The organism is Acaryochloris thomasi RCC1774 (genome assembly GCF_003231495.1).
Lineage (GTDB): Bacteria > Cyanobacteriota > Cyanobacteriia > Thermosynechococcales > Thermosynechococcaceae > RCC1774.
Genome location: NZ_PQWO01000006.1, coordinates 230686 through 286085 on the forward strand (window position 1 = coordinate 230686; position 55400 = coordinate 286085).

The 55400-nt window shown below is 50.4% G+C and carries 62 protein-coding genes and 1 riboswitch (2 of these 63 only partly in view); of the genes, 18 read left to right on the forward strand and 44 right to left on the reverse strand.

Annotation, left to right across the window (positions count from 1 at the left end):
- A protein-coding gene (menD, locus tag C1752_RS12055; protein ID WP_110986310.1) for a 2-succinyl-5-enolpyruvyl-6-hydroxy-3-cyclohexene-1-carboxylic-acid synthase crosses the window boundary here: on the reverse strand, nt 1–37 show its beginning. The gene continues 1733 nt to the left of window position 1, outside the view; the window shows 37 of its 1770 coding nt (coding positions 1–37); its start codon is at nt 35–37; its stop codon lies beyond the left edge, outside the window.
- A gap of 165 nt (nt 38–202) precedes the next feature.
- On the opposite strand from menD, the gene C1752_RS12060 reads away from it, so the two are divergent.
- On the forward strand, nt 203–1366 hold the full coding sequence (locus tag C1752_RS12060; RefSeq protein ID WP_110986311.1) for an amino acid ABC transporter permease: 1164 nt from the start codon (nt 203–205) through the stop codon (nt 1364–1366).
- Nucleotides 1363–2544, forward strand: a complete 1182-nt coding sequence (locus C1752_RS12065) for an amino acid ABC transporter permease (RefSeq protein ID WP_110986312.1) — start codon at nt 1363–1365, stop codon at nt 2542–2544. The genes C1752_RS12060 and C1752_RS12065 overlap by 4 nt, the downstream gene beginning before the upstream one ends.
- Before the next feature lie 75 nt (nt 2545–2619).
- Here the strand turns inward: C1752_RS12065 and C1752_RS12070 are convergent, their stop codons facing one another.
- From C1752_RS12070 to C1752_RS12085, 4 genes are all read right to left on the reverse strand, one after another.
- Complete coding sequence (locus C1752_RS12070) at nt 2620–3606, reverse strand: NADPH:quinone reductase (protein ID WP_110986313.1); 987 nt, start codon at nt 3604–3606, stop codon at nt 2620–2622.
- Nucleotides 3607–3684: 78 nt separating this feature from the next.
- Nucleotides 3685–4572 (reverse strand): NmrA family NAD(P)-binding protein, encoded by an 888-nt coding sequence (locus C1752_RS12075; RefSeq protein ID WP_110986314.1) that lies wholly within the window; start codon nt 4570–4572, stop codon nt 3685–3687.
- Nucleotides 4573–4698: 126 nt separating this feature from the next.
- Nucleotides 4699–5286, reverse strand: a complete 588-nt coding sequence (locus C1752_RS12080; protein ID WP_158535080.1) for a YybH family protein — start codon at nt 5284–5286, stop codon at nt 4699–4701.
- 284 nt (nt 5287–5570) lie between these two features.
- The gene (locus tag C1752_RS12085; RefSeq protein ID WP_110986316.1) at nt 5571–6563 is read right to left on the reverse strand and encodes an NmrA/HSCARG family protein; all 993 of its coding nucleotides are present in this window, start codon (nt 6561–6563) and stop codon (nt 5571–5573) included.
- A 429-nt stretch (nt 6564–6992) separates the two neighbouring features.
- On the opposite strand from C1752_RS12085, the gene C1752_RS12090 reads away from it, so the two are divergent.
- The 3 genes from C1752_RS12090 (at nt 6993) to C1752_RS28935 (ending at nt 8890) form a co-directional block, all read left to right on the forward strand.
- On the forward strand, nt 6993–7937 hold the full coding sequence (locus C1752_RS12090) for a LysR family transcriptional regulator (RefSeq protein ID WP_110986317.1): 945 nt from the start codon (nt 6993–6995) through the stop codon (nt 7935–7937).
- 205 nt (nt 7938–8142) lie between these two features.
- Nucleotides 8143–8451 (forward strand): class I SAM-dependent methyltransferase, encoded by a 309-nt coding sequence (locus C1752_RS28930; protein ID WP_199464368.1) that lies wholly within the window; start codon nt 8143–8145, stop codon nt 8449–8451.
- A 43-nt stretch (nt 8452–8494) separates the two neighbouring features.
- A complete protein-coding gene (locus tag C1752_RS28935; protein WP_199464369.1) occupies nt 8495–8890 on the forward strand; it encodes a hypothetical protein in 396 nt (131 codons plus the stop codon).
- A 23-nt stretch (nt 8891–8913) separates the two neighbouring features.
- On the opposite strand, the gene C1752_RS12100 is transcribed toward C1752_RS28935, so the two are convergent.
- Genes C1752_RS12100 through C1752_RS12110 form a run of 3 tightly spaced genes read right to left on the reverse strand, consistent with a single transcriptional unit; the run spans nt 8914 to nt 11061 of the window.
- Nucleotides 8914–9546 carry a class I SAM-dependent methyltransferase gene (locus tag C1752_RS12100; protein ID WP_110986318.1) on the reverse strand — a complete coding sequence of 211 codons (633 nt, stop codon included), beginning with the start codon at nt 9544–9546 and terminating at the stop codon, nt 8914–8916.
- 32 nt (nt 9547–9578) lie between these two features.
- Nucleotides 9579–10277 carry an SDR family NAD(P)-dependent oxidoreductase gene (locus C1752_RS12105; RefSeq protein WP_110986319.1) on the reverse strand — a complete coding sequence of 233 codons (699 nt, stop codon included), beginning with the start codon at nt 10275–10277 and terminating at the stop codon, nt 9579–9581.
- A 43-nt stretch (nt 10278–10320) separates the two neighbouring features.
- The gene (locus C1752_RS12110; RefSeq protein WP_110986320.1) at nt 10321–11061 is read right to left on the reverse strand and encodes a 3-oxoacyl-ACP reductase family protein; all 741 of its coding nucleotides are present in this window, start codon (nt 11059–11061) and stop codon (nt 10321–10323) included.
- 127 nt (nt 11062–11188) lie between these two features.
- On the opposite strand from C1752_RS12110, the gene C1752_RS12115 reads away from it, so the two are divergent.
- Nucleotides 11189–11782: a TetR/AcrR family transcriptional regulator gene (locus C1752_RS12115; protein WP_110986321.1), complete on the forward strand. Its 594-nt coding sequence runs from the start codon at nt 11189–11191 to the stop codon at nt 11780–11782.
- 110 nt (nt 11783–11892) lie between these two features.
- On the opposite strand, the gene C1752_RS30280 is transcribed toward C1752_RS12115, so the two are convergent.
- The 9 genes from C1752_RS30280 to C1752_RS12160 all read right to left on the reverse strand — a co-directional run bounded on the left by C1752_RS30280 (nt 11893) and on the right by C1752_RS12160 (nt 19571).
- Nucleotides 11893–12120 carry a type II toxin-antitoxin system HicA family toxin gene (locus tag C1752_RS30280; protein ID WP_110986322.1) on the reverse strand — a complete coding sequence of 76 codons (228 nt, stop codon included), beginning with the start codon at nt 12118–12120 and terminating at the stop codon, nt 11893–11895.
- Nucleotides 12120–12332 (reverse strand): type II toxin-antitoxin system HicB family antitoxin, encoded by a 213-nt coding sequence (locus C1752_RS12125; RefSeq protein ID WP_199464370.1) that lies wholly within the window; start codon nt 12330–12332, stop codon nt 12120–12122. The genes C1752_RS30280 and C1752_RS12125 overlap by 1 nt, the downstream gene beginning before the upstream one ends.
- Before the next feature lie 125 nt (nt 12333–12457).
- Nucleotides 12458–13435: an aldo/keto reductase gene (locus C1752_RS12130; protein WP_110986324.1), complete on the reverse strand. Its 978-nt coding sequence runs from the start codon at nt 13433–13435 to the stop codon at nt 12458–12460.
- Between the two features lie 3 nt (nt 13436–13438).
- Nucleotides 13439–13867, reverse strand: coding sequence for a carboxymuconolactone decarboxylase family protein (locus tag C1752_RS12135; RefSeq protein WP_110986325.1), 429 nt, complete (start codon nt 13865–13867; stop codon nt 13439–13441).
- Between the two features lie 175 nt (nt 13868–14042).
- Nucleotides 14043–14456 (reverse strand): MerR family transcriptional regulator, encoded by a 414-nt coding sequence (locus C1752_RS12140; RefSeq protein ID WP_110986326.1) that lies wholly within the window; start codon nt 14454–14456, stop codon nt 14043–14045.
- 417 nt (nt 14457–14873) lie between these two features.
- Entirely contained in the window at nt 14874–16214 is a 1341-nt protein-coding gene (locus C1752_RS12145; RefSeq protein WP_110986327.1) for a flavin monoamine oxidase family protein, read from the reverse strand.
- A gap of 152 nt (nt 16215–16366) precedes the next feature.
- The gene (locus C1752_RS12150) at nt 16367–17080 is read right to left on the reverse strand and encodes an SDR family oxidoreductase (RefSeq protein WP_110986328.1); all 714 of its coding nucleotides are present in this window, start codon (nt 17078–17080) and stop codon (nt 16367–16369) included.
- Between the two features lie 17 nt (nt 17081–17097).
- Nucleotides 17098–18888 (reverse strand): Rieske (2Fe-2S) protein, encoded by a 1791-nt coding sequence (locus C1752_RS12155; protein ID WP_233501548.1) that lies wholly within the window; start codon nt 18886–18888, stop codon nt 17098–17100.
- A gap of 5 nt (nt 18889–18893) precedes the next feature.
- A complete protein-coding gene (locus tag C1752_RS12160; protein WP_110986330.1) occupies nt 18894–19571 on the reverse strand; it encodes a GNAT family N-acetyltransferase in 678 nt (225 codons plus the stop codon).
- A 97-nt stretch (nt 19572–19668) separates the two neighbouring features.
- On the opposite strand from C1752_RS12160, the gene C1752_RS12165 reads away from it, so the two are divergent.
- Nucleotides 19669–20253, forward strand: a complete 585-nt coding sequence (locus C1752_RS12165) for a TetR/AcrR family transcriptional regulator (RefSeq protein ID WP_110986331.1) — start codon at nt 19669–19671, stop codon at nt 20251–20253.
- A 30-nt stretch (nt 20254–20283) separates the two neighbouring features.
- On the opposite strand, the gene C1752_RS12170 is transcribed toward C1752_RS12165, so the two are convergent.
- Nucleotides 20284–21171, reverse strand: coding sequence for an aldo/keto reductase (locus C1752_RS12170; protein ID WP_110986332.1), 888 nt, complete (start codon nt 21169–21171; stop codon nt 20284–20286).
- 76 nt (nt 21172–21247) lie between these two features.
- Nucleotides 21248–21835, reverse strand: coding sequence for a VOC family protein (locus tag C1752_RS12175; protein WP_110986333.1), 588 nt, complete (start codon nt 21833–21835; stop codon nt 21248–21250).
- 199 nt (nt 21836–22034) lie between these two features.
- Here C1752_RS12175 and C1752_RS12180 point away from each other — a divergent pair, with 199 nt between their 5' ends.
- Nucleotides 22035–22988 (forward strand): LysR family transcriptional regulator, encoded by a 954-nt coding sequence (locus tag C1752_RS12180; protein WP_110986334.1) that lies wholly within the window; start codon nt 22035–22037, stop codon nt 22986–22988.
- A 224-nt stretch (nt 22989–23212) separates the two neighbouring features.
- Here the strand turns inward: C1752_RS12180 and C1752_RS28425 are convergent, their stop codons facing one another.
- A complete protein-coding gene (locus C1752_RS28425) occupies nt 23213–23368 on the reverse strand; it encodes a hypothetical protein (RefSeq protein WP_158535082.1) in 156 nt (51 codons plus the stop codon).
- A gap of 58 nt (nt 23369–23426) precedes the next feature.
- On the opposite strand from C1752_RS28425, the gene C1752_RS12185 reads away from it, so the two are divergent.
- Nucleotides 23427–23759: a DUF6883 domain-containing protein gene (locus C1752_RS12185; protein WP_199464378.1), complete on the forward strand. Its 333-nt coding sequence runs from the start codon at nt 23427–23429 to the stop codon at nt 23757–23759.
- Nucleotides 23756–23989 (forward strand): DUF4926 domain-containing protein, encoded by a 234-nt coding sequence (locus C1752_RS12190; protein WP_199464371.1) that lies wholly within the window; start codon nt 23756–23758, stop codon nt 23987–23989. Before C1752_RS12185 ends, C1752_RS12190 begins: the two co-directional genes overlap by 4 nt.
- Nucleotides 23990–24495: 506 nt before the next feature.
- Here the strand turns inward: C1752_RS12190 and C1752_RS12200 are convergent.
- Nucleotides 24496–24987 carry a VOC family protein gene (locus C1752_RS12200; protein ID WP_110986337.1) on the reverse strand — a complete coding sequence of 164 codons (492 nt, stop codon included), beginning with the start codon at nt 24985–24987 and terminating at the stop codon, nt 24496–24498.
- Nucleotides 24988–25004: 17 nt separating this feature from the next.
- Complete coding sequence (locus tag C1752_RS12205; protein ID WP_158535083.1) at nt 25005–25541, reverse strand: YybH family protein; 537 nt, start codon at nt 25539–25541, stop codon at nt 25005–25007.
- 113 nt (nt 25542–25654) lie between these two features.
- On the opposite strand from C1752_RS12205, the gene C1752_RS12210 reads away from it, so the two are divergent.
- On the forward strand, nt 25655–26248 hold the full coding sequence (locus C1752_RS12210) for a TetR/AcrR family transcriptional regulator (protein WP_110986339.1): 594 nt from the start codon (nt 25655–25657) through the stop codon (nt 26246–26248).
- A gap of 105 nt (nt 26249–26353) precedes the next feature.
- Here the strand turns inward: C1752_RS12210 and C1752_RS12215 are convergent, their stop codons facing one another.
- Together C1752_RS12215 and C1752_RS28430 are read right to left on the reverse strand one after the other, a co-directional pair.
- Nucleotides 26354–26779 carry an ester cyclase gene (locus C1752_RS12215; RefSeq protein WP_110986386.1) on the reverse strand — a complete coding sequence of 142 codons (426 nt, stop codon included), beginning with the start codon at nt 26777–26779 and terminating at the stop codon, nt 26354–26356.
- A 111-nt stretch (nt 26780–26890) separates the two neighbouring features.
- Nucleotides 26891–27049, reverse strand: a complete 159-nt coding sequence (locus C1752_RS28430; RefSeq protein WP_158535084.1) for a hypothetical protein — start codon at nt 27047–27049, stop codon at nt 26891–26893.
- A gap of 74 nt (nt 27050–27123) precedes the next feature.
- On the opposite strand from C1752_RS28430, the gene C1752_RS12220 reads away from it, so the two are divergent.
- Nucleotides 27124–27699 (forward strand): TetR/AcrR family transcriptional regulator, encoded by a 576-nt coding sequence (locus C1752_RS12220; RefSeq protein WP_199464372.1) that lies wholly within the window; start codon nt 27124–27126, stop codon nt 27697–27699.
- A gap of 507 nt (nt 27700–28206) precedes the next feature.
- Here C1752_RS12220 and dps read toward each other — a convergent pair.
- Nucleotides 28207–28731, reverse strand: a complete 525-nt coding sequence (dps, locus tag C1752_RS12225; protein ID WP_233501550.1) for a DNA starvation/stationary phase protection protein Dps — start codon at nt 28729–28731, stop codon at nt 28207–28209.
- A gap of 175 nt (nt 28732–28906) precedes the next feature.
- On the opposite strand from dps, the gene C1752_RS12230 reads away from it, so the two are divergent.
- Nucleotides 28907–29797 carry a helix-turn-helix domain-containing protein gene (locus C1752_RS12230; protein WP_110986342.1) on the forward strand — a complete coding sequence of 297 codons (891 nt, stop codon included), beginning with the start codon at nt 28907–28909 and terminating at the stop codon, nt 29795–29797.
- Between the two features lie 12 nt (nt 29798–29809).
- Here C1752_RS12230 and C1752_RS12235 read toward each other — a convergent pair whose 3' ends face one another.
- Genes C1752_RS12235 through C1752_RS12250 form a run of 4 tightly spaced genes read right to left on the reverse strand, consistent with a single transcriptional unit; the run spans nt 29810 to nt 32633 of the window.
- A complete protein-coding gene (locus C1752_RS12235) occupies nt 29810–30310 on the reverse strand; it encodes a DoxX family protein (protein WP_110986343.1) in 501 nt (166 codons plus the stop codon).
- Complete coding sequence (locus C1752_RS12240) at nt 30310–31200, reverse strand: SMP-30/gluconolactonase/LRE family protein (protein WP_110986344.1); 891 nt, start codon at nt 31198–31200, stop codon at nt 30310–30312. The genes C1752_RS12235 and C1752_RS12240 overlap by 1 nt, the downstream gene beginning before the upstream one ends.
- Before the next feature lie 22 nt (nt 31201–31222).
- A complete protein-coding gene (locus C1752_RS12245) occupies nt 31223–32167 on the reverse strand; it encodes a VOC family protein (RefSeq protein ID WP_110986345.1) in 945 nt (314 codons plus the stop codon).
- Between the two features lies 1 nt (nt 32168).
- Entirely contained in the window at nt 32169–32633 is a 465-nt protein-coding gene (locus C1752_RS12250) for a cupin domain-containing protein (RefSeq protein WP_110986346.1), read from the reverse strand.
- A gap of 194 nt (nt 32634–32827) precedes the next feature.
- Between C1752_RS12250 and C1752_RS12255 the strand changes: the two genes are divergently transcribed.
- Nucleotides 32828–33652, forward strand: a complete 825-nt coding sequence (locus C1752_RS12255; protein ID WP_110986347.1) for a class I SAM-dependent methyltransferase — start codon at nt 32828–32830, stop codon at nt 33650–33652.
- Nucleotides 33653–33972: 320 nt separating this feature from the next.
- On the opposite strand, the gene katG is transcribed toward C1752_RS12255, so the two are convergent.
- The 13 genes from katG to C1752_RS12320 form a co-directional block, all read right to left on the reverse strand.
- Nucleotides 33973–36267 (reverse strand): catalase/peroxidase HPI, encoded by a 2295-nt coding sequence (katG, locus tag C1752_RS12260; protein WP_110986348.1) that lies wholly within the window; start codon nt 36265–36267, stop codon nt 33973–33975.
- A gap of 152 nt (nt 36268–36419) precedes the next feature.
- The gene (locus C1752_RS12265; protein WP_110986349.1) at nt 36420–37118 is read right to left on the reverse strand and encodes an SDR family NAD(P)-dependent oxidoreductase; all 699 of its coding nucleotides are present in this window, start codon (nt 37116–37118) and stop codon (nt 36420–36422) included.
- Between the two features lie 39 nt (nt 37119–37157).
- On the reverse strand, nt 37158–37565 hold the full coding sequence (locus C1752_RS12270) for a VOC family protein (RefSeq protein WP_110986350.1): 408 nt from the start codon (nt 37563–37565) through the stop codon (nt 37158–37160).
- A 254-nt stretch (nt 37566–37819) separates the two neighbouring features.
- The gene (locus tag C1752_RS12275) at nt 37820–38275 is read right to left on the reverse strand and encodes an SDR family oxidoreductase (protein WP_110986351.1); all 456 of its coding nucleotides are present in this window, start codon (nt 38273–38275) and stop codon (nt 37820–37822) included.
- 154 nt (nt 38276–38429) lie between these two features.
- Nucleotides 38430–39047, reverse strand: coding sequence for an NADPH-dependent F420 reductase (locus C1752_RS12280; protein WP_110986352.1), 618 nt, complete (start codon nt 39045–39047; stop codon nt 38430–38432).
- 134 nt (nt 39048–39181) lie between these two features.
- Nucleotides 39182–40195 carry an NAD(P)-dependent alcohol dehydrogenase gene (locus C1752_RS12285; protein WP_110986387.1) on the reverse strand — a complete coding sequence of 338 codons (1014 nt, stop codon included), beginning with the start codon at nt 40193–40195 and terminating at the stop codon, nt 39182–39184.
- Nucleotides 40196–40300: 105 nt separating this feature from the next.
- Complete coding sequence (locus C1752_RS12290; RefSeq protein ID WP_110986353.1) at nt 40301–41026, reverse strand: SDR family oxidoreductase; 726 nt, start codon at nt 41024–41026, stop codon at nt 40301–40303.
- Nucleotides 41027–41101: 75 nt separating this feature from the next.
- Nucleotides 41102–42118 carry a zinc-dependent alcohol dehydrogenase family protein gene (locus C1752_RS12295; protein ID WP_110986354.1) on the reverse strand — a complete coding sequence of 339 codons (1017 nt, stop codon included), beginning with the start codon at nt 42116–42118 and terminating at the stop codon, nt 41102–41104.
- Between the two features lie 251 nt (nt 42119–42369).
- Complete coding sequence (locus tag C1752_RS12300) at nt 42370–42993, reverse strand: GUN4 domain-containing protein (protein WP_110986355.1); 624 nt, start codon at nt 42991–42993, stop codon at nt 42370–42372.
- Entirely contained in the window at nt 42990–43424 is a 435-nt protein-coding gene (locus C1752_RS12305) for a cation:proton antiporter domain-containing protein (RefSeq protein ID WP_110986356.1), read from the reverse strand. The genes C1752_RS12300 and C1752_RS12305 overlap by 4 nt, the downstream gene beginning before the upstream one ends.
- Nucleotides 43425–43426: 2 nt before the next feature.
- Entirely contained in the window at nt 43427–43606 is a 180-nt protein-coding gene (locus tag C1752_RS12310; RefSeq protein WP_110986357.1) for a hypothetical protein, read from the reverse strand.
- Between the two features lie 169 nt (nt 43607–43775).
- Nucleotides 43776–47039 (reverse strand): efflux RND transporter permease subunit, encoded by a 3264-nt coding sequence (locus C1752_RS12315; RefSeq protein WP_110986358.1) that lies wholly within the window; start codon nt 47037–47039, stop codon nt 43776–43778.
- A 44-nt stretch (nt 47040–47083) separates the two neighbouring features.
- Nucleotides 47084–48451 (reverse strand): efflux RND transporter periplasmic adaptor subunit, encoded by a 1368-nt coding sequence (locus C1752_RS12320; protein ID WP_110986359.1) that lies wholly within the window; start codon nt 48449–48451, stop codon nt 47084–47086.
- Nucleotides 48452–48839: 388 nt separating this feature from the next.
- Here C1752_RS12320 and C1752_RS12330 point away from each other — a divergent pair, with 388 nt between their 5' ends.
- From C1752_RS12330 to C1752_RS12345, 4 genes are all read left to right on the forward strand, one after another.
- Entirely contained in the window at nt 48840–49793 is a 954-nt protein-coding gene (locus C1752_RS12330) for a LysR family transcriptional regulator (protein WP_233501551.1), read from the forward strand.
- A 130-nt stretch (nt 49794–49923) separates the two neighbouring features.
- Nucleotides 49924–51105, forward strand: a complete 1182-nt coding sequence (locus tag C1752_RS12335) for a low temperature requirement protein A (RefSeq protein ID WP_110986361.1) — start codon at nt 49924–49926, stop codon at nt 51103–51105.
- Nucleotides 51106–51184: 79 nt separating this feature from the next.
- Nucleotides 51185–51874: an SDR family NAD(P)-dependent oxidoreductase gene (locus C1752_RS12340; RefSeq protein ID WP_110986362.1), complete on the forward strand. Its 690-nt coding sequence runs from the start codon at nt 51185–51187 to the stop codon at nt 51872–51874.
- A gap of 17 nt (nt 51875–51891) precedes the next feature.
- Complete coding sequence (locus tag C1752_RS12345) at nt 51892–53547, forward strand: response regulator (RefSeq protein WP_110986389.1); 1656 nt, start codon at nt 51892–51894, stop codon at nt 53545–53547.
- Between the two features lie 682 nt (nt 53548–54229).
- A riboswitch (cyclic di-GMP riboswitch) is annotated at nt 54230–54331 on the reverse strand.
- Nucleotides 54332–54495: 164 nt separating this feature from the next.
- Here the strand turns inward: C1752_RS12345 and C1752_RS12350 are convergent.
- Nucleotides 54496–55005 (reverse strand): DUF1993 domain-containing protein, encoded by a 510-nt coding sequence (locus tag C1752_RS12350; protein WP_110986363.1) that lies wholly within the window; start codon nt 55003–55005, stop codon nt 54496–54498.
- A 49-nt stretch (nt 55006–55054) separates the two neighbouring features.
- Nucleotides 55055–55400, reverse strand: partial view of a glutathione S-transferase family protein gene (locus tag C1752_RS12355; protein WP_110986364.1) — the final stretch only. The gene runs 629 nt beyond the window's last position; the window shows 346 of its 975 coding nt (coding positions 630–975); its start codon lies beyond the right edge, outside the window — the gene reads right to left on this strand; the stop codon is at nt 55055–55057.

Sequence of the window (55400 nt, forward strand, 5' to 3'; positions counted from 1 at the left end):
ACCACAGCATATTTAGATTTCTGAAATCTAGGGTCATAGTGGGTCCGACTCTGGCGTAGGTCCATCGCCGCTGTTGAATTGCGAAAGCCAGAGATCTGCGAGAGCAATGGCGGCTGAATTAAGCGGACGGCTGAACTCCAGAATAGTATGATGCCTACGGTCTTGAATATTTCGAGGCTAAACCAAGGGTAGGAAGAGCCGTATGAGCATAAATTCGCGTCGCAGGCTTTCGCCGCGATGGTGGCGCTGGGGTGGACAGGCCGTTGTTCTCCTCTTGGTGGGCTACGGAATTCTTTATTTGGGCCTCAATTTAGCCCTTAACCTGCAGCGTTTGAATCTGCCCTTTGGCTTTGACTTCTTAGAACGACAGGCGGGATTCAGCATTGGCGAAACGCCGATTGCCTACCAGCCCACGGATTTCTACGCTCGGGCGCTGTGGGTGGGGCTGCTGAATTCATTGAAAGTAATGGGGACTGGTCTAGTTTTGACCACCGTTGTCGGGATCACGGTGGGGATCGCCCGTCTGTCTAATAATTGGCTGGTGCGGCAGCTCGCCCTAGTCTACGTCGAAGTTTTGCGAAATACGCCGCTATTGCTGCAGCTCTTGTTTTGGTACTTTGCGGTGTTTCTGGCGCTGCCGAATTTTTCCGATCGAATTCAGTGGCCGGGACCGATCCTATTAAGTAATCAAGGCATTTTGATCCCGTGGCTGCAGATCAATTCTGCTACGGGCGTTTGGAGCCTTTGTTTATTACTGGGGGGGATCGGCGCGGTCTTCCTGTGGAAGCGTCAGGCTCGACAGCAGCTTGAGCAGGGACGCCCCGGACAGTTGAAGACTTGGCCTCTAGGTGCGATCGCACTTTCGATCTTCATCGCGCGCATCTGGACCCAGCAGGCTCCTTTAACCCTTTCGCTGCCGCAAGTGACGGCAGGGCGGGCAACGGGGGGATTAACGCTGTCGTCAGAGTTTGCCACGTTGTTGGTGGGGCTAACGTTGTATACGGCAGCCTTTATTGCTGAGATTGTTCGTGCTGGCATTACCGCCGTCAATCAGGGGCAGCGGGAGGCGGCTCAGGCGCTGGGCCTAAAGCCTGGTATCACAATGCGTCTGGTGATTTTTCCGCAGGCGTTGCGGGTGATTGTGCCGCCGCTGACCAGCCAGTATTTGAATTTGGCGAAGAATTCGAGTCTTGCGATCGCAATTGGCTTCCCTGATATCTATGCGGTGGCCTCAACCACCTTTAACCAGACGGGTCGAGCCGTAGAGGTCTTACTATTGCTGATGGCAACCTATCTCACTATCAGCCTACTCATCTCGCTCCTGATGAACCTCTACAATCGCAGCATTCAACTGGTGGAACGATGAAAACGCTTCCTTCTCCTGAGGCTGCTTGGCTGTGGCTGCGGCGTAATCTATTTAGCACTTGGTACAACGTTGTCCTGACGCTTCTATGTATATGGGTTCTGGTACAGGGCAGCATCGGCTTTATCCACTGGACGATTTTACAGGCCCAGTGGTCCGTCATCTCTGTGAATCTGCGTCTATTCTTGGTGGGGCGCTTCCCGATTACTGAACTGTGGCGGGTCTGGGGTGCGCTATGCCTTGTGGTGGCTGTGGTGAGCCTATCTTGGGGGGTGGTACAGCAGTTCAGTCGTCAAGCATTGACGATCATGGCCTTTGCTTTGCTTGGCTCTGTCGCTTTGGCGGCTCTTTGGCAAGCTGATTCTGCTTCTCTACTGTGGATATTAATGATCGGGGTAACTGCAGTTATTGGATATTTTGCCGGGGGAGGGTTGAGATCGCACCTCCCTCCCGGCCAGCTTAATCGGGGTCTACCCCTTCTTTGGTTCTCTACTTTCTTGGTCGTTGTTTGGCTGCTAAGCGGCGGTCTGGGCTTAACGCCTGTGCCCACCAACCTCTGGAACGGACTGTTATTGACGCTCTTGATGGCGGCTTTGAGCATTGTGCTGTCTTTCCCGCTGGGGGTGCTGCTGGCCCTAGGGCGACGGAGCGATTTGCCCATTATTCGAACGCTCTCGATTTTATACATCGAAGTGATTCGGGGTTTGCCTTTAATTGGCGTTTTGTTTATGGCCCAAGTGATGCTGCCGTTGGTGTTGCCCGCTCAGCTTGAATTAGATGCAGTGGTCCGTGCGATCGCAGGTTTAACGCTCTTCAGTGCCGCCTACCTAGCTGAAAACGTTCGCGGTGGCCTGCAGTCTGTGCCCAAAGGCCAAACGGAGGCGGCTCAAGTGTTGGGCTTAAATCCGATGCTGACGTTGGGGCTGGTGGTTCTTCCCCAGGCTTTGCGAGCCGTGATTCCTGCCATTGTGGGCCAGTTTATTGGCCTGTTTAAAGATACGTCATTGCTCTCTATTGTGGGGCTTGTGGAGCTGACCGGCATTGCCCGTTCGATCCTGTCACAGCCTGACTTTCTTGGACGCTACGCCGAAGTGTATCTGGTGATTGGGTTGGTCTACTTTGGGTTTTGTTATTTGATGTCTTTAGCCAGTCGGCGATTAGAGCAACAGTTAGGGAGCTGATCTGACAGATGCAGCAAAATCTCTCATCTGATAATGCCTGAAAATAGGTGGCGGAGGTGGGTTGTCCCTGGGTGCTTAAGCAATGTCGACAATGACTTTACCGATTAACTTACCGCTGTCCATTGCGTCATGGGCTGTCGCTGTTTCGTCTAAGGCATAGCGTGCAGCAATGAGAGATTTGAGGGCGCCATTTGCGATCACATCATTAATCCCCTGTGCTGCTGCTGCATGGGCCTCATCACTCATGGCATAGACCAATACGGTCCTTAGCATGGCATTTTTATACAGCAAGTCATAGAACGGAATTTCAACGGTAGGACTGTTGCCGGATTCATAGGCAGCAATCACGCCGTTGGGTCTAATCAAAGAAGCGTTCAGCTCTATGTTAGTGGCTAGGGCCACATCAGCAATCCGTTCCACACGGCGCTTTTCGGTAATGTCTATGACTCGCTGCTTCACGTTTTCTGTGTTGTAGTTGATGACGTGATCAGCCCCCATTGCAAGGGCAACTTCGGCTTTCTCGTTGTTGCTGATGGTTGCGATCGCAGTTGCGCCCCCCCACTTAGCCAGTTGAATAGCGTACATACCTACAGCACCCGCACCTCCATGAATCAAAACGGTCTTGCCGTTTACAGGTCCATCGCTGAAGATCAGAAAGTGAGCGGTCATCGCGGGTACACCCAAGCTTGCCCCCTCAGCGAAGCTTAGATTCTCTGGCATGGGAATGGCTTTATGGGCAGGAATAACAACGAACTCTGCAGCCGTACCGAAGGCTTGCCCCCGCTGGGCTTCGTAAATCCAAGCGCGCTCTCCGACTCGATCAGATGCAATGCCTTCACCCACCGCATCAATGATGCCTGCCCCGTCGTTGTGGGGAATCGTGCGGGGATAAGGCTGCTTGAGTCCCATCCAGCCGCTGCGGAATTTTGTATCTGATGGATTGATGCCAGAGGCTTTGACGGCAACTCGGACTTCACCCGGTCCTGGTTCAGGGGTTTCCATCTCACCGTAGTGCAGTACCTCTTTAGCTTCGCCCGGCTGTTCATACCAAATTGCTTTCATGATTGTTCCTTATGCTCACTGCTTCCAGGTGTGGTCATTCTGCCACTCTGCTTCTCTCGTTTGCGATCGCATCAACAGCTAAGCTTCAGCCACCAATTGCTCATGATGCTGCTGAGCAAACTCACGCCAGGTCATCGGTTTACGCCCGGTAATTGCTTCAAAATTATCGAAGGTAGCATCTGCATTAGGAATGGCATCTTCGTTATTCAGCTTGAATTGTGTGTAGACACAGTTGATGTAGGCTGGGTCAGCTCCGGCAGCTAAAGAATTTTCCAAGAACTCTTCCGGCGGGCGAGCTTCAGCGGTGAATGTTTGCCCTGTCACCTGCGTAAAAATGTCTGCAATTTCATCAAAGGTCTTGGCATCATAGCCTAGCGGAATCACCTGCCCAGCATATTTCTCTGGCTCTCGTAGGGCATGGGCGACCACCAATGCCAAGTCATCGCAGTCAATCCAGCTCCAGCGGGCATTGCCCACATAGTGACGAATGACGGTGCCATCCATCCAGCGGTAGCCAGGGCCAGTAATGTTTTGCATGAAAGCCTCCGGGCGCAAGTGGGTATAGCTAAAACCCTGCTTTTCGATATAGGCTTCCACCAGTTGATGCCAGCCCCAGTGGGCGACTTCGTTGGTGGGTGCGGTGGATGCCCCAATGTGGACAATGTGCTGAACGCCTGTGGTTTTGGCTGCATCCACAAAGCGCTTGCTTTGGCGCAGCATATCAACGGTGTAGCCGGTGAGCAGCAGAGCGCGATTGATACCTTCCAGTGCAGGTTCTAGGGTTTCAGGTTTGTCTAGATCAAGAATGACCGTTTTGATGCCCTGGTCTTGAAACGCCCTGGCTTTTTCTGGTGAGCGAACAGCGGCAATGGGGTTGCTATCCCCTGCAAGCTGGAGCTGACGCAGCGCTTCACTTCCAACTTTTCCCGTTGCGCCTAAAACAAGAATATTGGGCTGAGTGGTCATGATGTTTTTCCCTTATCTGTTTATCGAATTGTGCTGTCTGACTGGGGTGCCAGCACTACTCACCGCCAGTGATGGAATGCTTCTACACTGCATGGACTTCACCCCGCCAGTAGGTCTCCCTCATCATTACTCTCTGTTCTCTGAATTGCTGGTACCAGTACCAATCGGTGCTGAAACATGCTCGTGGATCATCGTCCAACTGCTTCCTCGCCGTTGCCAAATTGCTGTTTGGCGCATGGGAAAAGCAATTTTCTTCCCATCATTGGTTTGAGCATCCAAATTCATGACTGTAGTTGTCCAAGCCAGATCGTCACCATAACGACGAATATCTAGATCACCTGTGGGGGTTAATTTCATCATTTTCAGGTTGGCAAATAATTCTTCTCCTGATTGCCGCATATCTTCAAAACCCACAAATCTCTCAGGCAAGATTGCGTCGTAAAACACTAGGTCTGGATCCTCGGCATAAAGAACCCGAACTGCATCAACATCAAGCGTGCCGTCTTCGGACGACCAGGCGACTGCGTAAGCGTTAATTAAATTAGTGAAGGTGCCTTCATCAGAGTCACCTGTCATGACGTCAAGTGCTGATTGTGATTTAGAGACTGTTTCTGCGATGACGTTTTGCGACAAGGCTTTGGGTGAGATAGATACGACCACAGACATCATCCCTGTGGTAGCCAGAGCAGTTGCAAATAGGTGATTCAGTTTCATCATCAATGTCTCCTCAGCAGAAAATGCGTATAAATTGTCGAATGAGTTCTCAGCCTTCTTGGATATTGCAAGCAGCGGTCGTTTCCGCTCAAAGGTGGGTACTGCAAAAGACTGCTATCAGAATTTTGGATTGATCCATGACGGATAAATCATGGTTGAGTTGTGTTTAAGCACTGTCTTGTACGTTGTTTTGCTCATACCAACTGGCGCTATCTCAGACAAGCTGTCGGCCTTGTTTTTTTGCTGATGCTGAATCCGAAGATACTCTTCCATCAAGTTGATTTTTAGCCAGTTGGGGGAGTCTTGCGCATACTGCGCGCTTCACCGCGCCAGCCTGTTTCATGGAGCCACTTTCGAAATGACTTGAGGCCCGGATGTAGTTTTCGTAGCGCTTCGAAATTACGCTGCTCGAAGAAGCCGTCTCGATAGATCAGCATGTTGTTCAGGGGGTCGTGAGCGTTCGGCAGGCCCGAATTGAGAAACTCCTGTTCGGTCATCGGCTGGTATACAGCGGGGATTCCAGTGACCTCTTCGAACGTACTGACAATCTCATGCATCGTGGCTTCTTCTGATGCAATTCGCAGCGTTCGTCCCCCCCAAGTTTGACGATCATCCACCATCATGCGGGCAAAGTAGCCAATATCTTCTAATGCAACCATCTGCCAGATGCCGCTTCCGATGATGGGACCACGGAAAATCTTTCCTACACGAGCATTGGGCAATTCTCCATCTTCGGGAGTAAAAAAGTCATAGAAGTTTTCGATATACGGACAGGTCACCAGCACGCTGACATGATTGCTGAACCAACCATCGTCAACCTGCCGCATGAATTCATCAGAGCGGCGGTAATCAATGTCGGCCTCGATGGATGCTTTAGCATCGTAATGCGGGACGCAGCATCGACCACCAGATAAGCGACTTGCCGGGTCGAGCGATGAGTAGATGAAGTGATTGACTCCGGCCTGGCGAGCCGCTTCAATTGCGACGTGGGCATGAGCCCGCTCACCATCAACGCTGCCCGATGCGAAAAATGCGGTGTTGCAAAAGACAGTATCGATATCCTCCATCGCAGCTTTTACACTCGATTCATCATCGAGATCGCCCTCAATCAGTTCGATACGCTGCGGATCTAATTTTCCAAGCTGTTTCGCGTAATCGCTCGAAGGATTCCGAGTCATCGCCAATATACGGCAGTCTCGCGATTGATCCGCAACTAGTGCGCGGATGACAGACGATCCCATCGCTCCTGTTGAGCCGATGACTAGAATTCGTTGCATGGTTCCTTGCTCTGCCTATCGTTGATATTTAAAACGGGTCTTGTTGCCCCGCCATTCACGAGAATACGCTCGCCGTCATACTCATCTGGTCGACTATCTATTGAGCTCTGTCAGGACTATGGACATGGTCAACGATGACTGTTGCACCATCTTTTCCTAAACGCTCAGTAATTCTTCACTCGCCCTTCCTCTGCACTGTTTCGTTCGCAGAAGATTGGAGACAAGTGTTGATCTGCCAATCGGTGCTGTCCTGAAACAATACTTGGATAGACGCTTGCTTCACTGCTCTCGTCTTACTAATTACCAAAGCTGCTGTGGTGTTTGACACTTGTCACAGACCTCTCCAAAATCGTAAATCTCTTGAATACAGTGGTTTTTCTGCGTTGCTACATCTCAACTATAAAAAGGCTGTATCATAATGTCTAATTCATGATTATTATGATTGTTATGAATTCAGTGCATAATCAGATCGATCTCAACCTGCTCCATATCTTTGAAGCCGTGATGATGGAGCTAAACGTCAGTCGTGCTGCTGAACGATTGAACATGACCCAGCCTGCAGTGAGTCACGCGCTCCGGCGACTGCGACGGATTACGAACGATGATTTGTTTTTGAAAGTTCCGAGCGGCGTGAGCCCTACGCCGAAAGCCTTAGAACTCTGGGAGCCGATTCGTGAGGGATTGATCCATATTCGACAGGCACTCTCGCCCCCTGCGTTTGAACCGGCTGCGTCTACTCAAACATTTACGCTGGCTGCGGCTGACTATACGGTGGCTCTCTTTTTACCAAAACTGCTGCCGATTCTGGCCCAAACCGCACCCCAAATTAATATCCGCATCGTCCCTAACACCAATATCAATGCAGCAAAGCTCCTCGAACAGTCTGAAATTGATCTGGCGATAGGCCGGTTTTATCGCTCGACTCTTCGGCTCAGAGTACAGGAGGTGATGTGCGATCGCTATGTCTGTATCATGCGCAAAGACCATCCCCTAGCCCGCAAAAAACTGACTCTCAAGCAATATATTAAGGTCAATCATATCCTCGTGACCCTGACGGGAGAAGCAACAGGCTTTATTGATGAGCAGTTAAGAGAAATAGATTTGAGCCGCCGCATCGCTCTGACGGTGAACCAATTCACGCTGGTGCCAGAACTAGTCGCAGGCTCTGACCTGATCTCTGCGATGCCTTCACGCATGGTAGAACGGAGTCCCTTTCAAGCAAACTTGCACATTACAGAGCTACCGATCAAAATTGCACCTGCCTTCCTACAAATAATGTGGCATGAACGCAAACAGATAGATCCAGCCCATGAATGGATGCGAGCTCACCTGATCGCTATTGCCCAAGAGTTACCCACAGTCAGTACGCTTTGAGGTATTGAGCTTGCTGTCAGAGAAATCAAAGGCCTTGCGATATTTGCGATAGGTGTGACACCTGTCAGAATTGAGGTTGGCAAGATCGCTACGGTATAGACAATTTTTGACTTTGCTCGCTCGTACATGCCAGATTACCTCTATGACTTGGCTCTCTCAACTTGAGTTGAGTTCCTCACGCGTGCAGGCTTTGCGTTGAAAGTGTATGGCAACAGTTCAAGATCATTACCAAAATGTTCTATCTGATATCTATTCCTGGATGTTCGGTGGATTTGAGGCGCAGCTCCCAAAGAATCGAAGCTTTTTTAAGACCCATTCCATACACCCGATGGGGACTGCCGTTGCGATTGACTTGGGTTCAGGATGCGGCTTTCAAAGTATTCCCTTGGCTGAGAAGGGTTTTGCAGTAACGGCTATCGATTTGGACGAGCACTTGCTTGCACAACTAAAAGCCAACGACACGACAGGAAGGGTGGCGACAGTACGTGGCGACAGTACGTGGCGACATGCTTAACTTCACAAGTTACATATCTGCGGTACCGGAGTTGATTGTCTGTATGACGGATACCCTGCTTCATCTTGAGTCAAAAGATCAGGTTCGTGAGCTATTCAGTAAGGTATTCAATCATTTAGAAATCCCGGGACGATTTGTGATCACCTTTCGCGACCTTTCAAAAGAGCTTGAGAGTTTAGATCGATTCATTCCAGTCAAGCAAGATGACAGCAAGATTTTCACCTGTTTCTTGGAGTATGAACCGGAGACAGTAAAAGTGCATGATCTGCTCTACAAAAATGTTGATGATCAATGGAGCCTGAATAAGAGCTTCTATCGCAAGCTACGTCTTTCTCCAGATTGGGTTGAAGACAGTCTCATGGCAACTGGTTTTGGGAACGTCTCTCTAGAGGTTGAGAACGGTGTTGTAATTGCGATCGCAAAAAAGACCAGGGCATGACGCTCTAGAGAAGCAAAGCTAAACTAAGCAGCCTTTTTCTGCAGCACCAAACGCACGACGGAGGCTTGCCCATGATGACCTTCTCCTTCGCTCAAGTCTGTTATGGTTTCCGTCAGCTCCAGCACCTCTGCGTTTGCAAAATCTTGCCGTAGCAGCTCAGGCGTATAGAGCATTTCTGGGATTTTAGGACCACCGGAATCGTACTGGTGCTGATATTCAATTTGCTGAGGATTGAATGCTTCGAGGATTAACAGCCCACCAGGCTTGAGCGCACTGAGCATTGCCCAATGAATTTGCGGACGAAGCTCTGGAGACAGATGGAGATAGATGGAGATGACCAGATCGTATTGGTCTTGGGGCCACGCCCAGGTGGCGAGATCAACACAGTCCGTTTGCAGTTGAACATTGTGCTGAGTTGCTAACGCTTTCGCCTTTTTGAGACCCGCTGCCGAGAGATCAACCGATAAGACTCGGAGTCCTTGCTGGGCCAGCCAGACTCCATTACGTCCCTCTCCATCTCCGACGGCAAGAGCGTTCATTCCTGATTTGAGACGGTGTTGCTGGTGAGTCAGAAATTGATTGGGGGCCGTTCCGTAAATGTAGTTAGAGTCGCCATAGCGATCATTCCAAAACTTAGAGGTATGACTGGTAAACATTTTGTTGGTGGCTCAATGCGATATCAACGTTGTTAAAACTTCTCAACCCACGGTCGCAGCTCAACCTCCCAAGTCCAGGCGCTTCTCGGCTGCTGTAAGAGGTGCAGATAGGTGGTTGCGATCGCATCTGGGTCCAAAAAAGCGTCTGGTTGACCGGCTGACTGCGACACCCCTGGGTTACCAATGGCACCATCAATAACAAAGTGACCCACATGGATATTCTGCGGTGCCAGCTCACGAGCCATGCTTTGGGCTAAACCCCGGAGCGCAAACTTACCCATCGCAAAGGGAGCCGAACGTGGATATCCTTTGATGCTAGCTGATGCCCCAGTAAATAATACGGCACCAGGACCTAGCTTCAGCATTCGTTTGACGGCCTGCTGAGCAACCAAGAACCCACCGTAGGCGGTAACCGCTAGCGCCTGCTCAACGGCTGCTGGATCGAGATCAATCAAAGGTCCTTGGGATCGAGCGCTGGGATTGTAGACCACAACATCAGGTGTTCCGAGTTGCACCTCGACGGACTCAAACAGGCTAGTGACAGAGGCGGGTTGAGCGGCATCGCAGCTAAATGTCTGGGCCTTCACTTCATTGGATAAAGCGCTGAGCTTATCAGTATTGCGGGCCGCCAGCCCAATCGATAGTCCGGCTTGGTGAAAAGTACGAGCCAGAGATGCACTGAGGCCATCACCGGCACCGACAATCAGAGCTGTTTTGTAGGGGATAGACATGCTTTTTTGAAAGATAGAGAACTTACGAATGCCTGAGATTGGACTACGCGGTCAGCCCCCCATCAATGTTGAGAGCCGCGCCCGTAATGTATGCAGCACGCGGACTGGCCAGGAAAGTGGCTAGCTCGGCAATATCTTTGGGTTTACCATAGTGTCCCAGTGCCGTCATTGCGTTGAGTGACTCTGCAAAATCGCCATCGGCAGGATTCATATCAGTATCGATTGGTCCGGGCTGAATGGTATTCACCGTAATGCCTTTAGGGCCTAAGTCCCGCGCCCAGCCTTGAGACATTGCGGCTACAGCTCCCTTACTCATGGCATAGAGGGAGCCACCGGCAAAGGGCATCACGTCTCCATTGACGCTGCCAATATTGATAATTCGTCCCCCGCTCCCCATCTGCTTTACGGCCTCGTTGACTGCCGCGAATACCGCGCGAACGTTGACGGCCACCATGCGGTCGAAGTCCTCTAAGGTTGTCTCTCCAACGGGCTTCATTTCAAAGATGCCAGCGTTGTTGACCAAGATATCTAAACCGCCCAATGTGCTGACGGTTTCATTGACGGCGGCGATGACGCTTTCTGATTGAGCCGCATCCACCTGAATGGCTGTGCCCCGACGGCCAGCTCGTTGGATCTGGACGACCGTTTCTTCTGCCGCAGCAGAGGAATGGTGGTATGTAATCGCAACATCAGCCCCCGCCACTGCGAGGTGGGTTGCGATCGCAGCTCCAATCCCGCGACTCCCTCCGGTAACCAAAGCTTTCTTCCCGTTCAGTTCAGTCATGAATGGACTCCTTTTGTAGTTGAGGAAAGGGTTCAAATGCAGTTGAAGATGCTTGAGAAGAGTTTCATACTGTTTGATACAAAACTATTGTGTACCCTACAGTAAAAAAGTCAAGTTCTAATTTACCGTGAGCAAAACAGGCAGACCACGAGAATTCAGTGTTGATGCAGCTTTAGATAAGGCTGTGGAAGTTTTCTATGTCAAGGGATACGAGGCAGCCACTCTCGACGACTTGACGGCGGCAATGGGTATCCAGAGACCTAGCCTGTATTCAGCGTTTGGTAACAAAGAGACGCTTTTTTTACGTGCAATTGAGCGGTATAGGGAAAGCTATGTTCGTAGTGCTCAAGCAACGCTGAGTGAAGAGGCGAATGGTAAAAAGGCAATGGAGCGGTTTCTGGCTCAAACTGCGGAATGTCATATCAAGTCCAACGGACTAGGCTGCCTGATCGTCAATAGTTCTGTGGATTGTCAAGTGCTGCAGGCTTCGATTTGCGATCGCATCCGGCAGATCCATACTCAAAACGAAGAGATGATTTATCGGCGATTAGAGCGGGCAGTGGCCGATGGTGATCTGACCCGCAAAACGGATATTCGTGGGTTAGCCCAGTTTTATAACGGAGTTATTCAGGGCATGGCTGTCCTAGCCAGGGGGCAAAATAGCTTAGATGCTGTGCGTAGCATGGCAGTGTTTGCGATGAAGGCTTGGCCCGACAGCTAGCTCGGGAAATCACGCGACCAGTATGACGGTGCTTCTTGGGCAAGATTGTTGATTATCACTTAAGGAGAACGCTTAAATCCCGATGACAAATGTCAGGCTATTAGAAGCATTCAGCCTAGCAAGTTGATAAAATTCTCTCGACTAAGCTCAGCATCTCGGAGTATTTTCCGCAGTAAACCTTTTCCAAGATCCTGCCCAGAATGTACAGGTATTGTAACAACCCGACCATTAGGGTGCTTCATCCTCACATGGCTCCCACGCTGTCGCACAATTTCAAAGTCAATCTTCTTCAATACTAAAATTAATTTTTCTGCTGTAACGGTTGGCAGTTTTGGCATTAAATCGTTACTTTCTGAACGCCAACAAACTGAGAGCTTTCGTCAAGTTCTTCCTCCTCTAAACACATCTCAATGACCTCTTTGATATTCTCCACGAGTTCATCAAGCGTTTTACCTTGGCTATAGCAAGCTTTTAGTTGAGGAATTTCACCAACAAATACTCCATCTTCATCCTGTTCCACCATCATGTAAAACTCGCGCTTAATGGCCATAGTTATTTCTGGATTTGTACTGTAGCTAGATCTTATCTCACTGATCTTTTTATAGCTTTGCTATATCCCCTTTTGGGTTTACAAACTGTCGGCTACCGGGGAGTGTTGTTTGCTCAAAAGTAGACTCAGCGATTAACGCTGTTCATGTCAGGATAGCGATCGCCCGCCGCAACTCCCTGGGGCGCAACTGCTTCAATCCGCTTCAGCTCAGCAAAGGTTAGCTCTATCTTCACAGCCGCCACATTCTCTTCTAGATACTGACGGCGTTTGGTGCCCGGAATTGGGACGATATCGTGACCTTTCGCTAGGAGCCATGCGATCGCGAGTTGGCTAGCCGTCACTTCCTTCTCTTGGGCAATAGCTTTCACCTGCTCCACCACCTCTAGGTTCCTATCAAAGTTCTCACCCTGAAACCGAGGAGAATGTCTGCGGTAGTCATCTTCTGCTAAATCATCTAGGCTTTGAATTGCACCAGACAGAAAGCCTCGACCTAGCGGACTATAGGGAACAAAACCAATCTTCAGCTCACGAACGGTCGGAATGATTTCATCCTCTGGCTCGCGGTTCCACAGTGAATATTCTGTTTGCAGCGCTGTGATGGGATGTACTGAATGTCCACGACGCAGCGTTTCAGGTGCCGCTTCAGATAGGCCAATGTAGCGGACCTTACCTTGTTTTACTAGCTCAGCCATCGCACCAACAGTCTCTTCGATGGGAACAGTCGGATCGACTCGATGCAGATAGTAGAGATCAATAACCTCTATCCCTAACCGCTGAAGAGATGCATCACAGGCTTGATGGACATACTCTGGTTTCCCGTTGATGCCGCCGAAGCCCCCGTCTGCAGTGCGGATAACGCCAAACTTAGTTGCAATTACAGCCTGATCTCGGCGATTTTTGAGAGCTTTCCCGATCAACTGTTCGTTGGTGTGGGGACCATACATATCAGCGGTATCCAGGAAGGTGACGCCGAGATCTAGTGCGTGGTGGAGAGTTGCGATCGCTTCTTCTTCATCTCGACCGCTATAAAATTCAGACATGCCCATACAGCCGAGACCAATGGCTGAGACTTCTAACTCTGGGCCTAACTTTCGAGTTTTCATGTTTTATCCTCCAGTTTGTAGGTTTATCTTTCTCTCAGCAAAAACCTGTTTCGTCACAGCCATGCCGTTGAGCGCAGACGGAAAGCCTGCGTAGACAGCCATCTGCATCACCACTTCCACAATCTCTTCAGCCGTACAGCCCACATTCAATGCGGCATGAATATGTACTTTGAGCTGGGGCTGAGCGTTGCCCAACGCTGTTAAAGCTGCGACGGTGGCAATCTCTCTCGACTTCAGATCTAATCCAGGGCGATCGTAAATATCTCCAAATGGGAACTCAATGACGTAGCGTGCTAAATCAGGCGCAATATCCTGAAGGCTCTCAATGACGTTTTCACCGGCCTCGCCGTCAATTTTTTTCAGATTTTGCCAGCCTCGGCGATAACGCTCAGAGGCTCGAGTATCGAGACTTTTCTTTTGCTCAGCGGGCATAGTTTTTTTAGTTCCTGTGGCTTTGCGATGAACAGTTGTTATTAGGCCAGCAACAGCCACTACTCCTGCTGTGACGAAACGTCTGCGGCTGAACTCAAGCACGGGTATTGTTCCTTATCAAGCCGCTCACAATAGCGCCAGCTTGATGACTAATTTTGTGGGTTGATGCTGGCCTTCAGGCTTCTGTCTGCGAATGATCTGGCGAAGGGAAGGTGTCTGCAAGCTTTTGTTCGATATCTTTGTAGTGTTGAATTTTCCAGTCAATCACGGCTAGGTTTTCCTGCAGCTTTTGTAGGGTATCTATTACCGTTTGTCGATGATCCTCCAGCAAGGCGCGACGCTCTTGTACGGCATCAGGCTGCTGCCGCAGCAACATCGCATACTGTTGGATTTGGCGAATGGGCATTCCTGTCATCCGCAACTTAGTGAGGAACTCAATCCAGCGAATATCCTGTGCGGAGTAACGCCTGTGACCATTTTGATCTCGATGGATAGGTGCGATCAGATCACAGCGCTCGTAGTAGCGCAAGGTATGAGAGCTTAGCCCCGTGGCTGAAGCAACTTGCTGAATGCTGAGTGCCTGCTCCATGCACATACCTTAAAAGTTAGAGTGCACTCTAAGTCAAGCAGTTTTTTGCACCCAATTAAAATCCACTGTGATGATGCTCACTTTTGTAGCACCTTAAAGGTGAAGTCGTTCCCTCAGAGCCAGCCACAACATATCGAGTTTCTCTAGCTCTGCTCTGAAAAGCTACAGCTTTGCTGCCTACAATATCTTTCTGACTCGGTTGATGTTGTCATGCTGTGCAATTGTTGCGCTCTCAAGTCCATGCTCTTGCGCTGCCGTCATCGCTGATCGCCGAGCCTCTACGACTGCCTCCCAGGCTTCTGCTAAGGAATGACAAATATTCGATTCCGATGGAAAATGCGCCTGTATCCGCCATAGGTCAACGCCTACTTAGATGGGCCGTTTTCCCTGTGCTGGCGATTGAAGTCTTGAGAACACCTAAATAAGTGCAGCAATCACTTCTGCGCTAGCCCTTTCCGCAGACTGAAGCGCACCTTCCATGTAGCTGCGCCACTCTGTTGCAGTTTCTGTACCTGCTACGTGAATCGGTGAGCTGAAATCGGTCAGCAAGCTTCTGTGTTTTGTCCAGCCACCAATCGGCCTGCGTGAGGCGAAGCCGCCACGGGAATGGGTTTCTGCAGTCCAGTTTTTTGACTGAAAGTAGATGTGTTCAGTCGGCGACTTTCCCAGCACTTTTTGAATATGAGCGAGAACCACTGCCTCGCGAGTCTCACTGTCCATCTCATTCATCTTGATAGCGTTAGGGCCGCTAGAAAAAGCGACTAGAATGCCTGTACGCTTCCCTTCAATAGATGAGTCTGCGAGAAAGTCGATAGGTTCGGATGGCGTATCTGCGATGCCGCTGAGTCCAGATGAGCGCCACCAGGCTGTCTCGTATACGACGACGTGTTTGATAACTTTGCCGAGTACCCAATTCCGATTCTCTTGTTTCGGAAATTTTGTGAGTGTCTGGTCAAACGATATTTTCGAGATCAGCTGAGGAGGAAGTGCCAAGATAATGCGCTTTCCATAGAAGTCACCTGCATCTGTTGTAGCTTTGACGGCCCGCTCAGTCTGTTGGAGCGATCTGACGCCCGAACTCAAACTGATGCAGTCTCCTAGTTCTTCGGCGAGTCGCCTGCTAATCGTCTGAGTGCCTTGTTCCAGAATATGAGTATCCGCCTGCTCCAGTGCATTCAGTCCGCCAATGGACGCAATCTGATGAAGCACCTCCAATGGTGAAAAGCTGCTGGGATCGGCACACATTCCTGATGTAACGATGTGATGCCAATAGTCGTAGCCTTCACTTGTAATCGTTTGCTGCTTCAGCCAATCCGTGAATGAAATGTGGTCTAACTTACTCGCTTGCGGATGCTGCCAAGGCATGTCGATATCAATTTGCCTGACTAAACGCTCCATTTGCCAGCTTAACTGCCAGACATCAAACAACCCAAACCAAGAGAGCGGCGGCGTTCTTCCAGATACCCGACGGAGCTGTCCGCCCACTTGGACAATCGCTTTACCCTGAGTATTCGTCTCAAGTCTGTCTAACCCAAACTCTTCTGTTAAAGCCCAAATGCGCTTTTGAAGAGGGCTGATCCATTGTGCTCCAAGATCAACCGTTTCCCCGTTAGACAACTGCTCGCTGAGTGCTCTGCCGCCGATACGATTACGCGCTTCAAGCACCCCAACAGAGAGTCCGGCTTGTTTCAGCAGTCTAGCTGCGTACAATCCAGAAAGCCCTGCCCCTACGATTAAAACGTCCTTTGTGATTGCCATTGTTTAACGACCGTTTAAGAACTCAAAATTCATGGTTTGAGGAGCACAAAATATATGCATACAGACTGCTAGCTATTTCTGGTCACTGCTCCATTGCACCCAATTAAATGAAATGGAATTTATTCAAAAAACATCGAAAATGAGGTGTTCAGCTAAACTGCCGCAGAACGTGCTTCGTCGACCTTGAGCGTGGTACCTGTGACAAATTTGGCATCGTCTGAGAGCAAGAAAGCAACGGTCTTCGCTAGCTCTGCGTGAGTCGCTGGGCGTCCCCACATGAGGTCATCGGGTACATCCCAACCCTCTAGCTCTTCCATGCCGTCAGCGACAAAAAAAGGCGCAACAGAGTTCATTCGGATGCGATCTCTGCGGTATCGCTTGGCGTATAGCTTAGTGAACCCTTCCATTGCCGCCCGCAGCGTACCGCTGAAGGGCGTCCCTAGATCAGGCTCTTGCGAATCGCAGGCCGAGATGTTGACGATTGCTCCACCCCCCTGACGACGCATGGGTTCGGTGACAAACCTTGACAGGCGAACCACGCTCAGAAAGAGCAGATCGAAGTTCTCAGTCCATACCTCATCTGATATATCGAGCAGGTCCAGACGCGGTGGATCGCCAAAGCTGTTAACAACTGCATCAATTCGACCGAAGCGATCAAGCGTAGTTTGCGCTAAGGTTGCCAAGTCGTCGGACTTTGTCATCGACCCCTGTATGGCGATTCCGTCTAATTCTTGCGCTAGCGTTAGCACTTGCTTGCTTCGTGCCAGTAGTGAGACTTTGTAGCCTCGCGTCGCTAGCTCTCTAGCGCAGCCAGCGCCGATACCACGGCTGGCAGCCGTAACAATTGCGACCTTTGTTTTATCCATTTACATCACTCCAAGATTCAATCTTCCTCATACATGCGATCGCCTTTGTGCAAACGTGCGGCTATCTCATAGGTTTGCCCTTGAGCGCGCATGGTAGGGGCGTGGGCAGCTAGATATCGAGCGGTTGCTACCAAAACATGAATCCCCGCCTCGTGGTTTTGCCAGTGTTGATATTGTTGAACAGCGGCCTCCAGGTTTTGAATCGTGTGAAAATCTCGGTCCTCCCGCAGCAGCAATCGACCCAAACCTGTTAGCAAAGCAGTCGGGTCTCCACCACTGTAGAGATACGTCCCCACAAGATTTCCGGCGGCATTCACCTGCTGCTGACGGTCGAGATAGTCAGGCAGCTCGTCTAGAAGTTTAGCGGGGGCCTCAACTCGTTTGGTTGGATCGGGCAAGCGGGCGGGTGGGACATTTAAAAATCGATTGAGATATACTGCCATTGCCGCATCAAATACCCCTCGCAAGAGTTCGCCAGACGTCACCCGTTTCAGCCCCTGATGAACAGCATTGGCAAAGGTGAATGTGTGGTGGGCGGTATCCCAGTCTCGAAAATCGTTGTTGGTTTGAAACTTGGCAATGCGCAGCGCAGCCGCGTAGGCGACGACGCCAGCTAGGTCATCGGCGGTACAGCCCTGGCGCAGCGCATTCAATAACCCAGATGCGATCGCATCTGGATCATCCCCTAGCAAAACAGGGATTAGCTGCTCGACGCTGGCATTGCTATTCTCCTGACTCTCTCTTTTGGCATTGCCAGCAGAGATCGCATCGGGTAAAGTCTCAAAAGCCCGCTCCAAAATAGCCACCAAATCGATCGGGTAGCGCCAGGCATTCGACTCTTCCATCCGTTCTGCCTGGGCATAGCTGCGCACCAGACTGGTGAGGATACCCTCTATATTTTCCCCCTGAACCTGATCGAGTGCCTCCAGGGCTTTATTGGTAAAGTCGAGGGCATGTCCGCCATCAATAAAGCGATGGTCGGTAACCGATGAGAACAGCATGTCTGCTAGCTGGGTGGTCTCAACGCCAGCCTGAATCGCTGAGGCTAGACACCGCTCTGCACCCTGGGCATCGCGCACCTCAATGAACTGACGAAACCATCCTTTGAGAAGCTGAAAATCTACGGGCGTACTGGGTAGAGGCTGGATCGCAAATCGGGGTGGCTCACCCGCACAGTCGCGGGCAACGGCGGACAGTCCATGGTAAAGCGCCCGCGGGCGGTCGTCCGTATGCAAGTGGGGCCTCAGCTGCATCATGCAGGTATGAATCGTGAGGCCGGTCCCCCAGCCCTGGCGACGATAGCGAACGCCAAAATCTAGCCCGGTTTGAAACGCCGCCGTTGGCCCCTCGTCTGCAGCTAGCTGAGCAATCACCGACTTAGCGATGACTAGGGAAAGACCTTGCTCCAAACCATCCACTAATCGCTGATGTTGATAGGTCTTAGCTTTTGTATGGGGAGTGAGATCTACCCACACACGTCCCTCTCGTACTTCTACGGGAAAAGCCCGCCCATCATCCGCCCAAATATCAAAGGTGCCCCCGCTGGTCAGATCAAAGCGGGCATGGTGCCAGTGACAGGTGAGAACACAGTTTTTAACGCTGCCTTTTTGGAGTGGAAAACCCATATAAGGACAGCGATTATCGACAGCGTAAATTTGCCCTTGGTGGTGGAAAAGTGCGATGGCCGAAGGCCGGTCGGAGACCATCGCATGTCCCTCAGCATGCACCACCATCACCCCATCTGCCTGTACATCTGAGACCTGAGCCACCTGAACCATGTGTTTGTGTGGAACGTTCACTTTATTCATCTGCATCACTCCAATTCCGACGATAGGCATAAGCCAAACTTGGTGATCCCTGAAAATTCAACGCCGAACTGTTCGCGAAAATAGTCAGCATGAAAGGTTTGATAGGGCTTGAACCCTAGCGATTCGTAAGTTTTTCTAGCTCGCTCATTACCGTTAATAATCATGATTCCGGCATGGGATTGATCCTGGTCGCGCCCAGCTTCTAGTAGCGATCTCAGCAATGTTTTGCCGACACCTTGGCCCCTTGCATCAGGTAGAACAGCTACGCTCTCGATAATCCAAGGTGCTTGTGGGTGGAGAAAAACAGGGCGAGGATTATCGCTGAAGAGTTGAGTATAGCGACGACGAACCTCTACCTCTATGGGGTGGGACCAACCTAGCTCTTTAGCAATCGCACTGATCTCTGATACCTTTAACGGTCGATAGTCTTCAAAATTAGGCTGATAGCCAGCGGCAGCGGCCACCGGCTCACCTGCGATTTCAGCGACTATGAAGTCCTCTACATTGCCCCAGTTGCTCGCTCGAGCTGTCAGAGCTGCTGCTAAAAAATCTAAAGCTGAGGTCTGACTCCCCTCCAGCATTTCATCCCAAAAGCTGTGGTTGTGCGGTGGCAGGGATGCTTCGTACATGATTTGGGCCAGGAAGGACAGGTCAGAGATCGTGGCTGGACGAGTATTCAGCATGGCTTACCTTTAAGACATACAATCTGTATGTATCTAATATGCAAGCACTGACTCTTGTTGTCAAGATACATACTGTCTGAATGTTAATTGTTTCGTTATGCCCAACCTGACTAAAGCCGAGCAAACCCGACAAACGCGCCGCGCCATTTTGGATCGCGCTCGTCAGCTTTTTGCAGAGCAGGGCTATGCGGCCACTGGGACCGAGGAAATCATCAGGGGATTGGGGATTACGCGTGGGGCGCTGTATCACCAGTTCAAAGATAAGCGTGGTGTTTTTACCGCAGTGGCAGCTGAAGCCTATCGAGAAATGACAGACCACATCAATCAGCAGGTGCGCTCGCTAGAGGATTCCTGGGAGCAGCTAGTGGTAGGTTGCCTGGCGTTTTTGGAAGTGGCCCAGCGCGAGGACTTACGGCGGCTGATTTTTATTGAAGCGCCTGTCGTGCTAGCGGCGGAAACACTGGTGGAGTTCGACCAGTATGGCTTTGGTCTATTGCAGGATTCGATTCAAATGCTGGTTCACGAGGGGCAGTTAGTCACAATTGATGCAGAGGGCTTTTCCCATTTGGTGAATGGTGCGCTAAATGAACTAGCGGCTTGGGTGGCTCAGGGAGAAGATTCAGAACGGCTAAAAACGGCCCAGGCTTTGGTAGAGACTTTGTTGGCCCAGCATCGGGCTTGAGGCCGCAAACGGGCAAAAACGCTCCAAGATTTACTGTTTGCTAAGCTGAGCCAGTTCTGACTCAGAAAGCTGCAGTGATGCTGCCTTCACGTTGTCTTCTAGATGAGCAATGGTTGTCGTACCGGGAATCAGGATGAGATTGGGAGCACGATGGAGCAGCCAAGCTAGAGCAATTTGGGTCGGGTTAGCGTCATGAGCTTGAGCGATCTGCGCTAATATACCTTCTGCTTGAGCAAGAGGCGCACCGCGCTTGAGGGGATGAGCACCCAGGGAGCCGTAGGGAATGAAGGCAATGTCTTGTGTGGTGCAGTAGTCTAAGATAGTTCCGTGGCTGCGGTCTGCAAGGCTAAATCGATTTTGAACGGAAGCAATTGAAGTGATTTTCTGTGCTTCTTTGAGCTGTTCTAGCGTGATGTTTGAAATGCCGATATGTCGAATTTTGCCTTCTTGCTGCAGCTTGGCTAGAGCCTGAACTGACTCAATATAAGGAACTTTGGGGTCGGGGCGATGAAGCTGGTAGAGGGAGATGCAATCGCACTTCAGCCGTTTCAAACTCCCTTCAACGCCGCGCCGCAAATTTTCGGGACTGCCATCGGCTTGAATATCGTCGGGCGCAGGTTTATGAATACCACCCTTAGTCGCAATCACTAGATTCTCGGGGTAGGGATGCAAAGCCGCAGCAATAATCTCTTCGTTATCGCCAGGGCCATAGGCTTCCGCCGTATCAATGAAATTGATGCCCAGCTCTACGGCTCGACGCAGTAGCTTTTTCCCACCCTCCCAGTCAGCATAGGGACCGAAGTTTCCTGGCTGTCCGGTTAGGCGCATAGCCCCGTAGCCAAGCCGGTTGACGGTCAAGTCGCCGCCCAGATCAAAGGTTTGTGGTGCGCTGGGAACTTGAGTATCTGTATTTGTCATTGTTTCAATCTCTTTTTACTTGTGGCGTACTTCGTAGGATTGTCGCGAGATAGTCGTCTGAGTCTCTCTTGAATCTTTACCTTTGGTCGCCCGTGTAAGGCTTACGCTCACTCAGAGGCAGCTCTTTCAGAAACTCAATCATGTAGCCGTTGTTGTCTTCAATAAACGAGACACGACGACCGCTATCAGGAAAGCTGGTTGGCGGCAGAACAACCTTCACTCCTTTTTCTTTTAGAGCAGAGGTTGCAGCGTCAACATCTTCGACGAGAAAAGCGAAGTGTCCAATACCGGGCTGCTGTTGACGGGCCATAAAATCTTCTGGCATACTCGCCCTCGGCGTATTAGATGAAGCGACCACCTCAATAATGAATCCGTTCTTTTCTAGATAGGCAAGCTGCAGATTTGGGAATTCCGGTACCGTCCATTCGTGCTTGATGCGAAAGCCCAATGTTTCGCGGTACCAATCAATGGTGCCGCTATAGTCAGACGTGGCGATCATGACGTGTTCTGCACGGATTTCCGAAAGTGGATCTGTGACGGTTGTCTGTCGTGTTTCTCCTTCTGGGAAAGCAGGCAGTCCGTAGGCGATCGCAGTAGCCACAGCAAAGCCGGAGAGTGCAGCAATCAAAGTGTTTTTCTTCATCTTCGTTAATTGAAAATCCATGATTTTTCTCCAATAGGGTTAGCCGCGATGAAACTTGAATAGATAGATTTTGTTCCTATGCTGGAATGATTTGGCGATTTTGATACGTTTGAAATAACGACTAAATTCACTATCGCAGCATCTATAGATATTTGGTAGAGGACTGACAAAAATATCTGTTATTCTTTTTCTGTATAACCAAGGCACGCGATCAAAGTTGATGAGTAAATCTTTAGACCGACTAACGCTGCTAGAAACGTTCGTGCGCATTGCCGACGCAGGCAGCATTAGCGCTGCTGCTCGCGACCTTGACCTATCGCAGCCTTCCGTGAGTCGCCAGCTCGCAGAGTTAGAGTCACGCTTTAAATCTCAGCTTATGCGCCGAACAACGCACGATCTGTCTTTGACGACTGCAGGAGCAGAGCTGCTTGCGGATGCTCGTCAGTTGCTTGACGAATGGGAAGCTTTAGAAGAGAAGCATTTAGAGACCGAAGAAACGCTAAGGGGCAAACTGAAAGTGGTCGTACCCGTTGCGCTGGGGCAGCTCTATCTATTGGACACGGTGCTTCAGTTTCAGCATCAGCACCCTCATATTGCTTTGTCTTGGCAGCTAGAAGACCAGAATATTCGCTTTGCCGAAGTCGGCTGTGATTGCTGGATCAAAATTGGCTCGGTCCCGGATGAGTCGCTGATTGTAGAACCGCTAGGGCAGGTCGAGCGGATGGCTGTGGCGACACCCGAACTCTTTGAAATATATGGGAGGCCAAAAACACCAGCTGATTTGGAGAAGCTTCCTTGTGTAGCCCTGGAGCCGTTTGAAGGCGGACACATCCCCCTGACCCACGCCAAAGGAAAGACGGTGACTGTCTCCCCTCCGATCAGGATGACCACAAACAATATTTCTGCCGTTCGCAAGGCAACTTTGGCAGGTCTGGGCCTCGCTATTCTGCCGCGCTGGTTGATTGAAGATGAGCTGAATAAACATCAGTTAGTGGACCTGTTGCCACTGTGGCGGGCACCGAAGCTCACGATTTGCGTTGCTTCTTTGCCCGGTCGGCATCGTCCTCGCAGATTACAAAGCTTCCTCGATATTTTGAAGGTGACGGTGCCGAAGATTCCGGGTGTCGAGCCGTTGTCTCACAAAGTTGTCCATCGGCGCGATTTTAGAGCTTGATCCAGCGCGATAGCTTTGGTGGCGGCTATCGCCTCGTCTGACTGCTTGCTTGGAAGAGATTGGATAGAGTAAGTTTGTCTTGTTGAACTCTTGCGAAAAGTACTTCATTCAACTTGAACACTATTTTTGTTGATAACCTGTTGAGGTTGCGTGGGCTTCCCAGGTGACAAGCTCTTGCTCAAGGGGCTGCATTTTGTTAGGCATACCGCCTAGGGCGTTGGCTCCTAAAGCGTTGTGGAATGGTGGATTCTCTGCTTTCCGGCATAATAGGGAGCCACTACGTTGGCCCGGACTAGAGCCAGTTCCTTGGCTAGTGATTCTGTCAGCAGGCTCACACCCGCATTCGCAACATCGGTTGCGAACACAAATCGCTGGGCCATCCGTGTTCTGAAGTAAAATGTACTCAAAACCTGAGCCTCTAACTCTCGCTGTGAACTGATAGTGTTTCTACCCAAAGACGCAATCATCGCAACAGAAAAATTAACCCAGTACTTACTTGTTCCACTGCCAAAAGATGATAAGTCTAAATTTCTTGCTCAGGCAGGGTATAGCTTGGATAACTGGCAGGAATTAGAACAGGACTTGCGAACTCAAGTCCTGCCCCAGCCAGCCGAACTCATCGAAACTAATCGTTATGGCGAAAAGTATCTGATTCGTACACATCTTCAAGGGAACAATGGTGTTGAACTCAGAATTCTAACGATTTGGATGGTGACAAAGAGTACGACTAGATTTGTGACCTTGGTGCCAGACAAAGGAGTCAGTCAATGACAATACAGTATCCCCTCTTTTCTCAGGTAGCCTTAGCTGAAGATGTTCCAGACTACGACCTTAAGCGGGGAGATATTGCAACAATTGTGGAGCACTATCCCATGCCTGATGAAGAAGAGGATGGGTATAGCTTAGAGGGCTTTGATGTGCCACACATCACACTTGAAGTAGCCTCTTCACAAATTATTTCTGTTGACCAGTGGCAGCAAGAAGAAGCTATATTTAGCTAAATTACGTCAACTACCCCAAGCAAGGTTGCCGCAGCTTGAAGAGTATCTTGATTTTCTGCTTCAGAAAGACAGATCTAAGCAGAGCCGCGAATTCCAGGAAAAACTTTGACTTTTAATTGTGCCAGTCTCTACCCGCTTGATTTGAATCTACTGTACAACTATTGAGTGAGTCACCTCTTTCATCTGCGATCGCAACTCCTTTTCTCTGACTAACAATATCCAAAATAGTGTATTCAAAGAGCTGAACTAGTATCTCAGTAGTCCTCTCAAAGCAAGATAGGATATGAGACGCTTTTTGATGTGACTCGCTGAGGAGATAGTCCTTGCTACCCCAGATTTCATAAAGGGCAAAGTGAACAGGGCAACTGGGATCTTGATAGAGATCAATAGAAATGCAAAATGTTTCTTTCACGGCTTCGACAGCTGTTGAGAGCGCCACCTCTTTGAAAGCTTCTATGGTCTCTTTTTGGATAACGGCCTGGACTAGCAATACAACGTTACTGTCGTTAGCGATAACTCCAAGTCAATTCATAGCTGTGAGAATAGACCTCAATCACGTTGCCCCAGGGGTCTTCAACATAGGCAAGATAGCGTTCTGAGTCAGGGAAAATCTCCCAAATCTTGGTGCGCTGTTTACCACCGTGGGTAACGACATGCTGCACTATATCTTCAATATCAGGGTCAGTAATACAGATATGGAAGTAACCATTTTTCCAATACTCCATGCCTTCCGGATGCGGACCCGCTTCAGGATCATCAAATTCAAACAGCTCCAGTCCGACCTGATTGCCGGTGGCGAGATGGGCAAAGCGACCACGGCGTAAGCGGTCGCCCAATAAGTCTTTTGCTAGCTGACCAAAGTGTGTGTCGTCGGGCACAATCTCCAGCGGCCCTAGAATCAAGCGATAGCCAAGGATGTCTTGGTACCATGCGATCGCAGCATCTAAATCAGGAACCGTCAAACCAATGTGATTGATAGGTCTGGGGTATGTATTCACGACTCTTTAGCTCCTCGTTAACTATCCGTGGTCAGATGCTCATGGACAATAGCCCAGCGATCGCCAACTCGCTGCCAAACATGGGTCCCACGCTGCCGAAAAGTGATAGCTTTGCCATCCTGATCAATGCCGCCACCGGCCAAAGTAAACATAGTGGTTGCTAAATCACCTTCAACAATTACTCGAACCTCACCTTCAGGCTTAACCTGCCAGTCCGTAAACTGCTCCATGAACGGCTCCCAGGTGGTGCGATAGTCTTTCCAGCTTTGCAGGACCACAACTTTGCCGCCTGCATCATCGAAGACAAGCAGCTCACCTGGATCTTGAGCAAAAAGCTCACCCATCGCGCCCCAATCCATCGGATCTTTCCCTGGACTCCATAGCTCGAACCATTGCTGAGTTAACTGTCGGATGGTTGCTTCTTCGTCCTTGGCTGCAGCCGTCTGTCCAGGGATTGCCAAAGCGCCGAAATCTGAAATTGTTGTCGGGATGATGGCCACCGCACCTGTTGCGATCGCAGCTGACACCAGAACGTTCATCCAATGCTTTTTCATCTTCGCCTCCATATCGATACGATTCGTTTCGTATGCTTAATTATTAAACGAGGCGTATCGTTTTGTCAAATTCGTGGTCATAATAGGTTTGTGGTACGCCTTGAGGTCAAGCGATGTCTGCAAAAGCGAAGACTGAGAAAACATCAGGACGTCCCCGTTCTGCGGTTTCGGAGCAGGCGATTCTGGCAGCGGCGTGGCGTTTACTGCAGCAGAGGCCAGTGAAGGATGTCTCGATTGAAGCGATCGCACGTGAAGCTGGCGTCGGGAAAACCACGATCTATCGCTGGTGGCCCAGCAAAGCAGCCGTTTTTGTGGATGCCTTCTTAGCGAAGTTCAAGCCCCAGGCCGCATTCATCGAAACCGAATTAGCGGCGGATGCGTTAGCCCAACAGATGGCGGCTGTCGTAAAGGTCTTCAGTGGAGAGGCGGGGCGGATTGTGGCTGAGATTATTGCAGAGGGGCAGTCCGATTCAGTGGCCTTGGAGAGCTTTTGCGATCGCTTCTTGCAACCCCGTCGTCAAGCGGCTCAAGCGGTCATAGAGCAAGGCATTCAGTTGGGTGAATTTGATCCAGATTTGGACTTAGAGGTCGCCCTGGATATCCTTTATGGACCGATTTACTATCGACTGCTAGTGAAGCACCAACCCCTAGATAGTACCTTTGCCGCAAAGCTATCCAACAGAGCTTTACAGTGTCTGAGCCACTAGCGGCGACTTGGCTCACAAGCAATTTCCCGCTGGCTCTAAACAAGATCTAGTGACTGACGGACCACCATCAATAAATAATCACTTCCTAGAGTCAAGCCAGTAGATTTATCTCTCGATTAACCCAAGCTGCTGCATCACCTCAAGCAGGTTCGTCTCGTACCACCACTCTGCAATTTTGCCCTCCTCCATTTTCAACAGCGTGAAGTCATTGACCTTAACCGTTTTACCCGTAGGCGGGATGCCCAAAAATTCTCCTGTTTGTGTTCCTTCAATCGTTGTTCGGTAAACAACGCGATCGCCATCAACCAAAATATCTTCCATTGCTTGCTTAATATCAGGGAAGCCTTGAAACAAAGCCTCATTGAACGCTTTGTTGGCCTCCAAGCCCACAATAGGTTCAGAAGCACTATTGAAGTGGTAGACAACATCAGGACTCATCAAGTTATCCCACGCTGATCTCCAGTTGGGGTTTGTACCCCAGCCATCATGGGCAAATCGCAACGCAATTGCCTTCGAATCTGTCGACGTCATAGCGTTATCTCCTGTACGAGCAATAAATTGAGATGTTTGGGGCGGGAGTGGAGCGACCGCCAGGGAATCAGCGATTGCCACTCCTCTCGATGGGACAAAATGTGCCATTTCTCAGTCATCCGCAGGCTGACCCGAAACCACAGCGGCATTGCCACCCCACAGAAAGATGAGCAGCAGACCGAAAAATGCCAAGTGCTTGAGCGTGGAACGCTGTCCTTCATACCAGCGCAGAAGCAAGCGATATATGCGTTTTGAGTGAGATAGAAGCATTGATACTCTTCTCCATACGATGCCGTATGGTCTTAGAGTAGTATTCGTCGATATTAATGTCAATACGCAGCCGTATGGTGAAGAAAAAAGATGGTCCTAAACTTAGTCGTCATGACTGGATTGAGCAAGGACTCAAGGCTCTGGCCGCCAGTGGAATAGAGGCTGTGCGGGTAGAGCCTTTGGCGAAAATGATGCAGGTGACCAAAGGAAGCTTCTATTGGCACTTCAGAAATCGAGCTGAGCTATTAACAGCGATTTTGGAGAAGTGGGTCAGCCAGCAGACTGATGGCATCATTGATCAGGTGGAGGCAGCGGGGGGGATGCCCCGTGAAAAGTTGCTACGTCTCTTTGAGTTAGCAATCCAAGACGAAGGGCGCGAAGAGATTGCAATTAGGGCTTGGGCGACCAACGATGCCATAGTTGCTAAGACGTTAGTTCAGGTCGATCAGCGGCGCTTAGACTATACAAAGGATTTATTTATCAGCATTGGTTTTACGTCGACCGAAGCCTTGGTGCGGGCGCGGATGGCTTACTATGCCCTCGTGGGCGAATTTGCTATCGGGGTTTACCCCAAGGCATACGCCAATCAGGCAGAGCGGCTAACAGAGATACGCCTCCGGTATGAAATTCTGGTTAATACCACTGAGTAAGACAGTCAGTGAAACGGTTGTATGAGTGTGAGTCGGCCAAAGGTTCGGTGCTTTGGCCGTAATGCTTGAATGTCCGTCAAAGCCATACATGAAGCCGGGGCGCAGCACCACTCTTTTGTACTAAGAAATGGACATCGAAAAGAGTTCTTGCTCTAGGTCCATGCGAAAGGCTAAAGCATGGTCGGGATTACTCGGTGTCGTCTCACCCATCACGAACTCAGGGCGTTTAGCGTCTTTCTACCTGGACGCGCCCCTCAGTCTGAATCGTAATAATATGCTGGGCCGCTTGATGCGCGGGTGTTTCGTGAGATGAGTGGTAATGATATTCAAAATGAAGATGGTCCCAGGCCACGTCTCAGCTTGAGATCAAGGCGGCAGGCTGGGTGAGCACCTGTGAGATACTTTTTTCCTGCCGAAAATCAACTTCGATTGAGTCCCCGTTTGTCATGGAATGGCTGCTCCTCATACTTCATATTTTACGGGTCAGCCACAACCTGTTGGAGCATTCTAGGTTTGAACATGTGCTTCCAGCATCCACAAAAACTTGTCAGTTGACCGAGAGATTTCGGTATAGAGGTCTGCGGTATTTGCTTCACCAAGACCCTGAGCAATCTCGATAGAGGATCGCACCGACCGAGCATACACAGCCATCTGCTCAGCCAGCAACAAGACGTATCCCTGCCCCTCTCTGCTGCTCAACCGATAGTCAGGAATTTCAGAAAACTGTGCTGCAGTGCGGGCCGTTCCCAACGCCACTCCGCCCAGGGCCACAATGCGTTCACCCACCAATGTCGCAAAATAATTGAGCTGTTCTGCCAGTTGCTCGAATAGTTGATATAGAGAGAAAAACTGCATCCCTTTGACGTTCCAGTGGGCGCAGTTTACCTGAGTCCAGAGATCAATCGTCGAGGCTAAGGTGCGATTGAGAATTTCAATTATCTCTACCTGAACCTCAGGAGCCAAATCAATTCGCGTCGAATAGTAGCTGCCGTCGGATTTCATGCTGGCCCAGCGTTTAGATGTGCTCAACATAGTAAAATTAGCCAAATTTTGTCTTGTCACCTTTTGGGATCTTTGGTCTGATCTAGAATCCATGCACAATTAAGTAGGTCTGTATTACCTAAAGTGTGGTGGTATAGACACTCACAGACAGAAGACAACAGAACTGAAAATATTTAGGAACTAGGCAAAGCCACAGGACTACATTTTGAATAACTCAACCTCAAAGGCTTCGTTTTCTAACATTGTTCCTGACGACTGGGTTTTATCGCGACAGCCGCTGAAGTCGGGTGGCTTCACCATTGAGCATCACATGGAAAAACCGGGTGAACTGACAACATCTGGCGTTGCCCAACATGCGTTATTAGTCACAATGAGCGAGGGCAGTACGCATCAGTTTACCCGGCTTGGGAAGCAAGTCTATGAAGGCGAGAACCCTGCGGGTGCTTTCTGGTTAGCCTCTGCCAATACATCAGCAGAGTGGGCCTGGAAAACCGTTGATGAGACGGTCGCATTTGTCATCGAGCCTTCGCATTTGCAGCAGGTCGCAGCGGAAACCGAGTGTTTAGATCCTAGTTCAGTTGCATTACGCAATGTTGCCTTTGGGCGTGATTCGCAGCTTGAGTTTTTAGCTCAATGCTGTCGCCAGGAATTTCTACGGCAAGAAATAGGTGATCGCATCTACACCGATTCCCTCGCCAATATCATTGCACTTCACTTGCTTCGCAACTACTGTACCCATAAGCCACTCATCCGCGAGTGTGCAAAGGGGATGGGAAACAAGCGACTCCGGAATGTGCTGGAGTATATCGATACTCATTTAGATCAGGAAATCGGGTTGGCTGACTTAGCGGCCGTGGCGAAGATGAGTCAGCATCATCTCTCTCCCATGTTTAAGCAGTCCACTGGCCTACCTCCCTATCGCTATGTTTTGCAACAGCGGATCCAGCGGGCGAAGCAGCTACTCAAGCAGGATTCCCTCTCGATTACCGACGTGGCCTTGAGCAGTGGGTTTGCCGATCAGAGTCATCTGACAAAGCATTTCCGTAAGTCTGTGGGCGTCACTCCCAAAGCCTATCGAGAGAACCAAAATCTCTAAACAACGTAGCCCTTACAAAACAGTTCCGAAAAGCCAAGCATCAAGGGAGAAGCTTCCAGGGCCAAACGCCAACAGGACAATCAACATTAGGTTGTAAACAAAGGCTTTCTCCTGACTCGGGGGTTCACCTTTGCCGTTTTCACCTTCGTACTCTCCTGCAGGTATCAGATAGGGATCATTGGCAATGAAGGGTAGACCTTTGGTGATTTCTAAAACCAAAGCAAATGCCATCGAAGCCAGCAGTGCTAAACAGGTCAGAGGCGTCAATAAACCAAAGGTCAGGCAAATACCGCCCAAGACCATGGATGAAGCCGATAAAAAACATAGATAAATCGGCATCTCTAAAGATTCGGACCACTGCTGCAGATGGGTCACTTTTGGATAGCCGTGCAGCACAAACAGGATGCCCAGGCCGACTCGCAGAGCCAGTAGGGTGCCGCCCTGTATACCGGTGGGAAAGGCTGGATAAAGCGATCGCAACAAGTCTAAAGCAGACTCTAAAAAATTGAGCATTATTTCAATAAATCAATGGTGTACAAAGAGCGGCCCGCTGTGATGAAAAGACGCCTGCCATCCTGACCGCCGAAGGTCAGATTGGCACAGACTTCAGGCACCAGAATCTTGCCGAGACAAGTCCCGTCGGGAGCGTATACCTGAATACTGTCGGCGGAGGTAATAAACAGATTGCCCTGCGGATCAACCTTGAGACCGTCGGGCTGACCGGGTTCAATGGCGCTAAACAATCGACCATTCGCCACCTGCTTTTCGTCAACAAGATCGTAGGCTCGAACGTAGTGATGCCCCTGAGGATAGTTGACCTGAGAGGTATCCGAGACGTACAGAATCTTTTCGTCAGGACTAAACGCCAGTCCATTGGGGCGTTCCATTTCTGTGATCACCGCATCGATTTCTCCAGTCTCGGGATCAAAGCGGAACACGAAGCTTCCAGGCTGTTCCTGCTGTCCGCTGCAGCCTTCTCCAGCCTGAGTCAAGCCAAAGGGAGGATCGGTAAACCAGAGGGTGCCATCCCTTTTCATGACAACATCATTGGGGCTGTTCAAACGGTTGTTTTGGTGGCGGTCCACCAATGTTTGCCACTCTCCGCTGTGTTCACGCCTGACAATGGCGCGTTTTCCATGAGAGCAACTGACCAGTCGCCCTTCTAGATCGAGGCAATTTCCATTTTGATAATCGCTGGGTTCGCGGATTACTTGGGTGCCGTCCTGAACACTCCAGCGAAAGACTCGGTTACCGCTGACGTCACTCCAAATTACGCTGTTGTCTTCCGGCAAATAGACTGGGCCTTCGCTGTGCTTTGCGCCCTCTGCTAACTGCTTGAGTTCTGCATTAGGTGAAATCAGATCGCATAAACGAGAGTCGTAAATAACAAGCGTCTTAGACATGGGGCATTGCCTCGACAAGTTTCTACCGACATCCGACGAGCAACAAAGCATGGCCGTCAGGGTCTTTGATTAGACAGCCCCGACGAAATCGATAGGTGTCGGGAAAGTTCACCCAATGGGGAGAGACGATTTCAACATCTGCTTGTTTGAGCTGCTCTAGGGCCGATTCAATCTCTTCAGTTTCAAGAATAATATGCATGTGAGCTAGGTCGCTCGCGTCCCAGTGTTCAGGAATGGGGCGACCGGTACCCGGCTTGATATAGTCTAAAAGCTCAATGCCGATGCTGGTTTGAGCGGGCTGCAGGGGAATAACCTGAACGTCAGCGATGGGTAAGCCATCAAGAGTCGCCTGGACTTCGCCAGAGTGAAGCGTGCTGCTAACGACCGTCATGCCTAGAAGGTCGCGATAGAACTGCCTGCTGATGTCGGCGTTAGAAATTGCGATCGCACTATGATCGATCCCCAAGAACAAATCATCGCTGTTCTGATGCCACTTCTCTTTGCCCTTCCCTTCAGGGAACCAAATCAGCTCTAGACTTCGATAGTCAACATCTCTGAACTTGAAGGCCCGTACCCCGCCTGCGGTCGGGTTGTTTGCTGGAATGGTTTGAGGCCCGTCCGAAATTGGCTCAACGGAAAAGGACTGCAGATGCTTGTAGGCGCGGTCTAAATCGCTGACAACGATCGCCATATGCTGAAACCAAAGATCGTTGCTCTGAGAATCCCTCGGAATCGGTGCAGAATCCGAGTCGAGACAGTCAACTAATTCGATAGTTTCATCCCCAAGCTGAAGCGTGACAATCCGCACCGGACGAGGCGGAACGTCAGCAATCTGGCTATAGTTAGCTGCTTCTATCGTAATGTCACCCACGGGCTTGAAACCCAGAGCCTGAATATAGAAGCTCTGGGTGCGGTCAAGTTCCGCCACCGTCAGGGCAATGGAGTGAATTGCTTTGACGGCAACCATCTCAGCTCAAGTCTCCTGGACGCATCCCCAGCCAGCGATCGCCCTCTAGCTGAATGATCATCATCTGAACCGGCTGCTCACCCACGGTTCCAGAGATGTGGCCTTGATGTCCCTCGGCGTTTGGCTTTGTGTCTTGATCGGCTCCAAACGAGATCTCGCCAGTCCCCATTTCGACTCGTTTACCGTCCATTGTTTCGACATACCAGCAGCCCGACAGGGGCACAATCCACTGCGGCTTAGGATTTTCGTGCCATTCACCAACCCAGCCCACCGGCAGCTCGGCGAACAGGATCTTAGCGTCAGCGCTCATCAAGCGATTGTTCCACTGCGGATCGGCGTCGCCGCCCATGCTTTCTTGCTCAAAGTTAGTCAGCTCACAGCGGGTTTGGTGGCTGATGCCGTCATCGTCAGTCCAGACATGCCAATAGGGCTGGGTTGGTGGATTCTCACTGGAAGGAGCGGTCATTGTTCAAGTCTCTATTATTCATAATTAAGATGACATGGCCCACCGTCGGAACAATCTATCTTCAGAGAGATATTAAACTCTAAACCTGGATTTCTCATAGGCAGGATTTAACAAATTGATTCAGCGCTATTCGTTGGGGCTTTGAACTAGAATACAGTTTCGAGCTGGGCAGCACACACTTTCGAGACTGAGTGATGCAAGATACCGAACAAGCAGACAAGCAGTACTCTAACAAGGATCTGGAACAAAGGAGAACTTGGTATTCTCCCGCAGCAGAGGCTTATAACAAAGCACGACCTCACTATCCAAAAGCATTGATCAATCGAGTTGTTGAATTGACTCAACTTACCGATAATGCAAGGATTCTTGAAATAGGATGTGGTCCTGGAACTGCAACAGTTGCGTTTGCTGAGTTTGATTTTTCAATGGTTTGCCTTGAGCCAAACCCAGATTTTTGCACAATTGCTCAAAAGAATTGTGCTGAGTACCCGAAAGTCAAGATCCAAAATACTTCATTTGAGGAGTGGACCCTGGAGGTAGGGCGATTCGATGCTGTTGTAGCAGCGACTTCAATTCATTGGATACGACCAGAAGTTGCGTACCCGAAAATAGCTAATGCTTTACAGAACAATGGTGCACTCATTTTATTGTGGAATGTACCAGCCATTTCTTCTCGTGAGGTCCATCAAATATTTCAGGACGTCTACCAAGTTCATGCTCCCTCTCTATTGAAGTACAAAGGGAAGGAAACTCATGAAGCAGAACTGAAAAAACTTGAACAAATTTTTACCAATTCAGGTCAATTCAAGGATATCGTGTTTGAACAGATTGTGTGGGAAACAGCGTACAGTGTGGATGAGTATCTGACACTGTTGAGTACCTTTTCACAATATTTGGAGCTAAATGAGAAAAGCAGAGATGATCTATGTGAAGGATTACGAAAGAAAATAGACAAAAACTTCGCGGGCCGCCTCCAACTCTCAAATCTTTCTGCTTTTCATATTGCCCGAAAAAAGTGATATTGGTAACTGATAAAGTATCCAAGTTTAGCGTTCATCTAATCAGTAAGACGTTCCTTTGCGATCGCTAAAAAATTTCCCCGTCATCGCCAGCGTGTCCTTGTCCCTTCACCACATTAGCTCTGCCAGAAAATTCATTCCCAATTCTAGATCACTTGCACCTAACGTCTGCTCGGCAAGGATGTGTTGCAAGGAATAGCAAGGCTTATAAGCTACTACTAGAGCAGTCCATCCTTGCAACACAACTAATTAGACAGTCCTAATCAACACATAACAGGCTCGGGGCTTTGTTGATACATTTCTGTCTTCTAGCCGAGCCGTCAAGCGTGGACGTCAAAACGATCGAGCATCATCACCTTGTCCCAGGCCGCAACGAAGTCTTTGACCATGCGTTCATGACCATCATCAGCACCGTAGACTTCGGCCACTTGGCGTAGCTCTGCGTTTGAACCAAAGATCAGATCGCAGGATGTTGCAGTGAACTTTGTCTCGCCGGATTTGCGATCGCAAATCTCAAAGAGCCTCTCGCGATCGTCGGCGGGCTTCCACTCATAGTCCATGCTGGTCAGAACTCGGAAGAAGTCATTGGTTAAAACACCGGGCCGGTCGGTAAAGACACCGTGCTTTGAATGATCCCAGTTTTGGTCGAGGGCACGCAGTCCGCCGACGAGGGCCGTCCATTCAGGAGCGGTCAACGTTAGGAGGTGCGCTCGGTCAAGAAAGATCCGCTCTGGCTTTACCTTGAAGCCAATCGCATCATTGTGGTAGTTCCGAAAACCATCCGAGACCGGCTTCAGCCAATTGAAGCTTTCAACATCGGTCATTTCCTGAGTCGTATCCATTCGACCCGGAGTGAACGGAACAGATACAGAAACACCGGCATCTTGCGCCGCCTTCTCGACTGCAGCACAGCCGCCCAGAACGATCAGGTCTGCCATTGAAATTTTTTTGCTGCCCGACTGAGCACCGTTAAAGTCTGACTGAATTTGCTCAAGGGCCGATAGAACCTCGCCAAGCTCCTGGGGGCGATTCATCTCCCAATCCTTCTGCGGATCTAAGCCGACACGCGCGCCATTTGCGCCGCCGCGCTTGTCAGTGTCACGGTAGGTGGACGCTGATGCCCAAGCGGCTGACACGAGCGCTGAGACAGAGAGTCCACTCTCGAGGATCTTATGCTTGAGAGCATCGATATCGGCATCACCAACAACATCATGGTCGAGCGCCGGAATCGGATCTTGCCAGGGCAAGTCCTCTTTTGCGACTTCTGGGCCAAGGTAGCGCGCCTTCGGACCCATATCCCGGTGCATTAACTTGTACCAAGCGCGAGCGAACGCATCGCTGAAGTCATCAAAGTCACCGACGAAGCGCTGACAGATCTCGTGATAGGCCGGATCAACCTTTAACGCCAAGTCCGACGTCATCATCATCAGCGAGTGCTCAACGTTTGGCTGGTGGGCATCCGGCGTCTTCGGTGCATCTGGACTGCTCGGCTGCCACTGAATGGAACCGGCTGGACTTTCAGTCTTTTCCCAGTCGTACTTGAACAGATTTTCTAGGTAGCTGTTGTCCCATTGGGTCGGGTCTGGCGTCCAGGATCCTTCAATCCCGTTCGTCATTGTATATTGGGCAAATCCTGTCCCTTTTGGGTTTTGCCACCCGAGGCCCATTGCCTGGAGCGGTGCGGCTTCCGGTGCGGGGCCGATCTTGTCCGGCTCTACCATGCCGTGACTCTTACCGAAGGCATGACCGCCTGCAATCAGCGCCACAGTTTCCTCATCATTCATCCCCATGCGCGCAAAGGTCTCGCGGATATCGCGGGCGGACGCGGCGGGATCGCCCTCACCGTTCGGACCTTCGGGATCAACATAAATTAGTGCTTGGTGCGAAGCCGCCAGCGGATTTTCAAGGTCGTAATGTTCCTCGTCCGGCTTGCCGACCCAGCGGATCTCGCGGGTGACCATCTGATCTGGATGACCGGCGTGCTGCTTACCTCTTTCTCCGCTTTCTTCGAGCGATTGGCCATTCCAAAACTCAGAACCCCAGTAGGTGGACCGGTCTGCTTCCCAGGCGTCAATGCGACCGCCGCCAAAGCCGAAGGTCTTGAAGCCCATAATCTCAAGGGCGCAGTTGCCCGTTAGAGCCATTAGATCAGCCCAGCTCAGCGCTGCACCATATTGCTGCTTAATCGGCCACAGCAGCCGCCGTGATTTATCGGTGTTCCCGTTATCCCACCAAGAATTGAGGGGGGCGAAGCGCTGCATGCCTTGACCGGCACCGCCGCGACCGTCTGCGATCCGGTAGGTGCCTGCGGCGTGCCACGCCATGCGGACCATCTGCGGCCCATAATTGCCGTAGTCAGCAGGCCACCAATCTTTCGAATCCGTTAGCAGCGCTTTGATATCACTCTTTAACTGTTCAAAATCAATCTTTTCAAAGGCTTCTTGATAATTAAAATCTCGTAGCGGATTGGCTTGGGACGACTGTGTATGGAGAAGTTCGACCTGAAGCCGATTCGGCCACCAATCATCGGTTTGTGGCTTGGAGCCGAGAGCGCCGCCAACGCGGGTTCCACGGAAAGGGCATTGCGCAGGAGCGGCGGTAGGGGTGTTGTTCATGGGTCCAATCCTTTCTAGGAAGTGTCTTCAGTCTGGCGAGTTGCTGCAGTAAGTTGGGCCGTGTGCTGGCATTGACGGCGCTCAATCATAATTAAGATGGCACGATCAACGCTAGATACTCAATCTCTCTGCAGATAGATATTCAGTTGTCTTTAATAGGCTGTCTCAATACGATCGCTAAAAAATTTCCCCGTCATTGCTAGCGTCGCTTCCGTCGCTAGCCAAACTGCCGTATCGGCACCTTGCTCGGGCGATCGCGGTGCCGACTCACCTCCCATATCCGTCGCCACCCAGCCAGGAGACATGGCATACACGCCAATCTGCTTTGGCCGCAGAGCATTCGCGAGCATAATAGTCGCTCCATTCAGTGCCAGCTTCGATAAACAGTAGCTGGGAACATTTGCCGAGAGTCCATCCAAAGCGCCATAGCCACTGGACATGTTGATCACTTTGGCGCTGTCAGATTTTTCGAGCAGCGGCAGGAAGGTCTGTGTGATCTTCACGGGACTGAAGGCATTTGTGTTCATGGTCTGGTCAAGAAGCTCCCGTGAAATCGTGAGGATGTTGACGCCTTCGTCGGGATAAATGCCGGCGTTGTTGATCAGCACGTCGAGACGCTCTATTTGTCGAGTGAGAGTTTCAGCCGCTTTCTGAATGCTGTGATCGTCAGTCACGTCGAGTTCAAGTGTTTTTACGTCTGGGTGTAGCTGTTCGGCAGCGGCTTGGGCTTTGGGTTGCGATCGCGCCGCCAAAATGACCTCAAACCCTGCTTTTAAGAGTCCTTCGCAAATGGCATAGCCGATCCCCCGATTGCCTCCAGTGACTAGAGCCGTTTTGTGTTGAGATGGCATAGGTGTTCCTATTCCAATTGGACCTTATTTTTCACAGATCTATGTAATCAACACGTCGGTTATTTGTTCTAGCTCAATCAGGTTGCCATCTGGATCGCGAAAGCAGGTAGAAAGAAAGCCTCGATCAGGATAGTTGGTGGGTGGAGCCAGTAGTTCTACGCTGTGGCCTTTTAGATATGCGATCGCATCATCTAAGCTCTTCACCTGAAAGGACAAAGCAACCTGAGCATTGTGAGGGTCATAGCTCAGGGACTCTGTTTGGGGAATAAAATCTGTCATTTTCTTGCGATTGAACAGCGTGATCCGAATCCCGTTGGCGTCAAACTCGACGTATTCATCCATATCGTCTTCAAACTTGATGTCGAGTCCCATCACATCTCGGTAAAAGGCTTTACAGGCTTGGAAGTCCTCGACGTTTAGACGGGTGTAGGTGTATCGAAATTTCATGAATTGAGTTCTCCTATCGTTCTACCTGTCTTGCTTACAATGAATCTTGATCGGACAAACCAGCAAACTATAGTTCACAGATTAGCAGTCTGTCTAAAAAGTAGTTTGTTCTTTTGGAACCCTAGAGTGGGTTCTATCAGCCTGAGGGATAATAGTCCGAGGGGGCTTCGAAAGAAAGAGGGAGGCCTTCTTCAATTCGAGCGATCACTAAAACTTGCATGGTTGAATTTCTCTGCAAAGGGGCTTGATATTGCTCAAACAAAGAGACTACCGCCATCAATATCGATGACTGTTCCTGTGAGATAAGGGTTAGTCATGATTTGCAACGCTATTGCCGCGATGTCTTCAGGTAATCCGATTCGCTGGACTGGGAGCTGCTCGGCTGTGTTTTTGTACATGGCTTCCCGTTGCTCCTCGGGCATATCGCTATAGATTGGGGGCTTGACCAGGCCCGGAGAAATCACGTTGACTCGCACGGGGGCTAATTCGACTGCCAAGGAGCGGCCTAATCCTTCTACGGCGGCGTTGACAGTGGTTGCAGCAACTGTCCCCACCGCAGGCCTGTGACTCAGCACACCCGAGAACAACGTGACCGAACCAGTGGCGCACATCTTGGCTGCTTTCACTGCTCGATAGGCTCCCCAGAACTTGCTGTCCATCGACGCCATCGCGTCTGCGGTTTCCATAAATGAAAGCGTTTTTTGTGTCATAGCGAAAGCAAACAAAGAGAAGATGTAGCGGTTTAAGTCGCAATGATGGGGCGTACCGATTGATACTTTGTTTTTCGGTTGGATGTTTCCTATTTGATGTTCTGTATAAAAAATGCAGAAAATACAGGTGCGTTTATTCCCTCACTGCTGCACCCTACTCCTTGACCTGAGCGAGTGCCTCTTGTGCCTCTTTCTTAGACCAGCGTTCGGCATAGAGGGGTGCTCCGTTTTGGAAATAATGTCCGTTAGCGAGTGAGCCAACATCTATCGGCACAAACTTTGCCTCTTTAATCAGTTGAGCAACCGTTGTCTTTGCCTCTGGGTTGTCACCTGCATAAAAGATGGCGAGTTCATCCTCGGTTTGACCGTTGGCCCGCGCCTCCATCTCGTCCGCGAACATCATGTTGAACGCTTTAACGAGGGTGGTCTTCGGCAGCTTTTGCGCCAGTGCTTCGCTTTGGCTTGGGGCGCTGACTTCAACATCTCCATCTCGCTTAGGGTAGTAGTTTGAAGCTGTGATTAGCGTTTTCCCGGCCAGAGCATCTGCCGATAGTGACATCGTGGCCGCGAAGGGGATCGCTTCTAGAATGATGTCTGCAAATGCGATCGCATCTTCTGCCGTCCCAGCCTGAGCATTGCTCCCTGCTTTCTCAACCAGCTCGCTCAACGTTTCAGGATTGCGCGAGGAGAAGAAGACTTCATGACCTGCCTGTGCCCATAGTCTCCCTAAGGCTCCTCCAATATTTCCGCTGCCTATAATGCCAATCCTCATTATTGATGCTCCAGTTAGTATTTTTTCTGTACATTGCTCACGCGTCTTGCCAAAGACCCAAACGGAGCTGACTGCTATCTACAAGCAAGCGAGTGTTTTCACCGGGGTGACCTCCTTCTCACAACGATGAGAATCTATGCAGCAACAACAGCCCGATAGCGAGCTTTGCCATCCCGAACATGCTGCACGGCCTTGTTGATATCCTCCATCGCGAACTGCTCGCACATGGGCGCGATGTCATGAGTGGCGCAAAACTCCAGCATCGCTTGGGTATCAGCAGGCGCTCCCGCTCGACCGCCCGCGATTTTTTTCTCAGTGCCAATGAGCGGAAAGGGCATAAACTCAACTGCGCCGCCCGGAACGCCGCAGAGAATTAGCGTTCCCTCTGGCGATAGGGTCTGAATGTAGGCGTTCCAGTCCACATCGGCGGAAACGGTAGATACAATCACGTCAAACCGACCCGCAGCTTTTTCCAGATCCTCCGGTGATTCTTTGGTGGCAATGAAGTTTGTGGCTCCGAGTTCACGGGTTCCTTCTTCCTTGGAGCGAGTGGTACTCAGGCCGGTCACTTGCGTGCCCATCTTGGCTAGGAACTGCACCGCTAGATGACCTAAACCGCCAACCCCCAAAACTGCCGTTTCCATTCCCGGTCGAACGCCGTGATGACGAATAGGAGACCAAACGGTGGTGCCCGCACACATGAGTGGACCCGCGAGTGATGGATCGAGCGTCTCGGGAATTGGGATGGCCCATTTGGCTTGCGATCGCACCTTCTCTGCCCAAGCGCCATTGCGACCGACAATGGTTTCAGCCACTTCGCTACCGTTCAGGCACAGCGACTCTTTCCCAACGCCACATTTTTTACAGTGATTACAAGACGCTGACTGCCAACCCACACCAACCCGCTGACCGACGCGATCTTGAGAGACTTGATCTCCCACGGCCACGATTTTACCGACGGCTTCATGACCGGGAATAAACGGATAGCTAGACATCCCCCAGTCGTTGTCAATCATCGCCAAATCACTGTGGCAAATGCCGCAGAATTCAACTTCCACCTCAACTTCGTCTGGGCCTAGTGCGCCTGGATCGTACTCAAAGGATTTGAGCTGTCCGCCTTTCTCTTTGCAGGCATATCCTTTAATCACGGTTGTTTCTCCTAGAAAAATCAAGGGCTAGAGTTCGATAATGCAGCAAATCGGCTTGTTTTGAGGCGTCGTTCAACACTTTTCTCTAAAATTTCTGCATAAGTCCTACAGCTCTTGATCAGAAGGACGCACAACGATTTCATTGACCGAAACGTCATCAGGCTGCTCGATCGCATAGAGAACAGCTCGACTGATCGCGGTCGGCGAGATAAAGCTGAAGCTCTCCTCAACCTGCTCACCCGTTTGCTGATCATTGCTGGCCGTAATCAGCTCACTCTCAACCGCACCCGGATAAATAGTGGTGACGCGGACCTTGCCCAACGTTTCTTTCCGCAGGGCTTCGCTGATCGCCTTGACCGCAAATTTAGTGCCGCAGTAAACCCCAAAGTTAGGAAAGACATGTAGAGAGGCAACCGAACCGATATTGATCACATGACCGCTGCCGCGCTCCATTAAATGAGGTAAGACTGCTGCAATCCCGTGCAGAACGCCGCGAATGTTGACGTCAATCGCTGTGTTCCAGTCGTCTAGCTTGAGGTCAATGAGTGGACTGACTGGCATCACGCCTGCATTGTTGATGAATACATCGACCTGACCAAACTTTGCGATCGTGGCCTGGACTAAAGCACGAGTTTGATCCACATCTGTGACATCTGTCGCGTGGTAGGCAACGCCGTCTCCTAATTCGGTAGCAAGTTCTTTGAGGCGGTCTTCGCGGCGGGCAGCAAGCATGACTTTGCCCCCTGCATTAGCGAGTTCTCTTGCGATCGCTTCTCCAATACCGCTACTGGCTCCGGTGACAATCGTGACAGTCTGATTAATCTTGGACATTAAAACTCCTAAATGTAGAAATTGAAGGTTTTCGTCTGCCCAGCCGCTGCAGCGCTTCCAGATCCGTCATTAGGGTTAGCTCACCTGCAGCACAATCTTTCCGGTCTGCTTGTTTGACTCCAGCGACTGATGCGCTGCCACCACATCATCAAGCTTGAAGGTTTCGCTCACCACTGGTTTCAACCGACCGTCGGCCAAGCGCGGCAGCAGAAACTCACGTGCCTCAGCCACCGCTTCAACCTGCTGCGGCATACCCATGTGCGGATAGCCCGTGTAGGCAAATACGCTATAGCCATGCAAACTGATGTTTTTAGCCAGTACCGACATAGCGGGCAGCACCGGATCAGTCTGATCGAGAACTCCGTACAACACATAGCGCCCACCGACTGCCAAAGAGTTCAGCAGTGTCGGAATACTTTTTCCTGCAATCGGATCGAAGACTATCTTGACGCCTTTGCCTCCCGTAATCTCCTCAATGCGGGTGGCTAAATCCTCCTCGTCAGTCACAATCACGTGATCGGCCCCAGCCTCCGATAGTGCTGCCGCTTTCGCTCGCTTTCGAGTGGTGGCAATGACCGATGCACCAAGCTGCTTCGCAACTTCAATTCCGGCGAAACCGACGCCACCCGTTGCCGCTGTGAGCAGTACCGTATCGCCTTCTCCAACTTCACCTATCGTGCTTAGGGCAAAGTACACCGTTGTATATTGAACCCCAACACAGGCAGCTTCTTCTGCGGAAAGGCGCTCAGGCCAGGGCCAGATTGCGTTGGCGGGAACGATCGCCGCTTCACCGTATACGCCATAGTCTCCCTGAGAGAATGCGGGGATAGTGAAGATGCGATCGCCCACGGCTACATTGTCAACACCAGACCCCACCGCCTCAACCGTCCCCGCAGCATCATAGCCAAGCTTGCAAGGAAGTTTTGGCACCTCAATATATTGATTAAGTCGCCAGAGCGCATCTGCACGGTTTAAGCCAACAGCCTTCACCGAAATGCGGACTTCACCCTTGCTAGGTTCCGGCAGCTCTTGGTCGTCAATCTTGAGAACCTCAGGACCACCAAATTCATGAATACGGACAATGCGTGCCATTCTCATCTCTCCATTCTGCAAACTAGGCTGTAACTGAAATTCGATATTGACTTACTATCGGTAGCCTAATGACCGCCTCATTAATTAGTCAAATGCATACTACGGATATATGGAATCGATAGCATGAATATTGGGTTCACATCTGTGACTGTGCTGCTAGCCTCCAGCACGATTTCTCGGGTCACGGGAAAATCTCGGTATGGAATCCTTTTGATATTTCTTGATTTATCCACGAAGTTGATAGGTGCAGTCTATTGTTCACAAGTTAGCAGTCGGGCGAGGAAGTAGTTTGTCATCTTCGAGCCGTAGGGCGAGTTCCACCAGCCAGATGGATGGCAGCCCAAGGGGGCTTCGAGGGAAAAGTCGAGTTCATGACACTTGCGCCAGCGATCGCCTTCCCGCCAGCCCAGGCGATCGCCCCATTTCTCAACGAGGGTTTGATCTTGAGCGATTGTGGTATCGAGCGTTCCCCCCAGCTCCTGATAGATGCGGAGCTGAACGCTGAACCCGAACCGTTCATCGCTATAGGTTTGCCAAAGCTGATCGAGTACCTGTAGCTGACCGCAAGGAAATTTGCGGATGTCGTCGGGCCTTAGATCCTCTAGGTTTGCCACGCCTTCGATATCTTGAATCAAGCGAATGGTTTCCTGATCTGCCTCATACCAACGATGGTCAGCAAGATAATCTTGAAGCTGTTCATAGCGATATAAATCGCCAACGGCTAGGAGTCTCTGCTCAATTTTGGTGACTTGCTTTGATAGCTGCTGCAGCGGTGAAACTTGCGTCTTGACTTCCTCTATCTGGGTCATGAGCTCCTGAAGCTGCGCTTGAATAGCAGCGAGCTGTTCACCTAGGGCGTTATCGGCATTACTCATTGGCTGCTCCTTTGATCTCGTTGGTGGTGGAAGGTACGTGAGAGGTGTATTTGAAGAATCGGAGCAATCAGCGTTGTTACCACTACCATAATCAAAACAGCCGCATCCAGAGACTCAGACAAAACGCCGGTAGAGGCTCCCAAACCAGCAACGATAAGACCGACTTTTCCTCGAAGGGTCATGCTAGTGCCTATTGCGAATCGATTGATGGGTTTATCACCGAAGGGCGCGTAGCCTGCGATTGCTTTCACTGCGATCGCACCCCCCCCGGCGATCACTAGCCCCTCTCGGTTCTCAGGCATCAGCGGATTCAGAACGCGCAGGTTGACGCTGGCTCCAATCGTGACAAAAAAGATCGTTGTATATATGTATACGAAGGGCTGTCTTAAGTGCATCATCGACGGAACGATCTGCCAAAAAGTTATGGGCATGCCTACTGTTTCTCTTCTTTTTGCTGCTGAACTGCCTCATACCCAACGCCAATCACAAAGCCTAAGGTTGAGCCGACGAGAATAATGGTGGCTCTGCGAGATTTAGTCTGACTCACATGATCGATCACGACACCCAGCGCTGCACCCACAAAAGCGGTTACTATTCCTGAAAAAATCAGCATTCTAAAATTCATTGTTCATCTTGTTTCAGACAAAAACAAAAGAGCAGAACAGCAAGATCGCGGTGACAAAAAATAAACCGTTATTCATCCAATCATTGAAATTCCAGTCTTTGAACATCTAGAGCTTTCTCCAATCGTTATCTCATCACAGTAATCCGATGACGCAATCTCACTTATCCGGGGGACTCTTGACCATGTTGGCTTCAGCTTCCTCCTCACTCATCGAAGGTCCAAGAGCCTCCATCTTTCTTCCTTTCCTGCCGCCACCCTTCAAGAAAGATTCCTCCAGATTCTTGATGACAATATAGAGAATCGGAACAAAGATCAGACTCAACGTCGTTGCCACCAACATGCCGCCAAAGACTGCTGTCCCCAGCGACCAGCGGCTTACTGCACCCGCACCCGACGCAATCACCAACGGGATAAAGCCTGCCAGTGTCGAAATCGCCGTCATCAAAATAGCCCGAAATCGCTGCTCAGAAGCAAAGATAGCGGCTTGCTTGATTTTCATCCCCAAATCACGATTTTGATTCGCAAATTCCACAATCAAGATCGCATTCTTACTCGCCATCCCAATCAGCATCACTAAGCCAACCTGAGCATAGATATTGTTGTTCAGCACCGGCCAAACGCCACCCGCCTGAAAAACCGTTGCTCTCAGCCAAATTCCGCCCAGCGCCCCCAAAATTGCTAGTGGAACAGAAAGCATAATGATCAAGGGATCGATATAGCTTTCGTACTGTGCTGCTAAGACCAAGAAAACCATCACAAAGCTCAGACCGAACACAATTGGAGCTGCGCCACCTGCTGACTTCTCTTCCGCTGCAGTATTGGTCCATTCATAGTCGAAACCGGGCTGCAGGGTGGCTTCAGCAACTTCTTCCATTGCTTGAATGATCTGCCCTGAGCTATATCCAGGCGCAGGGGCTACGTTGACCTTGATCGCTGGATAGACGTTGTAGTTGCTGACAATGGGTGGGTAAGAAATTTGTTTCGCATTGATGAGATTGCTGAGCTGAATGAGTTCACCGTCACGCGATCGCACATACAAACTATTAATATCCTCCGGGTTCTGGCGCTGCTCCGCCTCTGCTTGGGCATAGACGCGATAGAGCCTGCCGTCGAGGACGAACTGATTGACAAAATTAGAGCCAAGGTAGGTCTGCAGCGTAGTTAAAATCTCGCTCACGTCTACGTTTTGAGCATTGGCGCGATCGCGATCAATATCCGCCTCTAGCATCGGGCTGTCGAAGGTAAAGGTGGTCAGCGCCATTGCAACCTCGGGTCGCTCATTCGCGGCGGCAATCACTTTCTGGGTATTGTCGATTAGGGCATCCATCCCTCTACCCTGGCGGTCTTCAATAAAAATTTCTGACCCCCCAAAGCTGCTTAGACCATCGACCGGCGGAGCGTTAACGGCAATCACTCTTCCCCCGTCAATACCTTGCTGAAATTGCTGATTGGCCTTCTGAAGCACCCCGAAAATAGAGCTAGAATCTTTGGGGCGCTGCGCCCAGGGATAGAGCTTGACGAACATAATGCCTTTATTGCTGTTCAGGCCATCGAAAGAGAAGCCTGACAGCCCCATCGTATGCTCCACCTCCTCGTAATCCATCATCATCTGAGCGGCTTGCTCCGTAATTCGGTGGGTATAGTTCAACGAAACTCCGGGCGGTGCTTCGATAATCACAAAGAAATAGCCCTGGTCTTCTTCGGGCACAAATCCTTGAGGCAGCGTCTGATAGGCCCACCCCGTCAGAACTAAACCCGCCACAAAGATAGCGATCACTACCGGCTTGATCCGAGTCAAGAACTCAATGAGCTGACGATAGCGTCCTTTCAACCCATCAAAGCTGCGATTAAATCGAGGGAATAACCAGCCCAAAGGCCCCTTCACCGGCTCCGCTCGCTGCAGGAAAACCCCAGACATTGAGGGCGAAAAGGTGAGGGCATTAAACGTTGAAAAAACAACGGCAAATGCAATGGTCAGCGCGAACTGTTTATACACAATCCCCGTCGTACCAGGGAAGAACGTTACTGGAATGAAGACGGCCATTAACACAACAGACGTAGAAATTACAGCTCCCACCAGCTCATCCATTGCATCTAAAGCAGCCTGCTGAGGACTCATACCCTGAGACAGCTTGCCTGAGACGGCTTCGACAATGACAATCCCGTCATCTACCACTAGACCCGTGGCGAGAATACAGGCAAACAGCGTTAACTGATTGAGCGTAAAACCCAAGACCTGCAGCGCAATCATCGTCCCAATCAAAGCTACCGGGATCGCCACGGCGGGGATCAAAGTCGCTCGCCAATCCTGCAGAAAGATAAAGATGATTAAGATCACCAACCCAATGGCTTGGGCAAGGGTCACGAGCAGATCCTTTAGAGACGCATTGATAAACAGCGTGTTATCGTGAGCGACTTCAGCCTTCAAGCCTCGCGGAAAGTCGGCCTCTAACTCCGCCATTTTGGCCTTCACCAGTTCGGCTGTATTGAGTGCGTTGGTTCCCGGAAGTTGATAGATGACGAGTCCCACCGCTGGGTTCTCTGCATCAAATACGGCCTGAGAAAAATAGCTTTCTACGCCTAACTCTGCGCGACCCACATCACTAACCTTAATCAGCGTGCCGTTCTCTCCAGCTTGAACCACTAAACTTTCGGCTTCCTCGACCGTCGTGAAGCGTCCTAACACCCTTAGCGGCAGCTCAAATTGCTGTTGCGGAACGGTGGGCTGACGACCCACGCCCCCTGCCCCTACTTCAAAGTTTTGGCTTTGAACCGCATTCACCACATCGGCTGCCGTTAGCCCCCGAGCTGCCAGCTTGTCAGGGTCGAGCCAGAGGCGCATCGAATAGGTCGCGGCACCAAAAGCCCTGAGACTGCCCACTCCTTCAATTCGCCTCAGTTCATTCCAGAGATAGCGATCGAGATAGTTATAGAGAAAATCAGGTTCGTAGTAGTAGTCACCCGCTTTATCTTTCTCGGAGTAAAGGGAATAAACCAGCGTGACGCTCGGAGACTCCTTCTCTGTGGTTATCCCCGTCGCTGTAACGCTTGGGGGCAGATTGGACTGTGCCTGCGCTACCCGGTTTTGCACGAGCACCTGTGCTGTATTCGTATCTTTTTCAACCGGGAAAGAGACGTTGATCGTGGCGCTGCCGGTGTTGTCGGTGCTGGAGCTGATCCACTTGATGTCCTCGGTGCCGTTGATCTCGCGTTCGAGGACGGTCGTTACATTCTCAACGGCAGTTTTGGCATCTGCCCCCACGTAATTTGCCCGGACAGCAATCTGCTTTGGTGCAATCTGAGGCAGTTTATCCAGTGGCAGCAAGGCCATACAAATCAGACCCAGCAGCACAATCACGATAGTGCAGACGGTTGTTAAAACGGGACGCTTGATGAAGGGAGTGGAAACAGAAAACAGCATTAGTGTCTAGAGATTAGGTTGCCGGAATTTAAAAGCCGTAATCGTCAGTTACTCTGCTGCTGGCCCTCTCCTGCTTCTAGACTTCCGACCGTCTCTGCTTCCGTGATCGGTGTGCTGTCTTTGAGACTCAAAATATTGGAGGTGGCGATGCGATCTCCGACTTGGACGCCAGAGAGAATCTGATAGGCTTGATTTTGGATTTTGCCCAGCTTGATGGGCTGCTGCTGAGCCACTAGAGTGGCCTCGCCTGCCTCAGATTTCTGTTCTTTCGCGACGTAAACAAAGCTCTGCCCACCTAGAGTAGAAATGGCTGTTGTGGGGACGAGGATTCCTGGATTTTGATCCCAGATCACTCGAACGCGGACATACTCTCTATCTCGCAACCGACTCTGACTGGGGAACGTTACCTTCGCCAAGATTGATTGGGCATTCTGCTGCACCAGCGGAGCAACGTACGAAATTGTTCCTTTAATGCTCGATGTCTCACCATCTTCAATTGTTTCTGTCGCCAACCCTCGCTGGAGCCGATCGCGATTCTCAATCGGGATATTAATATTCAGCTCAAGATCTTGGTTGTTGGTAAGCGTCGTCAGTTGCTCACCAATGCTTACGTAGTCTCCGACTTTCTTCTCATCAAAGCTACCAATCACCCCATCAATCGGAGCGCTAATTGTATTAAAAGCAAGATTTTGACCGACTGACTTCAATTCAGCCGCTGAGCGAGAAACTGCCGCCTTTTGACTGGCAATACTTGCCCTGGCCTGATCGACTTGTCTATCAGAAGCCTCAAGGGATTCGACGGCTGCATTGAGAGCTTCTTGGCGAGAATTGCGCTGAGCTATATTTGTCTTGAGATCGCGGTTGGCATCATCTAAGTTCTGCTGAGGCTGCACGCCCTCCTTAACCAGCATTTTGGCGCGCCCCATATTGATCTGTGCTAATTCGACTTCGGCACCCAAATTTTCTAAATCGGCCTTCGCACTTTTTACCTGAGCAGCCGCCACTGCACGGTTTGCCTGGGCTGTTCTGAGTTCAGCTAGGGCTTGACCTAACGTAGCCCGCTCAACGTTGACGCTCTGATTGGCTGCATTGACATTTTCCTGGGCTTGGGTTGGTTCTAGTCGAACGATTTTGTCGCCCTTGCGCACTCTCTGTCCCTGCCTGACAAAAATTTCTATGATTCTGCCGTCGATTCGAGGAGCGAGGCTAACGCGATCTCGTGCCGTTGAAGTCCCGATAAATTCGCTGCTGTTAACGTGTGTATCAGATTCAATGGTTGCTAGCTTGACTGCGATGGCTTTTGGCTGCTGCGCCTCTTTTTTGCCACCGCATCCTCCGAGTATTGAAGAGGTAGATAAAGCAATAACAGACAAAAGTAGCGAGAAGCTTTTTAATTTGTGTTCAGCAATCATTTCACGAAGCCTGCTCTAGAGAGATATATCTGCAGCAATTTTGGATTTTTGTCTAGCTATCAATTTCCGATTGGCCTGCCTCTAAGGGCCGAGCCACACGAACGGCTAGCGCGTTGAAGAGCGATAGCCATAGGAATGCGGTCGTTATTTCTGTTTGAAAGGGTTCAGAGAATGAATAGAGTTTAAGTAGATTAAGAGGAAGTCTTCTGGTTTGTCTTGTCAGTTCTTGCTCAAATTTGTCAGATATTTCTTGATATTGACGGGATAGATATCTGCTATTCACACAGCTAATGTTAGCTAACGGATCTAGCTGATATTGACCCTCTATCGGTAGACTAATGACCATTGACAGTATTGGTCAAATGAATATCATAGATAGTTAGTATCGATGAATCTAATTCCAGAAGAGTCTTCTGTGACGATTGACTACGCCAGCCTCCGCCAGCTCGACTTAAATCTGCTGCTTGCCTTTGACATTCTCGTTGAAGAGGCGAGTGTGACTCAGGCTGCTGAGAAGCTGAACATGAGCCAGTCAGCAATGAGCCATGCACTTAAGCGTTTGCGGGCAGTGCTTGGCGATCCGATTTTGATTCGGACTTCACAGCGACAGATGGAAGTGACCCCCTATGCCCGTGAGATCAGTCCTCAGGTGCGACAGGTGCTCACAGATATTCAGGAAACGCTGCTGGCGAAAGATGTCTTCGACCCTGCCACTGCTCAAGAGGATTTTAGAATTGCCACTAATGACTACGTTGAGGCGACCCTCAGCGCCCATTTGCTCCCAGAATTAATGCAGCAAGCGCCTGAAATTCAGGTGCGAATCGCGGGCATGGATAAGGATACAGCCTTAGCTTCTCTTGATAACAACAGCATCGATTTGTTCATCGGAGCGGGCTTAGATCTGAAGCGCTGGCATATTCGTGAAGCACTTTATCCGGAAGAGTTTGTCTGTGTGGTGCAGAGCGACTGTCCGTTGACTGAACTATCGCTAGAGGAGTATGCATCGAGATCTCATATCCTAGTTTCACTTCAGGATGACTTTCGAGGCGTTGGCGATCTAATCCTGGAACAGCAGCAGCAGTCTCGCCAGGTTGTTTGGTCAACGCCTCACTTTATGGCTGTGCCCTTTATGTTGGCCAACTCAGACTGCGTCGCCCTCTTGCCCAAGCGAATGGCGGAGCGATGTGCTAGGGAGATGGGGCTAAAGCTACTGCCGCCGCCCATCGACGTGACGGGATTCACGGTGTCTATGGTCTGGCATCAGCGTCACAATAATCGTCCCCAGCACCAATGGCTCAGAAGTCAGCTTATAGCTGCCGCACAGCGTCTATCCGATCTCTAAATGAGGTTTTCGTTTGCTTCGCGCTTTTATGGTCTTTCCTGTAAAGCCCTGATTTGGAAGGCTTTACAAAACAATCTGACTATTGCGACAGTAGTTTTAAAGGTCGGCAATCTTCTTGCAGAGGTACTTTATGACTCGACAATGGCTGCAGCCACCCCGCCTTCGAGTGGGAGAAGGTGAAGAAGGTCAACCTCGCCATGCAACTTGGTTGGAGCTGTTTTACGATCTGGTTTTTGTGGTCGCGGTCTCGCAGTTAGCTCATAAACTCAGCGATGATGTTTCGCTGCCAGGATTTCTCAGCTTTGCGGTACTGTTTATACCCGTGTGGTGGGCCTGGATTGGAACGACTTTTTATGCCAATCGCTTTGATACGGACGATATTGTCCGGCGGGTGATCATGGGGCTGCAGATGCTTGCGATCGCATCTCTAGCCGTAAACGTCCATCACGGTTTAGGCGAAAGTTCCATTGGCTTTGCGCTCGCCTATGCCGCTTCGCGAGTGATGTTGATTTTCGAATATCTCTGGGCTGGGTGGCATATTCCCAAAGCGCGTCCCCTCACCAATCGCTACGCTTTTGGGTTTAGCATTGGCGCACTGCTGTGGCTCATTTCAGTCTTTGTCCCGCTCCCGTTTCGTCTGGGTCTATGGGCCGTGGGCTTAGCGATCGATTTTGCGACACCGCTGAGTGCGGGGAAATACACCCTCCAGATCCCACCCCATCCTGAGCATCTTCCTGAGCGGTTTGGCTTGTTCACAATCATTGTGTTGGGGGAAGCGATTATTGCTGTGGTCAATGGCATCTCAGATATGGACTGGAGCAGCTTGAGCATCGGGGCTGCTGTTCTAGGGTTCACCACCGCTTTCTCACTTTGGTGGATCTATTTTGAGAATGTCGAAGGTTCTGCCCTAGAAAAGGCCCGCACCTCTGGACGTATCTTGGGCCTCCAGGTTTGGCTCTATATCCACCTTCCTTTCGTGATTGGGCTGGCGGCAACTGGCGTTGGTGTCGAACACATTATCGCCAGTGCCAGTACTGCAGCTCTACCCACGCCTGAACGCTGGCTGATTTGTGGATCGGTGGCGATGTGCTATTTCTCTCTAGCCGTGCTGCATCGTACGGGGGTAATCTTTTTCTGTAAGGCAAGAACTCGGCATCGGTTGTGGGCTGTGGGGGTGGTTTTAGGAGTTGCGATCGCAGGCACCCAGCTTCTTCCCATCACCGTGATTGCCCTAATCGCAGCCGTCGGAATTGTGCAAGTCAGCTTAGACCTATATCAGGGTAAACCAGAACCCTCTAAAGCTGGCGTGTAAGATAACTGACTCGATTAAGTAGAGCAATTGCAAAACACTCGATGTGAAGCAAGTTGAAAGCTGAGAGGTACAAAGAATCTTGCAAACTTCATTTGATCAGCTCGTCGTCGTCGTTGCCAGTCGAGGCATTGGTGCCAAAGTCACTGAGCATCTTGTCTCTCGTACACGTCAATTGACTGCAGTTTCTCGTTCTCCAGCTCCGTTCGGGCGTTGGGTTGAAGCTGATGTCAGCCAGGAGAAAGGTATCGAAGCAATTAAGAAGGCGGTAGCAGATACTGCACTGAATGGATTACTTTATATGGGCGGTACGTGGGAGACCCAAGCATTTACTTCCGAGTATGCTTTCGAGCAGTGTTCTGACGAGGATATAGCTCAGGTATTGTCTGTTAACTTCATAACACCCATTCTCCTTGTAAAATCCTTGTTACTGTCTCTGCGAAAATCACCAAACCCTAAAGTCATATTGATGGGTGCTCTGTCAGGGCTAGATAATTTTCCCGCAAGAGAAGTGGCAAATTCAGCGTCAAAGTTCGGTTTGCGTGGCGTTGTTCACGCGCTACGAGACGATAGAATTGCGGTCACAGTAATGAATCCTGGAAATATTGCAGCTCCTGAAGTTCTATCTGACCTGAGCGAAGCCGGAGAATCGGACGATCATGCGACACCGCTTTTTGATCTACTGAGCATTATTGACTGCGTTCTTTCTCTGTTTCGATCAACCTGTACTAAAGAAATTCAAGTTCCAGCAATGAATGCGAGAGGAGCCTAATCTGAATGGTGGCAAACATGACCTCAAAACCAGCAATTATCGTTGTTGATGACGATCCCGCCGTGCTGCAGGCGATCGCTCGCGATCTTCGCAAACAGTATGGCGATCGCTTTCGCATTACTCGGGCTGACTCTGGCGCAAAGGCTTTAGATGTGGTGCAGCAACTCAAGCTACGCGGCGATACAGTCGCGCTCTTCCTGGTTGACCAACGGATGCCTGAGATGAACGGTGTTGAGTTCTTAGAGCAGGCCAGCGAGATTTTTCCGGCGGCGAAGCGGGCGTTACTCACTGCCTATGCTGACACGAATGCCGCCATCGACTCCATTAACAAAGCGCAGCTCGATTACTATTTACTCAAGCCCTGGGATCCTCCTGAGGAAAAGCTCTACCCGGTTTTGGACGATCTGATTCGTGATTGGCAGGCAACATTTAAGCCCGAGTTTAAAGGCGTAAAAGTGATTAGCGATCGCTGGTCTCCTAATTCCCACGCCCTGAGAGATTTTTTAGCCCGTAATCAGATTCCCTATCGCTGGCTCGACATTGAAAATAATCAAGAAGCTCAGCAGCTCGTCACCTATGCTGGCGAGAACGATAACCCTTGTTTGCCGCTAGTGCTGCTTCCCGATGGCGAAAAATTAGTGAAGCCGACCACAGCTCAGCTTGCTCAGCAGGTTGGGATGCAAACCGAGGCCGAAAGCCCCTTTTACGATCTCGTGATTATTGGCGGCGGTCCTGCCGGATTAGCCGCAGCAGTCTATGGCGCATCAGAGGGCTTGCGAACCGTGATGATTGAGCGAGAAGCGCCGGGTGGACAGGCGGGGACCAGCTCTCGGATTGAAAACTACTTGGGTTTTCCGGTGGGACTAAGCGGAGCTGATTTGGCGCGGCGAGCCGTGACCCAGGCCAAGCGCTTTGGTGTGGAAATCCTTAACCCTCAGGAGGCCAAGTCCATCCGCCTGGAGGAGAACTACCGAATTATCACGTTGTCAGACGGCAGCGAGATTAGCTGTCATGCTCTGATTCTTTCGATGGGTGTGGCTTGGCGGCGGTTGACTGTTCCGGGCGTTGAGCAATTTACTGGGGCTGGTGTCTATTACGGCGCGGCTCAAACGGAGGCCGCAGCCTGCAAGGATGAAGAGGTCTATGTAGTGGGCGGGGCAAACTCAGCCGGGCAGGCCGCGATGTATTTTTCTAAGTACGCCCGCAAGGTGAGGATGCTGGTGCGGGGCGAGTCTTTGACGAAAAGTATGTCTCAATATCTGATCGACCAGATTGACAGCACAGATAATATCGAGGTGTGGCCGTTCCACAGCGTGATCGAAGCCCAGGGGAACGATAAGTTAGAAACTTTATTGGTTAAAGATTCTCAGACTGGCGAGGTGAAGACGCTGGCGACAAATTCTCTGTTTATTTTCATTGGTGCGACCCCCAGCACTGAATGGCTAGCAGATTTAGTGGAGCGAGATCAGCGAGGTTTTGTTTGTACAGGCCCAGATATACCAGAGGAGAGAGCTTGGCCCTTGGAACGCGATCGCTTCTTACTGGAGACCAACATACCAGGTATTTTTGCGGTGGGTGACGTTCGCCACGGCTCTGTGAAGCGAGTGGCTTCAGGTGTGGGTGAAGGATCTATCTGTGTACAGTTTGTACATCGACATTTAGCAAATGTTTGATGCCGGTGCTGCGGTCTTAGGCACATGGGTGGCGGTGCTAGATGTCGTTTTATAAAAATGTGGGGCAAAATAAGTTGGATGAGCACAAAGACGGCACCCATTAATTTCTCGAACCGGCCAATCTCTGGCTCTCTATTCTATGTTTAATCTGTCTGACGTTTAGATTAGAGAGATAGGGGTGAAAGAAGTTTTGGCACGTATCGCTAAAACCTAATTATGCTGCTGAGTGCGGATGCGATCGCAACCCAAATATCCAACAAATACTATTGCGCTTAGAGAGGCTTCAAGCTCTCTTGAAAAAATAAAAGAGTTGATGAAACCAGCAATATCATCATTTCATCATTCTTCATAAAGAATCCGTAAATTTACGCTTAAGCTGGGCACAATAGTAGAACAAGCTAATAGAGCCATCAGTAGCAATACTCAAGGTTAATGCATAACCTGGGTAAAAAAAAGCTTGCTTTTTTTGAGAGGCAGACAATACCTCTCGCTTGGGCTTCGGCACTAGTACGGGGGGAAACAGCTAGTGTTGGGGGTAAGGTCCGGGTTGCGACAAGCACCACCGGACCTTTGCTACTCTTTTCAGCAACCAGCTTTGTGTCTGTGTGACGGAAATCACAGGCACCTCTAGCGTTGCCAGAGATGATGGTGTTGAAAGGGACGGATTAATAAAAAAAGTCCCTTCGGTACTGGCATCGTCCATTCACCTTCATTCTTACCTGATGGTGATTTAGGACTGCGAGTTTGCGTCTTATCCTTTCGGAATAAGTTGCCTTTTCGGGGACTTTTTGAGGGCTGCACGGGGGGTGACAGCCGATACTCCTAATATAGACACCGTGACCCGCCTAGGAACACAGGGTAACTACGGGAATTAGGAACATCATTTCAAGTTGATATCCGTGGTATTACAGACTCTGGCCGGAAGAGCCACCCAAGATTGAGGCTGTTCTAATTGGGCTGTCCCAAATAATCAATCTTGCCGATTTCAACGCCACAATGTCTGAGAATGTCGTACGCCGTTGTCACATGGAAGTAGACATTGGGCATCACAAAAGAGAGAAGATAGGGTAGGCCAGGAAATTTATAGACATCATCTTTGACGGGAAGCGTAATGATGTTCTCCTCTGACCCATCGATTTGCTCCGGTGCAAACGTTTCTAAGTACTCTATGGTTGCCCTTAAACGGGCGATCAGTTCTGGGAATGTTGACTCATTGTCTTCCATCGCGGGCGCTTCCGTCCCGGCGAGCCTTGCAGCTCCCCTCCTTGAGACGTCTGAGGCAATCTGAATTTGCTTGGCAAGGGGGAACATGTCTGGAAAGAGGCGAGCATTGATCAGGATGCTGGCGTCGATTCCTTTACTTTCTGCATGGGCAGCCCCTTTCTCAAGAATCCCGATTAGGTTATTGAGGGCTCGAACCATAGGAGGGATCGAGGCTTGGTACATCGAAATTGTCATGGTGTCGCTGTCTCCGTGGCTGAAATGAGGTGTGCAGTGATCTTAAAACTTAAGTTCCTCGCTGGTGGGGAGCTAGCAAGTCGAGGTCAGGACCACTCGGAACGACTTGGGTCGGATTGATCGTGCTATGACTTTGGTAATAGTGCCGTTTAATGTGTATAAAATTGACCGTCTCGGCAATACCAGGTATTTGATACAGATCGCGGACGTAGCCCCACAGGTTGGGATAATCCACAATCCGTCGGATATTGCATTTGAAGTGGCCGACGTAGACCGGATCAAAGCGGATCAGAGTCGTGAACAGTCGCCAATCTGCTTCTGTAAGCTGTTCGCCTGTTAGATAGTGCCGGTGGGCCAGTCGTTCGTTTAGCCAGTCGAGGGTTTCGAAAAGGGGC

Excerpts from the sequence above, each read along its gene's own strand:
- C1752_RS12180 (WP_110986334.1), top strand. The coding sequence starts at position 22,035 with ATGAGTAAATCTTTAGACCGACTAACGCTGCTAGAAACGTTCGTGCGC.
- C1752_RS12165 (WP_110986331.1), top strand. The coding sequence starts at position 19,669 with ATGCCCAACCTGACTAAAGCCGAGCAAACCCGACAAACGCGCCGCGCC.
- C1752_RS12135 (WP_110986325.1), bottom strand. The coding sequence starts at position 13,867 with ATGCCCGCTGAGCAAAAGAAAAGTCTCGATACTCGAGCCTCTGAGCGT.
- C1752_RS12250 (WP_110986346.1), bottom strand. The coding sequence starts at position 32,633 with ATGACCGCTCCTTCCAGTGAGAATCCACCAACCCAGCCCTATTGGCAT.
- C1752_RS12105 (WP_110986319.1), bottom strand. The coding sequence starts at position 10,277 with ATGTCTATCCCCTACAAAACAGCTCTGATTGTCGGTGCCGGTGATGGC.
- C1752_RS12070 (WP_110986313.1), bottom strand. The coding sequence starts at position 3,606 with ATGAAAGCAATTTGGTATGAACAGCCGGGCGAAGCTAAAGAGGTACTG.
- C1752_RS28430 (WP_158535084.1), bottom strand. The coding sequence starts at position 27,049 with ATGCTTCTATCTCACTCAAAACGCATATATCGCTTGCTTCTGCGCTGG.
- C1752_RS12315 (WP_110986358.1), bottom strand. The coding sequence starts at position 47,039 with ATGCTGTTTTCTGTTTCCACTCCCTTCATCAAGCGTCCCGTTTTAACA.
- C1752_RS12190 (WP_199464371.1), top strand. The coding sequence starts at position 23,756 with ATGACAATACAGTATCCCCTCTTTTCTCAGGTAGCCTTAGCTGAAGAT.
- C1752_RS12065 (WP_110986312.1), top strand. The coding sequence starts at position 1,363 with ATGAAAACGCTTCCTTCTCCTGAGGCTGCTTGGCTGTGGCTGCGGCGT.
- C1752_RS12170 (WP_110986332.1), bottom strand. The coding sequence starts at position 21,171 with ATGACAAATACAGATACTCAAGTTCCCAGCGCACCACAAACCTTTGAT.
- C1752_RS28935 (WP_199464369.1), top strand. The coding sequence starts at position 8,495 with ATGACGGATACCCTGCTTCATCTTGAGTCAAAAGATCAGGTTCGTGAG.
- C1752_RS12140 (WP_110986326.1), bottom strand. The coding sequence starts at position 14,456 with ATGGAGCAGGCACTCAGCATTCAGCAAGTTGCTTCAGCCACGGGGCTA.
- C1752_RS12300 (WP_110986355.1), bottom strand. The coding sequence starts at position 42,993 with ATGAGTAATGCCGATAACGCCCTAGGTGAACAGCTCGCTGCTATTCAA.
- C1752_RS12305 (WP_110986356.1), bottom strand. The coding sequence starts at position 43,424 with ATGCCCATAACTTTTTGGCAGATCGTTCCGTCGATGATGCACTTAAGA.
- C1752_RS12160 (WP_110986330.1), bottom strand. The coding sequence starts at position 19,571 with ATGCTGAATACTCGTCCAGCCACGATCTCTGACCTGTCCTTCCTGGCC.
- C1752_RS12245 (WP_110986345.1), bottom strand. The coding sequence starts at position 32,167 with ATGGTTGCCGTCAAAGCAATTCACTCCATTGCCCTGACGGTGGCGGAA.
- C1752_RS12155 (WP_233501548.1), bottom strand. The coding sequence starts at position 18,888 with ATGAATAAAGTGAACGTTCCACACAAACACATGGTTCAGGTGGCTCAG.
- C1752_RS12150 (WP_110986328.1), bottom strand. The coding sequence starts at position 17,080 with ATGGATAAAACAAAGGTCGCAATTGTTACGGCTGCCAGCCGTGGTATC.
- C1752_RS12255 (WP_110986347.1), top strand. The coding sequence starts at position 32,828 with ATGCAAGATACCGAACAAGCAGACAAGCAGTACTCTAACAAGGATCTG.
- C1752_RS12280 (WP_110986352.1), bottom strand. The coding sequence starts at position 39,047 with ATGAGGATTGGCATTATAGGCAGCGGAAATATTGGAGGAGCCTTAGGG.
- C1752_RS30280 (WP_110986322.1), bottom strand. The coding sequence starts at position 12,120 with ATGCCAAAACTGCCAACCGTTACAGCAGAAAAATTAATTTTAGTATTG.
- C1752_RS12080 (WP_158535080.1), bottom strand. The coding sequence starts at position 5,286 with ATGAAACTGAATCACCTATTTGCAACTGCTCTGGCTACCACAGGGATG.
- C1752_RS12345 (WP_110986389.1), top strand. The coding sequence starts at position 51,892 with ATGACCTCAAAACCAGCAATTATCGTTGTTGATGACGATCCCGCCGTG.
- C1752_RS12110 (WP_110986320.1), bottom strand. The coding sequence starts at position 11,061 with ATGACTGAACTGAACGGGAAGAAAGCTTTGGTTACCGGAGGGAGTCGC.
- C1752_RS12270 (WP_110986350.1), bottom strand. The coding sequence starts at position 37,565 with ATGAAATTTCGATACACCTACACCCGTCTAAACGTCGAGGACTTCCAA.
- katG (WP_110986348.1), bottom strand. The coding sequence starts at position 36,267 with ATGAACAACACCCCTACCGCCGCTCCTGCGCAATGCCCTTTCCGTGGA.
- C1752_RS12295 (WP_110986354.1), bottom strand. The coding sequence starts at position 42,118 with ATGGCACGCATTGTCCGTATTCATGAATTTGGTGGTCCTGAGGTTCTC.
- C1752_RS12265 (WP_110986349.1), bottom strand. The coding sequence starts at position 37,118 with ATGCCATCTCAACACAAAACGGCTCTAGTCACTGGAGGCAATCGGGGG.
- C1752_RS12275 (WP_110986351.1), bottom strand. The coding sequence starts at position 38,275 with ATGACACAAAAAACGCTTTCATTTATGGAAACCGCAGACGCGATGGCG.
- dps (WP_233501550.1), bottom strand. The coding sequence starts at position 28,731 with ATGTTGAGCACATCTAAACGCTGGGCCAGCATGAAATCCGACGGCAGC.
- C1752_RS12090 (WP_110986317.1), top strand. The coding sequence starts at position 6,993 with ATGATTATTATGATTGTTATGAATTCAGTGCATAATCAGATCGATCTC.
- C1752_RS12205 (WP_158535083.1), bottom strand. The coding sequence starts at position 25,541 with ATGAAAAAGCATTGGATGAACGTTCTGGTGTCAGCTGCGATCGCAACA.
- C1752_RS12125 (WP_199464370.1), bottom strand. The coding sequence starts at position 12,332 with ATGGCCATTAAGCGCGAGTTTTACATGATGGTGGAACAGGATGAAGAT.
- C1752_RS12235 (WP_110986343.1), bottom strand. The coding sequence starts at position 30,310 with ATGCTCAATTTTTTAGAGTCTGCTTTAGACTTGTTGCGATCGCTTTAT.
- C1752_RS12210 (WP_110986339.1), top strand. The coding sequence starts at position 25,655 with ATGTCTGCAAAAGCGAAGACTGAGAAAACATCAGGACGTCCCCGTTCT.
- C1752_RS12175 (WP_110986333.1), bottom strand. The coding sequence starts at position 21,835 with ATGGATTTTCAATTAACGAAGATGAAGAAAAACACTTTGATTGCTGCA.
- C1752_RS12320 (WP_110986359.1), bottom strand. The coding sequence starts at position 48,451 with ATGATTGCTGAACACAAATTAAAAAGCTTCTCGCTACTTTTGTCTGTT.
- C1752_RS12330 (WP_233501551.1), top strand. The coding sequence starts at position 48,840 with ATGAATCTAATTCCAGAAGAGTCTTCTGTGACGATTGACTACGCCAGC.
- C1752_RS12215 (WP_110986386.1), bottom strand. The coding sequence starts at position 26,779 with ATGACGTCGACAGATTCGAAGGCAATTGCGTTGCGATTTGCCCATGAT.
- C1752_RS12060 (WP_110986311.1), top strand. The coding sequence starts at position 203 with ATGAGCATAAATTCGCGTCGCAGGCTTTCGCCGCGATGGTGGCGCTGG.
- C1752_RS12310 (WP_110986357.1), bottom strand. The coding sequence starts at position 43,606 with ATGCTGATTTTTTCAGGAATAGTAACCGCTTTTGTGGGTGCAGCGCTG.
- C1752_RS12240 (WP_110986344.1), bottom strand. The coding sequence starts at position 31,200 with ATGTCTAAGACGCTTGTTATTTACGACTCTCGTTTATGCGATCTGATT.
- C1752_RS12350 (WP_110986363.1), bottom strand. The coding sequence starts at position 55,005 with ATGACAATTTCGATGTACCAAGCCTCGATCCCTCCTATGGTTCGAGCC.
- C1752_RS12130 (WP_110986324.1), bottom strand. The coding sequence starts at position 13,435 with ATGAAAACTCGAAAGTTAGGCCCAGAGTTAGAAGTCTCAGCCATTGGT.
- C1752_RS28425 (WP_158535082.1), bottom strand. The coding sequence starts at position 23,368 with ATGGCCCAGCGATTTGTGTTCGCAACCGATGTTGCGAATGCGGGTGTG.
- C1752_RS12290 (WP_110986353.1), bottom strand. The coding sequence starts at position 41,026 with ATGTCCAAGATTAATCAGACTGTCACGATTGTCACCGGAGCCAGTAGC.
- C1752_RS28930 (WP_199464368.1), top strand. The coding sequence starts at position 8,143 with ATGGCAACAGTTCAAGATCATTACCAAAATGTTCTATCTGATATCTAT.
- C1752_RS12220 (WP_199464372.1), top strand. The coding sequence starts at position 27,124 with ATGGTGAAGAAAAAAGATGGTCCTAAACTTAGTCGTCATGACTGGATT.
- C1752_RS12145 (WP_110986327.1), bottom strand. The coding sequence starts at position 16,214 with ATGGCAATCACAAAGGACGTTTTAATCGTAGGGGCAGGGCTTTCTGGA.
- C1752_RS12085 (WP_110986316.1), bottom strand. The coding sequence starts at position 6,563 with ATGCAACGAATTCTAGTCATCGGCTCAACAGGAGCGATGGGATCGTCT.
- C1752_RS12075 (WP_110986314.1), bottom strand. The coding sequence starts at position 4,572 with ATGACCACTCAGCCCAATATTCTTGTTTTAGGCGCAACGGGAAAAGTT.
- C1752_RS12100 (WP_110986318.1), bottom strand. The coding sequence starts at position 9,546 with ATGTTTACCAGTCATACCTCTAAGTTTTGGAATGATCGCTATGGCGAC.
- C1752_RS12335 (WP_110986361.1), top strand. The coding sequence starts at position 49,924 with ATGACTCGACAATGGCTGCAGCCACCCCGCCTTCGAGTGGGAGAAGGT.